Raw genomic sequence first — 57,671 nt, forward strand, 5'->3', positions numbered from 1 at the left:
CCCCCGCCCCACCGCGGTGACGCCGCGCGACCCCCGCCGTCCGCTCAGCCGGCCCGGCGTGGCGATGAGCCGCACCCGCCGCGGCCTGCTCACCGGAGCCCGCAGCGCGTTCGCCGAGCGCGGGCTGAAGAAGACGACGATGCAGCACGTCGCCGCCGCGGCCGGGGTCGCCAAGGCCACCCTGTACAACCACTTCCGCACCAAGGACGACGTCGCGCAGGCGCTGGTCGCCTTCGAGCTCGACCGGCTGGCCGCACTGGCCGCCGAGCTCCCGCTGACCGTCGCGGTGCCCGCGCTGGCCGAGGAGGTCGGCGCCCACCCGGTGCTGCGCCGGCTGGCCGAGACCGAGCCGGAGACGCTGGTGCAGATGATGGGGCTGGACGCCGAGCGGTGGGGCGACGTCGTCCTCACCCTCGCCTCCGCGCTGCGGATCAGCCGCCCCGAGGCCGAGCTGGTCTGCCGGTGGCTGCTGGGCCTGGTGCTGCAGCCGGGCACGGCGCCGGAGCGGGCCGCGCAGGCCGCCGTCGTCACCGGGCAGCTCATCGGCTGAGGCGAGCAGCTGCGACGGCCGTCCGGCCCGCGCGTGGGTCGGCCGGGCGGCCGCGCCGTGTCCGGGCCACACCGAGCGGCCGGACATGGCATCGTGGCGCCACGCCGCGAGCAGCGCCGGCGCCGAGGGGCCCCGGCCGAGCGACTCCCGGAGGGCGTGATGCGGTACCTGTTCCGGCCCCCGGCCGCCGAGGCCGCCGGGCTGCTGGCCCTCCCGTGGCACCAGCCGCTGGAGGACTGGGACCCCGACCTGCTGCTCGAGGTCCCACAGCGCGGCATCTCCCGGCACGTCGTGCGCTTCACCGTCTCCGAGGGCCGGGTCTACGCCCTCAAGGAGATCAGCGAGTCGCTCGCCCGGCACGAGTACGCGCTGCTCGCGGAGTTCGAGGAAGAGGGGCTGCCCTCGGTCTCGGTGCTGGGCATCTGCGTCGACCGGCCGGGCGAGCAGGACGCCATCCTGGTGACCCGGTACCTCGAGTACTCGATGTCCTACCGGTACGTCTTCAGCGGACCGCGGGCGGCCCACTCACCCGACCGGCTGCTGGACACCCTCGCGCAGCTGCTCGTGCGGCTGCACCTGGCCGGCGTGTACTGGGGTGACTGCTCGCTGTCCAACACCCTGTTCCGCCTCGACGCCGGTGCGTTCACCGCCTACCTGGTCGACGCCGAGACCGCCGAGCGTCATCCGACCCTGTCCGCCAGGATGCGCGCCTACGACGTCGACCTGGCCCGCGAACGGGTCGGGGCCGAGTTGATGGACCTGCAGGCCGGCGAACTGCTGCCGCCGGACATCGACCCGATCGAGGTCGCCGACGGCCTGGCCGGCCGCTACGCAGCGCTGTGGGAGGAGGTGACCCGCGAGGAGGTCTTCCGGCTCGACGAGCAGGCCTACCGGGTGGCCGAACGCCTGCAGCGGATCAACGACCTCGGTTTCGACGTCGGCGAGGTGGAGCTGGTGACCTCGCCGGAGGGCGCCCGGCTCCGGGTGGAGACCCGGGTGTCCGAGCCGGGGCAGCAGCGCCACGAGCTGTTCCGGCTCACCGGCCTGGAGGTGCAGGAGAACCAGGCCCGGCGGCTGCTCAACGACCTGTGGTCCTACCGTGCCTACCTCGAGCAGCGGACCGGCAAGCCGGTGCCCGAGGCGGTGGCCGGACGACGCTGGCTCGCCGAGGTCTACCACCCCGTGGTCGGCATCATCCCGGACGAGCTCGTCGGCCGGCTGGAGCCCGCGGAGGTCTTCCACGAGGTGCTCGAGCACCGGTGGTTCCTGTCCGAACGGGCGGGCTTCGACGTCGGCACCTGGGCGGCCGCGCGCTCCTACGTCCAGCACGAACTGCCGCGCACACCAGCGGTGATGACCACGCCGTCGGTCATCGCAGATCGCGGGACGGTCACAGCCCTGGCCTCCGATTGACACAGCCTGTGAGCCGGGCCACGCTCCATGATCCGAGGCGACGACGGAGTCGCTGTTCGCCAACGGAGGCTGATGACGGTGCCCAGCGCTCGCCTTGTCCGAGGGACCAGCCGAGGGGCGGGACGACGCCGACGCGCGCTGGCGGGCGCAGCTGCGGCGGCCGTCCTGTCGTCCGTGCTGGCCGCTTGCGGGAGTGACGGCGGCGGCGTCCCGACGCTCACCTGGTACACCAACCCGGACTCCGGTGGGCAGGCCGAGATCGCCGCGCGGTGCACCGAGGCCGCAGGGGGCAGGTACCGGATCACCACCTCGGTGCTGCCCCGGCAGGCCGGCGAGCAGCGCGAGCAGCTGATCCGCCGGCTGGCGGCCAACGACGACTCGATCGACATCATGAGCCTGGACCCGCCGTTCATCCCCGAGTTCGCCCAGGCCGGCTTCCTGGCCCCCGTGCCCGAGGACGTCGCGCAGCGGGTCACCGAGGACGTGGTGGAGAGCGCCATCGAGGGCTCGACCTGGGACGACGAGCTCGTCGCCGTCCCGTGGTGGGCCAACACCCAGCTGCTCTGGTACCGCAAGTCCGTCGCCGAGGCCGCCGGGCTGGACATGACCCAGCCGGTCACCTGGGACCAGCTGATCACCGCCGCCCAGGACCAGGGCAAGCTGCTCGGCGTGCAGGGGGCGCGAGCCGAGTCCCTCACCGTGTGGTTCAACGCGCTCATCGAGTCCGCCGGCGGGTCGATCATCGCCGAGAACTCCACCGACCCGGACGGGATCGTGCTGGGCCTGACCTCCGACGCCGGCATCCGCGCCACCGAGGTCATGCGGGACGTCTCCCGCAGCGGCCAGGCGGGGGCCGCGCTGTCCACCGCGACGGAGGACACCACGGCAACCGGCTTCGAGGGTCCCGACGCCGGCTTCCAGGTCAACTACCCGTTCGTCTGGGGACGGGCGCTGGCCGCCGTCGAAGCCGGGACGATGGAGCAGTCCGTCCCCGACGACTTCGGCTGGGCGCTGTACCCGCAGGTCGACGAGGGCACCGAGAGCGCGCCGCCGTACGGCGGGATCAACCTCGGCATCGGCGCCTTCAGCCAGCACGTCGACCTCGCCTATGAGGCGACCGAGTGCATCACCACGACCGAGAACCAGGCGTACTACATGACGACCAACGGCAACCCGGCCTCGGACGTCGCGGTGTACGACGACCCCGAGGTGCAGAAGGTCTTCCCGATGGCGGACACGATCCTGCAGTCGCTCGACCAGGCGGCCCCTCGACCGCAGACGCCGTACTACAGCGAGGTCTCCGGCGGGCTCCAGCGCGAGTACCACCCGACCAGCTCGGTCGACCCGGACTCCACCCCGCAGCGGGCGACCGACTTCATCACCGCCGTCCTCAAGAAGGAGCAGCTGCTGTGAGCGAGCTCGCCAGCGATCCCAGGGGCACAGCAGCACCGCGAACGCGGACGACGAGCGCCAGCGAGGAGTCGCAGTGAGCACCACGACGCTCCCACCGACGGAGAAGTCGGCGCCGGTCTCCGCGCCCAAGGGCACCACCAGCGACCGGGCGCGCAGCGAGCGCAAGCTCGGCTGGCTGCTGGCCGGCCCGGCGCTGCTGGTGATGCTGCTGGTCACCGCCTACCCGATCCTGCAGGCGGTGTACGACTCGCTGTTCGACTACCGGCTCACCGACCCGGAGAACCGGGCGTTCAACGGCTTGTCGAACTACCTCGTGATCCTCACCGACAGCACCTGGTGGATCTCGATCGGCGTCACCGTGTTCATCACCGTGGTCACCGTCGCGGTCGAGCTCGTGCTGGGCTTCGCCCTGGCCTTCGTGATGGCCAAGGCGCTGAGCTCCATCCGGCCGGTGCTGCGCGCGGCGATCCTCATCCCGTACGCGGTGATCACCGTGGTGTCGGCGTTCGCCTGGAAGTTCGCCTTCGCCATCGACACCGGCTTCGTCAACAAGTGGTTCGGCTGGTTGCCGGGGATCAGCGGGGACACCGACTGGTTCGGTGGCCAGTGGTCGGCGCTCTTCGTCGTCTGCGTCGCCGAGATCTGGAAGACGACGCCGTTCATCTCGCTGCTCCTGCTGGCCGGGCTGGCCCAGGTCCCCGAGGTCCTGCAGGAGGCGGCCAAGGTCGACGGCGCCACCTGGTGGCAGCGGCTGCGCAAGGTGACGCTGCCGAACATGAAGGCCGCGATCATGGTCGCGGTGCTCTTCCGCACCCTCGACGCCTTCCGCGTCTTCGACAGCATCTTCGTGATGACGGCGGGGGCCAACCGGACCGAGTCGGTGTCGTTCCTCGCCTACCGGCAGACCATCAGCCGGCTGGAGATCGGCCTGGGGTCGGCGGTCTCGGTGCTGCTCTTCCTCGTCGTGGTGGGGATAGCCGCGTTGTTCATCAAGGGCTTCAAGGTCGACCTGGCCCAGGCGAGGGGTGAGGGCTGATGTCCCGCAAGGAGAAGAACTGGTGGATCGTCGCCGGCGTCCTGATCGTCATCTACGCGCTGTTCCCGGTCGCCTGGATCGTGTCGCTGTCGTTCAAGGCGCCCAGTGACCTGACCAACGGACAGTTCCTGCCCACCGACGCGACGTCGGAGAACTACAAGGGGATCTTCACCGGCGCCGGCGGCGACCTGTTCCTGCCTGCCCTGCGCAACTCCTTCGGCATCTGCCTCATCGCGACGCTGATCTCCTGCATCCTCGCGATGTTCGCCGCCTACGCGATCGCCCGGCTGGACTTCCCGGGCAAGAAGTTCATCCTCGGCACGGCGCTCGCGGTGGCGATCTTCCCGGTCATCTCGATCGTGACGCCGCTGTTCAACCTGTGGCGCAACATCGGCCTCTACGACACCTGGCCGGGTCTGATCATCCCGTACCTGTCACTGACCCTGCCGATCTCCATCTGGACGATGTCGGCGTTCTTCCGGGAGATCCCCTGGGAGATGGAGCAGGCCGCTCAGGTCGACGGGGCGACGACGTGGCAGGCGTTCCGCAAGGTGATCGTGCCGCTGGCCGCACCGGGCGTCTTCACCACGGCGATCATCGCGTTCTTCATCGCCTGGAACGACTTCATCTACGGCATCTCGCTGACCTCGACCAGCGCGTCCCGGCCGGTGCCGGCGGCGCTCGGACTGTTCTCCGGCGCCTCCCAGTTCGAGGACCCCACCGGGGTGATCGCGGCGGCCGCGGTCATCGTGACCATCCCGGTCGTCGTCCTGGTCCTGCTGTTCCAGCGGCGCATCGTCGCCGGTCTCACCAACGGCGCTGTGAAGGGCTGACCCTGATGCGCACCCGAACCGACCTCCCGGAGGGGAAGAACTGATGGCCGAGATCCAGATGGACCACATCGTCAAGCAGTACGGCGACGGCTTCCCGGCGGTGAACGACGTCAGCCTCGACATCGCCGACGGGGAGTTCATGATCCTGGTCGGACCGTCCGGCTGCGGGAAGTCCACGCTGCTGCGGATGATCGTCGGGCTGGAGGACATCACCAGCGGCGACATGGTCATCGGCGGCAAGCGGGTCAACGACAAGGCCCCGCGGGAGCGCAACCTGTCGATGGTCTTCCAGAACTACGCGCTCTACCCGCACCTCACCGTCTTCGAGAACATCGCCTTCCCGCTCCGGCTGGCGAAGATGGACGACGGCGAGGTGCGTCGCCGGGTCAACGAGGCGGCCGACGTCCTGGAGCTGCACGAGCACCTGGAGCGCAAGCCGGCCAACCTCTCCGGTGGCCAGCGCCAGCGGGTCGCCATGGGCCGGGCCATCGTCCGGCAGGCGGAGGCGTTCCTCTTCGACGAGCCGTTGTCCAACCTCGACGCCAAGCTGCGCGGCCAGATGCGCACGGAGATCTCCCGGTTGCAGCGCCGGCTGGGCATCACCACCGTCTACGTCACCCACGACCAGACCGAGGCGATGACCCTCGGCGACCGGGTCTGCGTGCTGCGCAAGGGGAAGATCCAGCAGGTCGCCTCACCGCGTGAGCTCTACGACCAGCCGGTCAACCTGTTCGTCGCCGGGTTCATCGGCTCGCCGCCGATGAACTTCCTGCCCGCCCGGCTGGAGGGTCGCTCGCTGTCGACGCCGTTCGGTCCGGTCGAGCTCGATGACAAGCGGGCTGCCGCGGTGGCCGGCCGGGAGCTGCTGCTGGTCGGGATCCGGCCGGAGTACTTCGAGGACGCCTCGCTGGTCGATGACGCGAAGCGGCCGCTGGGCTCGGTGTTCCGGGCCCGGGTCGACGTCACCGAGTGGCTCGGTGACCAGCAGTACGCCTACATCCCCTACGAGGCGCCGGAGGAGATCACCAACCAGCTGCGGGCACTGTCCCGCGAGCTGGACGCCGAGGAGCTGCGCACCCAGGCGATCGTGTCGATCGACTCGACCAGCCGGATCCGGGAGGGCCGGGAGGCCGAGTTCTGGCTGGACAGCCGGAAGGTGCACGTCTTCGACCCGAGCACCGGGGAGAACCTCACCCGCGACGCCGAGGCCGGTGCCGCACTGACCCGGATGGCGGCGGAGGACCGCGAGGAGCAGATCGCCGGGTCCGCCGGCGGCCGCAGCTCCGGTGGCATGGGCACCTCCTCCTCCGGCGGTGCGGGGACGAGCTCGGGTGGCGCCCGCGCGGCGGGCGCCGCCTGAGCTGCCTGCCGGACCCCCGGGCGCGACCGGCATGATCACGCCCGGGGGTTTGTGCTGCGGTCGAGCTGCGCACCTGTCCCCGTAGAGCCACCCGTGGACAGCGGAGCCCGACCCTGGAGGCAGCATGGACATCACCGCGACCGACGAGTGGGCCGCACTGGTCGACCACCACCGCGAGATCAGCGCCCGGACCCTGCGCGAGCTGTTCGCCGAGGACCCGGGGCGCGCGCAGCGGCTGACCGGCACCGCCGGTGACCTCTACCTGGACTGGTCCAAGCACCGGGTCACCGACGAGACGGTGCAGCTGCTGCTGGCGCTGGCGGAGAAGGCCGGCGTGCCCGGGCGGATCGAGGCGATGTTCCGCGGCGAGCACATCAACGTCACCGAGGACCGGGCCGTGCTGCACGTCGCGCTGCGGGCACCGGAGTCGGCGCCGCTGATCGTCGACGGCCAGGACGTCACCGCCGACGTGCACGCGGTGCTGGCCAAGATGCGGAGCTTCGCCGACCGGGTGCGGTCGGGGGAGTGGAAGGGGCACACCGGCGAGCGCATCACCGCCGTGGTCAACATCGGCATCGGTGGCTCCGACCTCGGTCCGGCGATGGCGTACACGGCACTGGCCGACTACAGCGACCGCGGGATCACCGCCCGCTTCGTCTCCAACATCGACCCGACCGACTTCTTCGAGAAGACCCGGGACCTCGACCCGGCGACGACGATGTTCGTCGTCTGCTCCAAGACCTTCACCACCCTGGAGACGCTGACCAACGCCACCGTCGCCCGCGACTGGCTGCTCGCGGCACTGGGCGACGACTCGGCGGTGGCCAAGCACTTCGTGGCCGTCTCCACCAACACCGACGCGGTCGCCGAGTTCGGCATCGACCCCGAGAACATGTTCGAGTTCTGGGACTGGGTGGGTGGCCGGTACTCCTTCACCTCGGCGGTCGGCCTGTCGCTGATGGTGGCGATCGGACCCGACGGCTACGACGAGATGCTCGCCGGCTTCCACACCGTCGACGAGCACTTCCGGACCGCGCCGCCGACGGAGAACCTGCCGTTGCTGCAGGGTCTGCTCAACGTCTGGTACACGAACTTCTTCGGCTCGCAGACCCACGCCGTGCTGCCCTACAGCCAGTACCTGTCCCGGCTGCCGGCCTATCTGCAGCAGCTGACCATGGAGAGCAACGGCAAGTCCGTCCGCTGGGACGGGGAACCGGTGACGACGTCGACCGGCGAGGTCTACTGGGGCGAGCCGGGCACCAACGGCCAGCACGCCTTCCACCAGCTGCTGCACCAGGGGACGTCGCTGATCCCGGCGGACTTCATCGGGTTCGGCGAGCCCAACCACGACATCGGCGAGATGCACGACCTGCTGATGGCCAACCTGTTCGCGCAGAGCGCCGTGCTGGCGTTCGGCCGGACCGCGGAGGAGGTGGCCGCCGAGGGGACCGCCGCCGACGTCGTCCCGCACAAGGTGATGCCGGGCAACCGGCCCTCGACGACGGTGCTGGCGCCCAAGCTCACCCCCGGCACGCTGGGCCAGCTGATCGCCTTCTACGAGCACACGGTCTTCACCGAGGGGGCGATCTGGCAGATCGACTCCTTCGACCAGTGGGGTGTCGAGCTGGGCAAGGTGATGGCCCGCCAGCTCGGTCCCGCGCTGACCAGTGACGAGGCGCCGGAGATGGACCAGGACGCCTCCACGGTGGCGCTGGTCCGGCACTACCGGCAGCTGCGCGGCCGCAAGGTCTAGCCGCGCCGGGCCGTCCCCCGGGATCAGCTGAGCTGATCGTCCGTGCTCCTGGCTCACCGTGTGCGCCGAGCCAGGAGCACGTCGGGTGAGCCAGGACGGGCCAGGGACGGTCCGCTGTGGCTGGCCGGGTGCGCGGCCTGGGACGATGATCGAGACAGCGTCGCCCGCGTTGCCCGACCCGCCGCCCGGTGGGTGAGGGCGCCGGACCAGGAGGAGCCATGCCGAACCCGTTCGTGAAGCTGTGGAAGTACCTGACGGCCTCGGCCAACCAGCAGATCGACCAGCGGGCCGACCCGAAGATCCAGATCGCCCAGGCGATCGAGGCGGAGCAGAACCGGCACCAGTCGCTGGCCAACCAGGCCGCGGCCGTGCTGGGCAACCAGCGGCAGCTGGAGATGCGGCTCAACCGCCAGCTCGGCGAGGTGGAGAAGCTGCAGTCCTCCGCCCGCCAGGCGCTCGCGCTCGCCGACCAGACGCGGGCCAAGGGCGATGCGGCGAAGGCCTCGGAGTACGAGCAGGCCGCGCAGGCCTTCGCCACCCAGCTGGTCAGCGCCGAGCAGGCGATGGAGGACCTCAAGCGCAGCCACGACGAGGCGCTGCAGGCCGCCGAGCAGGCCAAGGGCGCGGTCGAGACCAGCCGGATGCGGCTGCAGTCGACGCTGGCCGAGCGGACCAAGCTGATGTCCCAGCTGGAGCAGGCGAAGATGCAGGAGCAGGTCTCCGCCTCGCTCCGCCAGGTCAACGAGCTCTCCGCGCCGGGCAACACGCCCAACCTCGGGGAGGTCCGCGACAAGATCGAGGCCCGCTACGCCAACGCCCTGGGCCAGGCCGAGCTCGCGCAGAACTCGGTGGAAGGCCGGATGCTCGAGGTGCAGAAGGCGACCATCGACGTCGCCGGCGCCTCCCGGCTGGCCGAGATCCGCGCGGCCATGAGCGGCGGCACCCCGGCGATCAGCGGTAACCAGGCGGCCGGCGCGATCGAGCAGGGCACCCCGCCGGTGACCGGCCTCGGCGCCGAGACCCCGGCCGCCCAGCCGGCGGAGCGGCCCGACCCGGCATAGACGAAGGACCCCGGTGCCCCCACCGCTCGCGGCGGGACCCTGCACCAGGGCCTGGACCCGACGGCCGTCCCGCGCACCTGCGCGGGACGGCCGTCTGTCCTTCGTCAGGTGGCGGCGATCGACGCCGGGCGGCCGGGCTCCCCGGTGCGGGCCAGCGGGTCGATCGGGCTCCGCGCGGCCTGGCAGCTCGGGCACCAGTAGGTCACCCGTTCCTGGGTGTCCGGGCCCTGGTCGCCCAGCAGGATCGTGGTGCGGCAGCGGCGGCACGGCCGGCCCTTCCGGCCGAACACCCAGTGGTCCTCCCCGCGCTGGGTGGAGCCGGTGGTGCTCTGCTCGGGGTGGTCGCGGTTGGCCTGCATCAGGGTGCGGGCGCGGGTGACCAGGCCGGCCAGGTCGGGGACGTCGGCCACCCGGGTCCACGGGTGGGTGCGGGTCATGAACAGCGTCTCGACCTTGTAGAGGTTGCCGATGCCGGCCAGGTTGCGCTGGTCGAGGATGGCGACGCCGATCTGCTCGTCGGGGTGCGCGCGGAGCCGGCGCAGCGCCTCGTCCAGGTCCCAGTCCGGGCCCAGCACGTCGGGTCCGAGGTGGCCGACCAGCTCACCCTCGGCGCTGGTCGGGACGATCCGCATGTCGTGCAGCCGGTACCCGACGCAGTCCCACTCGTCGGTGCCCAGGACGGCCCGGATGCTGTGCGCGGGGCCGCCCCTCCAGGGTCTGCCCTTCCGGTAGATGTGCCAGCTGCCGTCCATCCGGTAGTGCGTGCGCAGGGTGCGGCCGTCGGCGAAGCGGGTGAGCATGTGCTTCCCGCGCGGCACGACCTCGGTGACGGTGACACCGGCGAGGTCGACGGTGGCCAGCTGCGGCACGCGCAGCTCGCCCTTGGTGAGCGTGGCGCCGGCCAGCGCGGTGTTCATCCGGTTGGCGGCCAACCAGACGGTGTCTCCCTCGGGCATCCCGCCATGATCCCTGCCTGCGCGCGCTCGTGCCGACCTGGTGCCGTCGGTGCCGGCCCGGTCGTCACTCGTAGCGGGCGCGGCGCGCCTCGGTGCCGGGCTCGCCGGTGCGGGCCCGGGGGTCGACCGGCGTGGGCGTTGCCTGGCACGTGGGGCACCACCAGGTGATCCGCTCCTGCAGGTCGGGTCCCTGGTCGCCGAGCAGGATCGGCGTCCGGCAGCGGCGGCAGGGCCGGCCCTTGCGGCCGGCGACCCAGTGGTCCTGCCCGCGGCGGGTCTCACCGGTGGTGCTCTGCGCAGGACGGCCGCGGTTGGCCAGCATCAGGGTGCGGGCGCGGGTGACCAGGCCGGCCAGGTCGGGGACGTCGGCCACCCGGGCCCACGGGTTCACACCGCTCAGGAACAGCGTCTCGACCTTGTAGAGGTTGCCGATGCCGGCCAGGTTGCGCTGGTCGAGGACAGCGACGCCGATCTGCTCGTCGGGGTGCGCGCGGAGCCGGCGCAGCGCCTCGTCCAGGTCCCAGTCCGGGCCCAGCACGTCGGGTCCGAGGTGGCCGACCAGCTCACCCTCGGCGCTGGTCGGGACGATCCGCATGTCGTGCAGCCGGTACCCGACGCAGTCCCACTCGTCGGTGGCCAGGACGGCCCGGATGCTGTGCGCGGGGCCGCCCCTCCAGGGTCTGCCCTTCCGGTAGATGTGCCAGCTGCCGTCCATCCGGTAGTGCGTGCGCAGGGTGCGGCCGTCGGCGAAGCGGGTGAGCATGTGCTTCCCGCGCGGCACGACCTCGGTGACCGTCGCCCCGGCGAGGTCGACGGCGGCCAGCTGCGGCACGCGCAGCTCACCCCGGCGCAACGTGGCACCGGCCAGCGCCGTGTTCATCCGCTGGGCGGCCAGCCAGACGGTGTCTCCCTCGGGCACGACGACCATGGTCCCCGGCGCAGTCGTTCCGTGCCCGGACCTCCGCGGTCCGGGGGTGGCCGGAAGCGGGCACCGGACCCTGGTGACGACCGTCCGGTCCCCCCGGAAGGGTGTGGCCAGCTGTGAGCGGGGTGACAGCCGGGAACAGCCCGCGCTCCGCCGGTGCTCGAGTGCCCGTGACCATGTCGACGCGACTGCGCAGCCTCACCAGCGCCCCGGCTCCGCAGCCGGTCACGGAGCCCGTCACGGTGACCGTGGCCCGGGTCGTGCGCCCGGAGCAGCAGGATGCGTTCGAGCGCTGGGCGGCCGAGATCCAGGAGCTGCTCGCCGGGTTCCCGGGCAACCTCGGTTCCTCGCTGCTCCGCCCTGGTCGGGGCAGCGACGAGTTCCACCTGGTCTTCCGGTTCACCGACGACGAGGCGCTGAGCGCCTGGGAGCGGTCGCCCGAGCGGGCCGAGGCCCTGGCGCGGGTGCACCAGCTGGTCGAGGACTCACGCACCGCCCGCGCGGTCGGCCTGGAGACCTTCTTCGCGGTGCCGGCCAAGCCCGGTCCGGCCTGGCGCAGCTGGCTGCTCACCGTCGCTGTCGTCCTGGCGATGACCACGACGTTCCAGCTGGTCGCCGTGCCGTTCGTCGGCGGCTGGCCGTGGGGCCTCCGACTGGTGGTGTCGGCGGTCTTCGTCGTGTCGGCGCTGCGGGTGCTGATGCCGCGGCTCAGCCGCTGGCTGGGTCCCTGGTTGCAGGGCTCGCGCCGCCGCTGACCTCAGCGCCGCGGGTCCAGCCGCCCGAGCGGGCGGTCAGCTGCGCAACCGCAGGCCCCGCGGGGTGGCCGCGAACCCGGCGGCCTGCAGCGCGGCGCTGAGCGGGCCGGACTCGTGCACCGAGGCGCCGTCGGCCTTCTGCACCGTCATCCGCCCGAGCGCCCCGGAGGCCACCGCGGACGACAGCGCCGTCGCGGCCTCCTTGAGCACCGTCTCGTCCTCGGTCCAGGACAGCAGCGTCTTGCCGCCCCGCTCCACGTACAGCACGAGCTCGCCGTCGACGAGCACCACCAGCGCGCCGGCCTTGCGCCCGGCCCGGTGCCCGGTCCTGCGGCTGCCGGTGCCCTCGCCGACGTCGATGCCCGCGACGGAGCCCTCCACGGACCCGTCGGCGGAGCCCACCGCCCGCTCGGGCCAGGGCAGGGCGGCGCCGTAGACGTTGGCCGGGTCGGTCGCGGCCAGGACGACCGGCCCGGCGGGCACCCGGTCGGGGCTGGCGAAGCTGCGCAGCCGGTCGATGGAGCCCGGCGTGCCGAACTGGGCCGCACCGAGGGTCTCCACGAAGTACCCGCGGCGGGCCCGGCCGTTCTCCTCGAACGCCCGCAGCACCGGGTACACCGCGGAGAACCCGCCGACCACCTGCTCGGCCTGCACCGCCCCGCGGGTCAGGACGCCGTGCCGCTCCAGCAGCGCCTCGCTCCGGGCGGTGGTCCGCTTGGTCGTGTTGCCCTCCAGGTCCGGCAGCCGCGACCAGCGGCCGGCCATCGCCGGCGGGCCGGTGCGGGTGGGCATCGCCGGCCGCCCGAGCCGGGTGCGGCCGTACCGGGTCCGGTCCAGCCGGGCGCGCGGAGCGGCGGGTTGCCGCTTGTGGGTGCCGCCGCCGGCCAGCCGCACCCGCAGCGGCGCCAGCGTGTCGTTGGTCAGCGCGCCGGCCCAGACGAGGTCCCAGATCTCCTCGGACAGGGCGGTGTCGTCGGTCGCGCCGACCCGGTCGGACAGCGACCGGAAGAACATCGCCTGACCGCCGGCGAGCTCTTCGAGCAGTGCCGCGCCGTACCCGCCCTCCACCGAGGCGGCCCCGGGGGGCTCGGGCAGCAGCAGCGGCGCCAGGTCGGCCGGCACGAGGGTCACCCAGCCGTCGCCGCCGGACAGCCCCCCGGCACCGGCCCACAGCACCTCGCCGGCGCTGGTCAGCTCGTCCAGCAGCGCGGGGGAGTAGTTCTGCACCCGCGACGGCAGCACCAGCGACTCCAGCGCCGACGCGGGCACCAGCGCGCCCGCCAGCTGCTCGACGACGGCGAGGACGCCGTCCACCCCGCGCATCCGGCCGCCCACCGACTGCCAGGACGGGGTGAAGCGGGCCAACGTCTCGATCGGGACCGGCTCGACCTCCTGGCGCAGCTTGGCCAGCGACCGCCGCCGGACCGACCGCAGCACCTCGGCGTCGCACCACTCCTGGCCGATACCGCCGGGCCGGAACTCGCCGGTGACCAGCCGACCGGTGCCGACCAGCCGCTGCACGGTGGCGGTGACGACGGCTACCCCCAGCCCCAGCCGGGCCGCGGCCTCGGGCGGCGCGAACGGGCCGTGGGTGCGGGCGAACCGGCCGATCAGGTCACCCAGCGGATCCGCGACCGGCTCGGTGAACGCCTCCGGGACCCCGACCGGCAGGGCCGTGCCCAGCGCGTCGCGGAGCCGGCCGGCGTCCTCGATGGCGACGTACCGCTGCTCCCCGGCGATCCGGACCACCAGGGCCCGCCGGGAGACGACCAGCTCCTCGAGCCACTCCGCCGGCACGCCCCGGGCCGCCGCCTCGGCCACGGTGAGGTCGCCCACCCCGCGCAGCAGGTCGCTGGCACCGTCGACGTCGCGAGGGTGCCGTTGCTCCGGGAGTCGCTGCAGCTCCGCCTCGACCTCGGCCATCGCGTCGGCGTCGAGCAGCTCGCGCAGCTCGGAGCGGCCCAGCAGCTCGGCCAGCAGCCCGGTGTCCAGGGCGAGTGCCTGGGCGCGGCGTTCGGCGAGCGGGGCGTCGCCCTCGTAGATGAACTGGCCGACGTAGCCGAACAGCAGGGACTGGGCGAACGGGGAGGCGGACTGGGTCTGCACGTCGACCACCCGCACCCGCCGGGCGCGCACGTCGCTCATCAGCTCGACCAGGCCCGGCACGTCGTAGACGTCCTGCAGCACCTCCCGGACCGCCTCCAGGGTGATCGGGAAGCCGGAGAACTCGCTGGCCACCGACAGCAGCTGGGCGGCCCGCTGCCGCTGCTGCCACAGCGGCGTCCGGCGCCGCGGGTCGCGCCGGGGGAGCAGCAGGGCCCGGGCGGCGCACTCGCGGAAGCGGCTGGCGAACAACGCCGAGTTGCCGACCTCGGCGGTCACCTCCCGCTCGACGTCGTCGGGGTCGAGGATCGCCAGGTCGGCCTCGGGGGCCTCACCGGTGGTGTCCGGGAGCCGGAGCACGATGCCGTCGTCGGAGTGCATGGAGGCGACGTCGACGCCGTAGCGCTCGCGCAGCCGGGAGGCCAGCACCAGCGCCCACGGGGCGTTGACCTGCGCGCCGAAGGGGGAGTGCACGACCAGCCGCCAGTCGCCCAGCTCGTCGCGGAACCGCTCGACCAGCAGCGTGCGGTCGTCGGGCAGGTGGCCGGTGGCCTGCTTCTGCTCGGCGAGGTAGGCGAACAGGTTGGCCGCGCCCCACTCGTCGAGACCGGCGGCGCGGGCCCGGTCGGTGCCGGCCTCTGGGGTGGCCGAGCCGACCTCGCGGAGGAACGCGCCGAGCGCGCGGCCGAGCTCCAGCGGCCGGCCGAGGGTGTCGCCGTGCCAGAACGGCATCTTCCCCGGCAGCCCGGGCGCGGGGGAGACCAGCACCCGGTCGTGGGTGATCTCCTCGATCCGCCAGGACGACGAGCCGAGCAGGAAGACGTCGCCGACCCGCGACTCGTAGACCATCTCCTCGTCGAGCTCGCCGACCCGCTTGCCGCCCTCACCCTTGCCGGAGACGAGGAAGACACCGAACAGGCCGCGGTCGGGGATGGTGCCGCCACTGGTGACCGCCAGCCGCTGGGCGCCGGCGCGCGCGGTGAGGGTGTCGGTGACCCGGTCCCAGGTCAGCCGCGGCCGCAGCTCGGCGAACGCGTCGGAGGGGTAGCGGCCGGCCAGCATGTCGAGCACCGCGTCCAGGGCGGAGTCCGGCAGCGCGGCGAACGCGGCGGACCGGCGCAGCACCCCGGCGACGTCGTCGACGGTGCGTGGCCGCTCGGACACCATGGCCACGATCTGCTGGGCCAGCACGTCCAGTGGGTTGCGCAGGTAGCGGGTGGACTCGATGGCGCCGGCCCGCATCCGCTCGGCGACGACGGCGCTCTGCACCAGGTCGCCGCGGAACTTCGGGAAGATGACCCCCTCGCTGACCGCGCCCACCTGGTGCCCGGCCCGGCCCACCCGCTGCAGGCCGGCGGCGACGTTGGGCGGGGACTCGACCTGGACGACGAGGTCGACCGCGCCCATGTCGATGCCGAGCTCGAGGGAGGACGTGGCCACGACGGCGGGCAGCTGGCCGGACTTCAGCGCCTCCTCGACGACGGCGCGCTGCTCGCGGGAGACCGAGCCGTGGTGCGCCGAGGCGACCGGCTTGACGTCGGCCGGCAGCCCGCCACCGGCGCCGGCCTGCGCCATCACGTCGGCGGGGTTCGCACCGTGCGGCAGCGGCTCCCCGGTGGCCCGTTCGTAGGCCAGCTCGTTGAGCCGGCTGGTGAGCCGTTCGGCCAGCCGGCGGGAGTTGGCGAACACGATGGTGCTGCGGTGGGACTGGATGAGGTCGAGCACCCGCTCCTCGACCGCCGGCCAGATCGACGTCCGCGGCTGGTTGCCGGCCGCGGACCCCTCCAGCTCACCGGTCGGCTGGCCGAGCTGGCTCATGTCCTCGACCGGGACGACGACCGACAGGTCCCACTGCTTGACCGACGGCGGAGCGACCACCTGCACCGGGCGGCCGCCGGCCAGGAAGGTGGACACCTCCTCGATGGGCCGCACGGTGGCCGACAGGCCGACCCGCTGGGCCGGCCGCTCCAGCAGCTCGTCGAGCCGGTCGAGGGAGACGGCCAGGTGGGCGCCGCGCTTGGTGCCGCAGACCGCGTGCACCTCGTCGAGGATCACCGTCTCCACCCCGCGCAGCGCCTCCCGCGCCTGGCTGGTGAGCAGCAGGAACAGCGACTCCGGGGTGGTGATCAGGATGTCCGGCGGGCGGCGGGCGAAGGTGCGGCGCTCGTCGGCCGGGGTGTCGCCGGAGCGGACGCCCACGGTGATCTCCGGCCGCGGCAGCCCGAGCCGGGCGGCGGCCTGGCCGATGCCGGTCAGCGGCGCCCGCAGGTTCCGCTCGACGTCGACCGCCAGTGCCTTGAGCGGGGAGACGTAGAGGACGCGGCAGCGGGCGAGCGGGTCCTCCGGGGGCGGGGTGGCGGCCAGCCGGTCCAGCGACGAGAGGAACGCCGCCAGTGTCTTGCCCGAACCGGTCGGTGCCACGACGAGGGCGTGCTCACCGCTGCTGATCGCCGCCCAGGCGCCCTCCTGGGCCGCCGTCGGCTGCTCGAAGGCACCGGTGAACCACGCCTGGGTCGGCGCGGAGAACCGGGTCAGAGCCGAGTCGGTGACGGACACGCCGTCCAGTGTCCACGCAGGTACGACAGTCCGCCCTGGGCCGAGCGGCGCTGGTCCTGGCATCGACATGTCGCCATCCGGGTCCGCGGGAATGACAATGGTGTGGTTCATCGTCGTCCCGGAGGAGGGAGCGATGCTGCGGCAGAGGGTCGAGTCGTCGAACATCGCCATGGTCGGTTACGACGAGGAGGAACAGGTCCTCGAGATCACCTTCCGGGACGGTCGCGTCTACCACTTCCTCGAGGTGCCGCCCGAGCGGGTGCTCTCGCTGCTGCGGGCCGAGAGCAAGGGCGGGTTCTTCAACCGCGAGATCAAGCCGGAGTTCGAGTACCGGGCTGTCGGTCGCCGCTGGGGTTGAGGCAGGGCACACGGCAGGATGACGCCCGTGACGCTGACCCGGCCGTCGGATGACTGACCTCGAGACCCTTGCCGAGCAGTTCTGGGAGTGGCGGTCCGCCCAGCAGCCGCGCTCCCGCGACGACATCCCGCGGATCGGCCGGCCGGCCGGCTGGCTGCCGGACTTCTCGGCCGGCGCCGTCGCCCGGTACCGCCGGGAGCTCGACGGGTTCGCCGACCGGCTGGCCCGGATCGACGTCGGTGCGGACCGGGCGTCCGCGGTCGACGCCCGGTTGCTGCGCTCGGCGCTGGCGCGGGTGCGGTGGGAGCTGGACGTGCTCCGCAGCTGGCAGCGTGACCCGGGGTTCTACGTCGACCAGACCCTCGGCTGCGTGTTCGACCTGCTGACGCCGCTGGGGGTCGACGCGGCGCGGCTGGCCGACGTCCGCCGGGTGCTGGCGGCCATCCCGGCGCTGCTCGACGTCGGCAGGGAGAACCTCGCCGGCGAGGCGGTGCGGGAGTTCGCCGGCCTGGCGGTCACCGCCCTGACCTCGGTGGCGGACGACGTCGCGGCGACCGTCGAGGCGCTGGGCGCCCTGCACCCGGCCGGCTGGAGCCCCGACGACGACCGCGCGCTGGCCGTCGCGGGCGCCGACGCCGCGCAGGCGCTGGCCGCCTTCCGCGACCACCTGGCCGAACAGCTGCCGGGGATGGCGGGCGCGGAGCCGGTGGGGCCGCACGCCTTCGGCTGGTTCCTCCGCGAGGTCGCCGTCCTGCCCCACACGCCGGCAGAGCTGCTCGAGATCGGTCGCCGGGAGGCCGAGCGGGCCGCGGTCCTCGAGCTGCTGGAGCGCAACCGCAACGGCAGCGCCCCGGGCGGCCGGCCGGTGCCGCGGTTCACCACCGGTGCCGAGCAGGCCGATGCCCAGGCCGCCGCCGAGCTCGCCGTCCGCAGGTTCCACGAGGACCGCGGGCTGCTCACCCAGCCGGACACCCTGCGGCACTACCGCACCCACCCGATGCCCGCGTACCTGGCCCCGATCGCCTGGTGCGGCGTGGCCGACGACCTCACCGGGCCCGACCGGCTGGAGGAGGACGGGTCGGCGTTCTTCCCGCCGCCCGGGCCCGACCTGCCCTACTTCTACGCCGCCAACGCGCACGACCCGCGGGCCGGGATCATCCACGAGGGCGCCCACCACCAGCAGCTGGCGCTGTCCTGGCGGCACCCGCGCGCGGTCCGCCGGCACTACTACGACTCGTGCGCCAACGAGGGCATCGCCTTCTACAACGAGGAGATGGTGCTCGCCTCGGGGCTGTTCGACGACGCGCCCGCCACCCGCGAGATCGTCTGCAACTTCATGCGGCTGCGGGCGCTGCGCGTGGTGGTCGACGTGCAGCTGGCGCTCGGTGGGCTCGACATCCCCGCGGCGGCCGCCCTGCTCGAGGATGAGGTGCCGATGGACCGCGAGACGGCGCTGGAGGAGGCCGCCTTCTTCGCCGCCACGCCTGGGCAGGCGATGACCTACCAGGTCGGCAAGACCCAGGTCCTCGGTCTGCTCGCCGACGCCTCCCGGCAGCCGGGCTTCTCGCTGCGCGCCTTCCACGACCGGCTGTGGCGCGAGGGCAACGTGCCGTTCGCGCTGCAGCGCTGGGAGCTCCTCGACGACCGCCGCGACCTCGACCGGATCGAGGAGCTCGCGCGCCTCACGGCGTGAGCCAGCGGCCGAACCACTCGAGCAGGATCTCCAGCCGCTGCAGGCGGTGCACCGGGCTGCCACTGCGGGTGAGCTCGTGGCCCTCGCCCGGGAACCGGATCAACTCGACCTCGCGGTCGAGCAGTGTCAGCGCCATGAACAGCTCCTCGGCCTGCCCGATCGAGCAGCGCCGGTCCTCCTCGGAGTGCACGATCGCCAGCGGCGCGGTGATCTGCCGCACCAGCCGCAGCGGCGAGGCCTGCCAGTAGGAGGCGGCGTCGTCCAGGTGCGAGGCGCCCAGGTAGGCCTGGAAGAACCACGGCGCCTCGTCCTTGGTGCCGGCGTCGCTGTAGAGGTCGTACGGGCCGCGCTCGGCCCAGCCGGCCCGGAACAGGTCGGTCTGCGCGAGCAGGGAGGCGGTCAGCAGCCCGCCGTAGGAGCCGCCCATGACGCCGACCCGGGCCGGGTCGAGGTCGGGGGAGGAGTCCAGCGTGGCGCGGAGCACGGCCACGACGTCGGCCACGTCGGTGACGCCCCACCCGCTGCCGGGCACCGCCGCGTGCGGGCCGGCCACCGTGCGCATCCACGCCGTGCCGTAGCCCGCGGAGCCGCGCGGGTTCAGGTAGAGCACCGCGAACCCGGCGGCGACCAGCACCTGCAACTCGTGGGAGAACTGCCAGCCGTACTGGGTGCCGCCGCCCTGCAGCCACACCACCAGCGGGTGCGGTCCGGCGCCCTCGGGCCGCACGAGCCACGAGTCCACCGTGACGCCGGGGGCGACCGGCACGTCCGCGTGCCGGGGCGCGACCAGGTCTCGTCGGACCGCCGCGCTCGGAGCGTGCCGCACCTGCTCGGTGCCGTCCGCCGCGACCACCGCCAGCAGGGGCGGGTCCACCGGCCCGGAGGTGACGACGGCGGTCCGCCCGCCGCGGACGTCGAACGCGGTGACCCGCCGCTCCCCGCCGACCAGCACGCGGTGCGACCCGGGCTCGGTGGCGGAGAAGGCGCGGACCCCGATCGCGCCGGCGTCCTCGACCACGGCCGCGACGGTCGTCCCGTCGGTCCACGAGATCGAGGAGCAGTCGCGGTCCAGGTCGGCCGCGAGGTCGGTCAGCGCGCCGGTGGCCGGGTCGAGCACCGCCAGGTGCGCCGCCGCGGGGAAGCCGGCGATGTCGGTGACCGTCAGCGCGATCAGCGAGCCGTCCGGCGAGGGCACGGGGGAGGCGTGCAGGAGGTCGGTGCCGGTGAGCCGGCGCGGCTCCCCGTCCAGCGGCTGGACGAAGACGTCGTTGACGATGCTGCGGTCCGCGCCCGGGTGCCGCTTGCCGACGAAGTACACCGACCGCCCGTCGGGGTGCCAGGCGAACTCGGCGTCGTCGAAGCCGCCGGTGGACAGCCGCGTGGGTGCCGCGGTGCCTCCGGCGTCGACGAGGTACGCCTGCCGTGGCCGGTCCACCGTCCAGCCGACGCCGTCCTCCCGGTAGCCCAGCGTGGTCAGCCGCCGCGGCGGGCGGCGGTCCGCGGGGAGGTCGTAGTACTCCCGGTCGACCGGCTCCCGGACGACGATGAGCAGGCGCCGTCCGTCGGGGGACCAGGCGAGCTCCTCGACCGGGTCCGGCCACCCGGCGACCGCGGTGCTGACCGCCCCGTCCGGCGCGAGGAGGCGCACCTCGCAGCCCTCCGGCCGGTCCACCACGACGGCCAGTCGGTCGTCGGCCGGTGACCACCGCGGCAGCCGCACCGGGCCGTCGGCGTCGACCGGGTCCAGCGGTGCGGTGCCGTCCACCGGGCCCGCGAGCACGTCGCGGCGGTACCGGTTCGCCGCGACGTCGGGCTGCGACACGGCCACGGCGACCCGCGCGCCGTCCCGCGACAGCACGACCTCCCCGATGTCGGCGAACCGGCCCAGGTCGTCGGGGAGCACGGGGTGGGGGTCCGTCGTCACCGGGGGATCCTCGCAGCACGTGTCCCACGCCCGCGGGACGGCGTCGGCCACACTGGTGGCATGCGTCACTCGCTCTACGAGACCGAGCACGAGGACTTCCGGAAGAGCGTGCGCGCGTTCCTGGAGGAGCACGTGGCACCGTTCCACGACGACTGGGAGCGGGCCGGGATCGTGCCCCGCGAGCTGTGGACGGCCGCCGGTGAGCAGGGCCTGCTCGGCATCGGCATGGAGGAGCGGTTCGGCGGCGGCGGGGTCCGCGACTTCCGCTGGTCCTGCGTGCTCAGCGAGGAGCTGACCCGGATCGGCGCCAGCGGGGTCGGCTTCGGGCTGCACGACGACGTCGTCGGCCCGTACCTGCGCGACCTGGCCACCGAGGAGCAGAAGGAGCGGTGGCTGCCCCGGTTCTGCTCGGGCGAGCTGATCACCGCGATCGCGATGACCGAGCCGGCGGCGGGCAGCGACCTGCAGGGCATCCAGACCACCGCCCGCCGGGACGGCGACGGCTGGGTGCTCAACGGCTCGAAGACCTTCATCACCAACGGCATCAACGCCGACCTGGTGATCGTGGTGGCCCGGACGGCGGCCGACGTCCCGGCGTCCCGCGGTCTGAGCCTGCTGGTGGTCGAGCGCGGCATGGCCGGCTTCAGCCGCGGTCGCAACCTGGACAAGGTCGGGCTCAAGGCGCAGGACACCGCCGAGCTGTTCTTCGACGACGTCCGGGTGCCCGACGCCAACCTCCTCGGCGTCCAGGACCAGGGCTTCTCCCACCTGATGCAGAACCTGCCGCAGGAGCGGTTGCACATCGCCGTCTCCGCCGTCGCCTCCGCGGAGACCGTGCTGGCGCTCACCGTCGAGTACGTGACGACCCGGACGGCGTTCGGCCGCCCGGTCGGCTCCTTCCAGCACTCCCGCTTCGTGCTGGCCGAGCTGCAGACCGAGGTGACCATCGCCCGCACCTTCGTCGACGAGTGCGTCCGTCAGCTGGACTCCGGCGACCTGAGCGCCACCGATGCCGCCATGGCCAAGTGGTGGACGACGGAGCTGCAGAACAAGGTCGCCGACCGGTGCCTGCAGCTGCACGGCGGCTACGGCTACATGAGCGAGTACCGGGTGTCCAAGGCCTGGCGGGACGCGCGGGTGCAGTCGATCTACGGCGGCACCAACGAGATCATGAAGGAGATCGTCGGCCGCTCGATGGGCCTCTGAGGGCAGCGGTCCCGTCCAGTGGGAGCCGGTTGGTGGGTCGCTCAGCCGACTCTCAGGATGGACGGCGACCCGGGGGACACAGGAGTCCGTCCCGGCGCACCGAGGGGATCGCCCCATGACACCGCACCGCACCCGACGACGCCTGCGCGCCGGCGTCGCCATCGCTGCCACGGCCGTGGTCGTCGCCGGCGGGGCCGCGCCCGCGCTGGCCGATCCCGCGCACGGCAGCCCTGGTCAGGGACCCGGACAGCACGGCGTGGACCGGCAGCGGATCGCCGGGCTGGTCGCCCGGATGACGGTGCCGGAGAAGTTCGGCATGCTCGGCGGCACCACGGGGGCCAACGGCGCGGCCGGTGCCCTCCCCGGTGTCCCCCGTCTCGGCGTGCCCGGCCTGGACATGGCCGACGGGCCCTCCGGCGTCCGGGCCGCCGAGCCGGCCACCGCGCTCCCGGCGCCGATCGCGCTGGGCGCCACCTTCGACCCGGACGCGGCCGGTGCCTACGGCGGGGTGCTCGGGCAGGAGGCTGACGCGCTGGGCATGGAGGTGCTCCTCGGCCCGATGATGAACCTGGTCCGCACGCCCTACGCCGGGCGCAACTTCGAGACCCTCAGCGAGGACCCGCTGGTGACCGCGGAGCTCGCCGCGCCGCAGGTGTCGGGGATCCAGGACCACGGCGTCATCGCCACCGCGAAGCACTTCGCGGCGAACAACCAGGAGCTCGGCCGGCAGGGCATCGACGTGCACGTCGACGACAAGACCCTGCACGAGACCGAGTTCGCCGGGTTCGAGGCGGTGGTGCAGGCCGGCATCGGTGCGGTGATGTGCTCCTACAACCAGGTCGACTCGGTGCAGGCGTGCGAGAACGCCGAGCTGCTGACCGAGGTGCTCCGCGAGGACTGGGGCTTCGACGGCTTCGTCATGACCGACTGGGGCGCCTTCCACGGCGCAGGCGCGTTGGAGGCCGGGCTCGACGTCGAGATGCCTCGCCCGACGGCGGCGTTCACCGACCTGAACCGGGACGCCAACGGTGACGGCGTCGTCGACACCGCTGACCTGACCCCGTCGGTGGCCGCGGCGCTGGACCGCGCGGTGACCGGCGTGCTCACCGCGATGGCGGAGGTCGGCCTGCTCGACGACAGCGGCGAGCAGCCGGCGCGGGCCACCGAGGCCAACGCGGCGGTCGCCCGGCAGGTGGCCACCGACGGAGCGGTCCTGCTGCAGAACGACGGGACACTGCCGCTCGGCGAGGACGACCTCGAAGGCGTCGCCCTGGTCGGCCCGACGGCGCAGACCCCGCTCATCGGTGGCGGCGGTAGTGCCCGGGTCACCCCCGACACCGGTGCGGTCGACAGCACCGTGGAGGTGCTGCGGGCCCGGGGCGCCGACGTCCGCTGGGCCACCGGTGAGGACCTGGAGGGCGTGCTCGTCCCGGGCTCGGCGCTGAGCACCGGTGCTCCGGTCGACGCCACCTACACCGCGCCGGTCACCCAGACCGTCACGGTCACCGCGCCCACCGCGGGTGCGTACTCCTTCCACGTCCAGACCACCGGGCCCGGCGTCCGGATGGACGTCGAGGGCGTGCCCGGCACCGACGGCGAGGCGTCCACCCAGCGCCGGTTCGGTGCCGCCGGCGGCAGCCTGATCCCCACCGCCGACGGCCGGACCAACGACACGTACACCGTCGACCTGGCCGCGGGCCAGCAGGTGACGCTGACGCTCAGCTGCGACAGCGCCCAGGCCGGGCCGGTGGCCGCCTGCCAGCCCACGGTGGAGCAGCCGCTCGCCCTGCGGCTGGCCTGGACCACGCCCGAGCTGCGGGCCCAGCGCATCGCGGAGGCCGCCGCGGCCGCCGCGGCCGCCCGCACGGCCGTCGTCTTCGCCTACAACGAGGGCACCGAGGGCGAGGACCGGCCCTCGCTGGGGCTGCCCGGCTTCCAGGACGAGGTCATCGCCGCGGTGGCCGCGGCGAACCCGCACACCGTGGTGGTGCTGAACACCGGGGACCCGGTGCTGATGCCGTGGCTGGACGACGTCCGGGCCGTGCTGCAGATGTGGTACCCCGGCCAGGAGGGCGCCGAGGCCACCGTCGACCTGCTCACCGGGGTGGCCGACCCCGGCGGCAAGCTGCCGGAGACCTACCCGGCCGCCGAGGATGCGACGCCGGTGAGCGACCCGGCCAACTACCCGGGGCTGGACACCGACGCCGACCCGGTGCCGGACGTGCAGACCTACACCGAGGGCACCGACGTCGGCTACCGCTGGTACGCGGCCACCGGCACCGAGCCGCTGTTCGCCTTCGGGCACGGGCTGTCGTACACGTCGTTCGACTACTCCGGCCTGGAGGTGCGGCGCAGGCACGACGGCCTGCGGGTGTCCTTCACCGTCCAGAACACGGGGGACGTCGCCGGCAGCGAGGTGCCGCAGGTCTACCTGGGCCGCGGCAGCGCGGTGGACACCCCCACAGTCCAGCTCGCCGGGTTCGACCGGGTGACGCTGGAGCCGGGGGAGGAGGCAAGGGTCACCGTGGAGGTCGACGAGCGCCTGCTCTCGGTCTGGGACGCCGCGACCGACCAGTGGGTGCGCGCGCCGGGCACCCGACCGCTGTCGGTCGGCGCCGCCTCGGACGACCTCCGGCTCACCGGCTCGATCACCGTCCGCTGAGCCCTGCCGGGCCCCGCCGGTCAGCGGGGCCCGGCTGTCAGCACGTCAGCTGGCCGAACCACTCCCCGAGGGCCAGCACCCGGCCGGCGGACTCGGTCACCCGGCGGGCGAACGCCTCGTCGCCGCCCGCCCGGTCGGCGAGGGCCGGCGAGATCGGGGCGGCGTCGGCAGGGCTGACGGTCAGGACGACGTCGACCCCGGCGGCCACCGACTCCACCGCCCGCTGGGCGACCGGGGTCTGGGACACCGCCTCGGCGTCCCCGACGTCGTCGCTCATCACCACGCCCGAGAAGCCCAGCTGCCCGCGGAGCAGCTCAGGACGGCGGGGGAGAACGGCGCCGGGGAGTCGGGGTCCAGCCGGGGTAGTTGGCCGAGCTGACCATCACCGCGCCGACCCCGGCGTCCACGGCCGCGGCGAACGGCGCCAGGCACGGTCCTCGGGGCTGGTCTCGGGGTCGGGGGCCTCCAGGTCGGTGTCGGTGTTGACGCGCACCCGGCCCAGCCCGGGGAAGTGCTCGGCGGTGGCCACGACGCCGGCGTCCTGCAGCGCCTCCACCACCGTGGTCACCGACGCCGCGACCGCCTGCGGGTCGCTGCCGAGCTGGCGGTCGCACGCGCCGATCGGTGGGTTGTCGGCCTCGGTGCCGGCCGGCACGGTGTCGGCGACGGGCCCCAGGTCCATGGTGATCTCCGCATCGTGCAGCTGACCGGCCCAGCCGGCGGTCGCCGAGCGCAGCGCGGCCGGGTCCTGCCGGCCCCGCCCCAGGGCGGTCGGCACCCGGTCGAACCCCGCGCCCTTCAGCGTCTGGACCGGCCCGCCCTCCTGGTCGACGGCGATCGTCCCGTCCCCGTGCCTGCTCCTGTCGCTCGTACCGCTCTGCCCGGCGGTGCTGTCCGGCACACTGCCCGGGTGACCGGAGCGCTGCCGACGACGGCCGACCGTGCAGCCGTCCAGCGCCGCACCGTGGCGGTCCTCTCGGCCGGGGTGGCACTGGGCGGCCTCGGGGTGACCGTGGGGATCACCGTGGGCGGGCTGCTCGCGCGCGACGTCGCCGGCAGTGACGCGGCCGCGGGCCTGGGGCAGACCGCCAGCGTGCTCGGTGCCGCGCTGCTCGCCGTCCCGCTGGCCCGGATCAGCGACCGGCGGGGACGGCGGGTGGGCCTGGCCAGCGGCTACGGCGTCGCCGTCGTGGGCGCGGTCGTCGTCGTCGGCGCCGCCGCGCTGTCCTCGCTGCCGCTGCTGCTCGGCGGGCTGTTCCTGTTCGGGGCGTCCACCAGCAGCGGCCTGCAGGCCCGCTACGCCGCGGCGGACCTCGCCGAGCCCGAGCACCGCGGCCGGGCGCTGTCGCTGGTGGTCTGGGCGACGACGATCGGCTCGGTGCTCGGCCCGAACCTCGCCGAGCCGGGCAACGACCTCGGCGCGGCTCTCGGCCTGCCGGACCTCGGCGGGGCGTTCGTGCTGTCGATCGCGGCGTTCGCGTTCGTCGTCCTGGGCGTGCTGCTGCTGCTCCGCCCGGACCCCCTGCTGCTGGCCCGCCGGCTGGCCGTCGGCGCCGACCCGGCCGGGCCGCCGCCGCGCACCGGGGCCGCCGCGGCACTGCGTGCCGTCTGGGTCGTGCCCGGCGGCCGGCTCGGGCTCACCGCCGTCGTCGTCTCGCACGCGGTGATGATCGGGCTGATGGTCATGACACCGGTGCACATGGGCGCCGGGCACACGGGGGCCGAGGGGGCGACGCTCCGGGTCATCGGCCTGGTGATCAGCGTCCACGTGGCCGGGATGTACCTGTTCTCCCCGGTTGTCGGCTGGCTCGCCGACCGGGCCGGGCGCGCCGCGACGGTGGCGCTGGGCGGGGTGCTGCTCCTGCTCGCCGCCGTGGTCGCCGGCACCGCGCCACCCGGTGCGGCGGTCCAGCTGGGCGTCGGCCTGTTCCTGCTCGGGCTGGGCTGGTCCTGCGGGCTGGTCGCGGGCTCCACCATGGTGACCGAGTCGGTGTCCGCGGAGCTGCGGCCGACCGCCCAGGGCGCCACCGACCTGCTCATGGGGCTGGGCGCGGCGCTGGCCGGCGCCATCGGCGGACCGCTGCTGGCCGTGGGCGGCTTCGACCTGGTCGCCGTGGTCTCCGCGGTGCTGGTCGTCCCGCTGGCGGTGGTGTGGACCGTGGCGCGGCTCACGCCCGCGGGTCAGCGCCGGTTGCGGTAGTCGCGCACGAGCAGCACCAGGGTGACCAGCAGGACCCCGGCGATCCCGATCTGCAGGACCGCGTCCCAGGTCGGCGATCCGGTGCTCAGGCCCATGCTGGCAGCGTAGGACCGGACGGCCGCGGCGAGGCGGATGCGCACTCGGTACGGTCGTGGCCGTGCGCCTGCAGGAGTTCTGGTCCCGGATGGAGCAGCACTTCGGCTCGATGAGGGCGCGGACCGTGGCCGGTGACCACGTGTTCAGCACCCTCGACGGGCGGACGGCGGTGGAGGCGATCGACGCCGGCGTGCCGATCCGCACCGTGTGGCTGGAGATCTGCAAGGAGTACGACATCCCGCCGAAGGACCGCTGAGGCACTCCGGCGGGACGACGCGTCAGCGGCCGAGGACGGTGTGCACGTACTCGGCGAGCGTCGTGGTCGGGCGGCCGGTCAGCTCCGACAGCGCCCGGCTGCCGGTGTCCAGCGCGCCCTGGGCGATCGCCTGGTCCAGCCCGACGACGAACTCCGCCGTCCCCTCGGGGAGACCGGCGCCGAGCAGGGCCTGGCGGTGCTCCGCGGCCGTGAGGTCGCGGTGGGTCACCGGGCGGCCGGTCTCGGCGGCGACCGTCTCGGCGAGCTCGGCGATCGTGAACGCCTGGTCGCCGCCGAGCTCGACCACGCCCGGGGTCGGCTGCTCGGCGGTGAGGACGGCGACGGCGGCTGCGGCGAGGTCGGCCCGGGTGGCGGCGGCGATCCGGCCGCCGCCCGAGCTGCTGGACAGCTCGCCGGTCCGGGCGGCCTGCTCGATCTGCGTGTCGTAGTTCTCCAGGTACCAGTTGTTGCGCAGGACCACGGCCGGGATGCCGAAGTCGGCGATCAGCCGCTCGGTGGCGATGTGCTCGGGGGCGAGCGGCAGCGGGGTGTCGTCGGCCTTGGGCGCGCTGGTGTAGACGACCAGCGAGACGCCGTCGGCCTTCGCCGCCTGCAGCACGTTGGCGTGCTGGGGCACGCGCTGGCCGACCTCGCTGCCGGAGACCAGCAGCAGCCGGTCCACGCCGGTCAGCGCGGCCTCCAGGGCCGCCGCGTCGGCGTAGTCGGCCGGGCGGACCTGCACGCCGCGTCCGGCGAGGTCGGCGGCCTTGTCCGGCGTGCGGACGACGGCGACGACGTCGGTGGCCGGGACACCGGCGTCCAGCAGGCCGGTGACGACGAGGCGGCCGAGGTGGCCGGTGGCTCCGGTGACGGCGATCATGGGGACTCCTCCGAGTGCTCTCTGTCCGTATGGCACTAACCATTGGTTAGTACGGCTGTCCTGGACGGTACACTCGGCCGGGACGACGGGAGGAGGCGGTGGGGATGGCCGAGCAGACGGTCGAGGAGCTGGTGGCCGACGTGTTCAGCCGCGGCTGCACCTCCCGCGAGGCGCTGGAGCACGTGACCGGGAAGTGGTCGCTGCTCGCCCTCTCCGCCCTGGCCGAGAGCCCGCACCGGTTCGGTGAGCTGCGCCGGCGGATCGAGGGCGTCAGCGAGAAGATGCTGGCGCAGGGCCTGCAGACCCTCGAACGAGACGGCTGGGTGCACCGCGAGGTCCACTCGACCATCCCGCCGCACGTGGAGTACCGGCTCACCGGGGCCGGCGCCGAGCTGGTGCCCCACCTGCTCGGTCTCATCGACTTCGTCGAGGGGCGGATGCCCGCCGTGCGCGCGGCGCAGGCCGCTGCGGACCAGGTGCGCCCACCCCGCTGAGGCGCCGCGCGGCCGCCCCGGCGTGTCGCTGGAGTCGAACAGGTGTTCGGCCTACGGTGTCCACAGGTCCGGTCCGCGTCCACAGATGTGCCCGGTCCGCCGAAACTGTCAGACCCCCGTCCTAGCGTCGTCGACGACCCGCTACAGCGACATCCGAAGGTGGCCATCATGGCAACGCTCGACCGCGACAAGGCCCTCGACATGGCCCTCGCCCAGATCGACAAGCAGTTCGGCAAGGGCTCCGTCATGCGCCTGGGCGACTCGCCCGAGGTCGCGATGAAGGTGATCCCGACGGGCTCGATCGCCCTCGACATCGCTCTCGGCGTCGGCGGCCTGCCGCGTGGCCGGGTGGTCGAGGTGTACGGCCCCGAGGCATCCGGCAAGACGACGGTCGCCCTGCACGCGGTGGCCAACGCCCAGGCCGCCGGCGGCATCGTCGCCTTCATCGACGCCGAGCACGCACTCGACCCCGACTACGCCCGGGCGATCGGCGTCGACACCGACGCGCTGCTGATCAGCCAGCCCGACACCGGTGAGCAGGCGCTGGAGATCGCGGACATGCTGATCCGCTCCGGCGCCCTCGACCTGATCGTCATCGACTCGGTGGCTGCACTGGTGCCCCGCGCCGAGATCGAGGGCGAGATGGGTGACAGCCACGTCGGTCTGCAGGCCCGGCTGATGAGCCAGGCGCTGCGCAAGATCACCGGTGCGCTGAGCAACTCCGGTACGACCTGCATCTTCATCAACCAGCTGCGCGAGAAGGTCGGCGTCGTCTACGGCTCCCCGGAGGTCACCACCGGTGGCCGGGCGCTGAAGTTCTACTCCTCCGTCCGGCTCGACGTGCGACGCATCGAGACCCTCAAGCAGGGCACCGACGCGGTCGGCAGCCGGGTGCGGATCAAGGTCGTCAAGAACAAGGTCGCCGCCCCCTTCAAGCAGGCCGAGCTCGACCTCATCTGGGGTACCGGCTTCAGCCGTGAGGGTGGTCTCATCGACATCGGGGTGGAGCAGGGCTTCGTCCGCAAGTCCGGTGCCTGGTACACCTACGACGGCGACCAGCTCGGCCAGGGCAAGGAGAACGCCCGCACCTTCCTGCGGGACAACCCCGACCTCGCCGACGAGATCGAGAAGAAGATCAAGGAGAAGCTGGGCATCGGCGTCGCCAAGGTCGACGCGGCCGACGTGGCTGCCGAGCCGGCCGACTTCTGATCTCGCCGATGTCCGACACGCTGTTCAACGGCGGCTCGGGCGGAAGCTCCGACGAGGGAGCGGCGCCGGCCGACGACGAAGGTCGTCGGTCCGGCAGCCGCGGACGCCGGGGCGGTGCCCGTGGCGGCTCACGTGGCGGCGCAGGGGACGTCGGCGACGGCGCGGGGCGTCGCCGCGGCGGCCGGTCCAGCAGCCCCCAGTGGAGTTCGCGGTCCGCCGACCCCGAGGCGGCGCCGGCGGAGATGGAGGACCCGGAGACCGTCGCCAAGGGCATCTGCCTGCGTGCGCTCACCGGCACGGCCAAGACCCGCAAGCAGCTGGCCGAGCTGCTGGCCAAGAAGGACGTCCCGGTCGAGGCGGCCAACGCCGTGCTCGACCGGTTCACCGAGGTCGGGCTGATCGACGACGCCGCGTTCGCCGCCGCCTGGGTCACCTCCCGGCAGTCCGGCCGCGGCCTGGCCAGGCGGGCCCTGGCCTCCGAGCTCCGTGCCAAGGGCGTCGACGGTGAGGTGGCCGCGGCCGCCGTCGCCGAGGTCGACCCGCAGGACGAGTGGGACTCCGCGCGCCGGCTGGTGGAGCGGAAGGTCCCGTCCATGCGCCGGCTGGACCGGGTCACCGCCGAGCGCCGACTGATGGGCATGCTGGCCCGCAAGGGCTACGGCGGCGGGCTGGCCGGCTACGTGGTCCGTGAGGCGCTCGACGCCGACGGCGCCGCCGAGGACGCCGCCGCCGAGGCCGAGTCCGTCGAGACCGAGCCCGTCGAGACAGAGCCCGAACGGGCCGGCTCGCTGGGCGCGGGGTCGCGGGACGGTGCCCCGGACGGGTCCGGCGTCGAGCCACCGGTCTGGACCGCTGCCCGCTCGGCCGCGCGCAAGGCCAGGGCGGCCGAGGTGCCCGACGACGTCGCGGCGAGCCCGGAGGTGGGGGAGGGCTGGGCGCGGCCGATCAGCCGTGGCCGACTGCTCCCGGAGCACCTGCACCACGGCGAGGACCTGCCCTGACGTCGGCCGGACGCCTCCGGCCAGACCCCCGGCAACAGATCAGCCGATGCGACAGCTGTCGCATCGGCTGATCCGCTGGTGCTGCGTGGTCTCCGTCCTCACCCCGGTGGGGTGACTGGTGCCAGGCCGCCCGACCGCGGTCGGTCACAGCGCCCGCCGCTCACCGGTCCTCTCGGAACGCCGGTGAGCGGCGGGTGGTCTGCAGCGGGGGTGGTCAGGCGCCCAGCTGGGCGAGCCAGGCGGTGACGTCGACGGCCACGCCACCGGCGGATTCCTCGTCCGGCACGAGCCACCGGCGGCTGCGCTCCTGGCCGGCGGTCAGCCACTGTTCGATGGCGGTGTCGAACTGCGACATGGTGATCTCCTTGCCGGCGGTGGTGCTGGCCGGGCCCAGGAAGGTCACGTCGGACTCCTGACCGGCGGGGTAGAGCAGCACGACGCGGCAGCGGGCGCGCCGGTGCCGGGCCGGCGGGACCGCCTCCCGCACGATCGCCGAGTCGGCACCGGCGGCGGCGGCGAAGCGGCGGGCGCTGGCGCGCAGCTTGCCGACGAAGATCTGGGTCGTGGTCTCCAGGTCGTCGTCGTCGAGGTCCCGGTGCGTGTGGCGTGATGCGGTGGCGGTGGAGGTCACGCTCTCCATCTCGGCAGACAGCCCCGCAGAGGTCACCGGCGACATGTGCCAAGCCGGGCGACCAACTCCGGCACAACGCCGACCGGGCGGGAGTGCTGCGCGGTCCCGGAACTGGCGGGGGTGCTGAGTTCCCACCGGTCACGCGCGGTCCCGGGTCCGGGCACTGCCCGGACCCGGTACCCCCGTCGGCGGTTCAGGGGGCGTAGGCCCGGCGTCCGGCGTCGGCGACCTGGTGGTCCTCCTCGACCGTGCCCGCGCTGACCCCGACCCCGCCGACGATCGTGCCGTCGGCGCCGGTCAGCAGGACCCCGCCGCCGAAGACGACCAGCCGTCCGCCGGTGGTGGACTCGATGCCGAACAGGGGCTGCCCCGGTTGGACGAGTGCAGCGAGGTCCTTGGTGTCGGTCTGGAAGTAGACGGCGGTCAGCGCCTTCTTCTGCGAGATGTCGACGCCGATGAGCTTGGTGCCGTCCATCGACGCGAACGCGACCAGGTTCCCGCCGTCGTCCACCACGGCGATGTTCATCGGCTGCCCGACTGTCGCCGCCTCCGTCTTGCACGCGCCGATGATCGCCTCGGCCTGCTCCAGGGTGATCTGCCTGCTCATGGTGCTCTCCTCAACATCAGGTGGGGGTCGGGCGGCAGCCGGTGCCGCGGCTTTGCCGGGCGGTCAGAACACCCGGACCGGGACCTCCGCCGGGGCATCGAGCAGGGCGTCGATCTCGTCGTCCAGCTTCACCAGGGTCAGGGATGCGCCGGCCATGTCCAGGGAGGTGCAGTACTCGTTGACGTAGCTGCGGGTCACCGTGATGCCGCGGTCGGCGAGCTGCTGGTGGGCGCGGCGGTAGAGGATGTACAGCTCACTGATGGGAGTGCCACCGAGTCCGTTGATCATCAAGGCCACGTTGTCGCCGGAGCTGTACGGCAGGTCGGTGACGACCGCCTCGAGCAGTTCGTCGACGATGACGTCCGCAGTCGCCATCTTCTTCCGCTCGCGGCCGGGCTCGCCGTGGATGCCCACACCCATCTCGATCTCGTCCTCGCCGAGTTCGAAGAGCGGCGAGCCCTTGGCGGGCGGGGTGCAGGCGGTGAGCGCCACACCCATCGTCCGGGTGACGTCGTTGACCTTCTTGCCCACCCGGATCACCTCGTCGAGGTCGTCGCCGCGGGCGGCGGCCGCGCCCACCGCCTTGATCACGAAGAAGTTGCCGGCAACGCCACGTCGGCCGACGGTGTACGTCGAGTCCTTGACCGCCACGTCGTCGTTGATCGTCAGGATCTCGACCTTGAGACCTTCGGACTCGGCCATCTCCTTGCCCATGTCGAAGGCCATCCGGTCGCCGGTGTAGTTGTTCACCAGCAGCAGCACGCCCTTCGGCGAGGCCAGCAGCTTCGCCGTCTCGTAGACGTAGTTCATCGGTGGGGCGGCGAAGACGTCACCGGGGCAGGCGGCGTCCAGCATCCCCTTGCCGACGATCATGACGTGGGCGGGCTCGTGCCCGGACCCGGAGCCCTGCACGATGGAGACCCGGTCCTCGCTGGGGGCGTCGGACCGCATGATCAGGTTGTGCTCGGGCACGTACCTGAGGCGGTGCGGGTTGGCCAACGCCAGGCCCTCGAGCATCTCCGGGACGAACTGCTTGGGGTCGTTGACGAACTTCTTCATGACGCTCCCTCTGTCTGCCAGGCCTCGTTGATCCGTCCGATGATCACGGCCACGCCCATCGCGCCGGCGTCGACCGAACCCCTGCTGCGCTCTCCGGTGTAGGACGCGCGACCACGCTTGGCGACCATGTCCGCGGTGGCGTCCGCGGCCTCCCTGGCGGTCTCGGCCAGGGCGGCGAGCACGTGCGTCGCGTCCGTGCCCGCGGTCAGCTCCGCCTCCAGCCGATCGGTGACCGGCACCAGGACGTCGAGCAGGGTCTTGTCGCCGACGTCGGACTGGCCGCGCGCCTTGATCCCCTCGACGGCGGCACGGAGCATGGCCACGACCTGGTCGCCGGTCAGGCTGTCCGTCGCCCCGGCGGTCATCCCGGCCCGCATGAACGCGGTTCCCCAGATCGGCCCCGAGGTGCCCCCGATCCGGGCGGTGATCACCATGCCGATCTTCTTCAGGAAGGTGCCGATGTCGGTGCGGTCGACGTCGTCCCAGCCGTCGAGGACGTTCTCGAAGCCGCGCGCGAGGGAGTAGCCGAAGTCGCCGTCGCCGACGACCGCGTCGAGATCGCCGAAGTACTTCTCGTTGTCCACGGCCGCCTGGGCGATCGTGCGGACGACCAGGTCGACCTGCTGCTGCGCCGTGCTGCTCACGCCGTTCCTCTCTCGGGCCGGTCGGTGGAGGGAGTGCGGTCCGGCCGGCCCAGGCACGCCCGGGCGTCGCCCAGCACGACGTGGTGACCGGGCTGCGCCCCGCCCCGGTTGGCCAGGACCTCGATCGGCGGGCGGTCGGGGTCGCCGAGCTCGGACACCACGAGCACCGCCTCGTCGAAGGGCTCGTGCCGGGTGTAGCCGTTGACGGTGACCAGGCACGGCAGCCCGGCGCCGGTCGCGGCCAGCAGGCCGTTGCGGGAGTCCTCGACCACGAGCGTGTCGCCGTGGTCCAGGTCGAGGGTCTGCAGGACGAGGTCGTAGATCGCCGGGTCCGGTTTCTTGGCCGGGACGACGTCCCCGGCGAAGACCGGGATGCGCGCGGCGGTGCCGGCTCCGACGGCGTGCTCCAGCACGGCGCGGACGGACTCCTCGGCCGACGTGGAGGCGACCGCGACCGTCCACCCGTCGTCGAGCGCCTCGGCGACGAGCCGCGCGACACCGGGCCGCGCCGGGATCTCCCCAGCGGCGACCAGCGCGCGGAACCGCGCCGTCTTCGTGCGGTGCCATTCGGCGAGCAGCTGGGCGCGGGCGGCGTCGTCGTCCGGAATGCCGGCGGAGCGCACGAACTCCGGGTCCTGGAACAGGCTGGCCATCCGCTCCTTGCCGCCGCCGATGGCCAGCTTCTCGCCGTAGTCGTCCTCGCTCCACCGCACGGGCAGCCCGTGCTCGGCGAAGGTCGCGTTGAAGGCGGGGAGGTGGCCGAACCGCTCGGTGTCGGCGAGCACCCCGTCGCAGTCGAAGACCAGGGCGCTCACCAGGCGCGTCCGGAACTGCCGAAGGTGCGCATGTGCTCGACGGCCATGCCCATCACGGCGGACCGCTGGTGGGTGAAGAAGGACGGCGGGTCCCACTTCCCCCTCGCCTCGGCGTCGCGCAGGAACTCCAGGCTGGACTGCAGGAACACCTGCTTGAGCGCCGTGGAGATGTTGACCTTGGCGCACCCCCGCGCGATGAGGTCCTGGAACTGCTCGGCGGACAGCCCGGTGCCGCCGTGCAGGGCCATCGGCACGCCGGTCGCCTCCACCAGGTCGCTGACCCGCTGGTGGTCGAGGACGGGGGCGGAGGTGTACTGACCGTGGGCGTTGCCGATCGCAGGGGCGAAGCAGTCGACACCCGTGCGCCGGATGAAGTCGACGGCCACCTCCAGGGTCTGGACCACCGAGGCCGCGTCCGAGCCGATGCCGTCCTCGACCCCTTGGATGCCCTCGATCTCACCCTCGACGTGCGCGCCGCGTGCCCGGGCCTCGGCGACCACCTCGGTGGTCTGCCGCAGGTTCTCCGCCACGTCGAGCTCGTGGGCGTCGAAGAGGACCGAGTTCCAGCCGCCCGCGAGGCAGTCGCTGATGACCGAGCGGTCCGGGCAGTGGTCCAGGTGCAGCGTCACCGGCACCGCGACGTCGCGGACCAGGGTGCCGACGATGTCGAACAACTGCGCGCGGCCGTACATCCGCACCGTCTTGACCGAGGTCTGCAGGATGACCGGGGAGTGCTCCTCGACGGCGGCCGCGAGCACCGCCTCGATGCTCAGGTCGTTGACGATGTTGAACGCCGGCACGCCGTACCGGTCGGCCAGCGCTCGGTCGAGGAGCTCCTTCATGGGGACGACGGGCACCGACGCTCCTGTGCTCTCGGTCGGATGGGCTCTCCGAGTTGTCCCAGGAGTCAAGCGTGGTGCGCATCACAGGTGTATGGGGTGAATCACCCAGTTCTCACTCGGCGGTCGGTCGACCACCGGGCCGCGGCAGCCACCCCCGGTCCAGCGCGATCATCACCGCTGCGGTGCGGCTGCCGGTCCCGGTCTTGTGCAGCAGCGCTGCCACGTGCTTCTCCACGGTCTTCGGCGACAGCACCAGCGTGGCGGCCATCTGCCGGTTGCTCATCCCACGGGCGAGCAGGGTGAGGGTCTCCTGTTCCCGCCGGGTGAGTGGTGAGTGCCGACCAGGGCCGACCGACCCGGCCGGTGCCGCAGGGCTGAGGCGGGACCCGAGCACCCCGCCGTCCTCACCCCGGCGGCGGAGGAGGTGGGTGAGCGAAGGGTCGTCGACCCCGGCGCGGACGATGTCGGGGACCGCGGCCTGGGTGAGCAGTTCGAGCTCGTCGACCTCCGCCACGGTGAACCGGCGGGGGCGGCAGGCGAAGACCACGTTGGCGCCCACCACGTCACCGCGCCACCAGATGGGCACGGCCACGACGGCGCCGGAGTGCGCTGCCTCGCCGGCTGCCAGGTGACCGGTACGGACCTCGCCGTAGGTCGCCAGGACCACCGGCCGTCGTCGGGCCACCACCTGGCCGGTGACGCCCTCGTCGAGGGGGAAGCTGCCGCCGAGCTGGCAGGACGTCCCGCGCTCGGCCAGCTTGGCGTACTGGTCCCGCGAGTCGTCGACCAGGGAGACGCTGCCCGCCGCCGCCTCCACCAGGCTGCCGCTGGTCGCGATCAGCCGGTGCAGCAGGCCCGCGACCGTGTCCTCTGCTGGCGGAGCCACCGCCCACGCGCCCTCTGCCATGCGACTCCTCGTCGAGCCGGCGGGAACAGCCTGGCGCCACACCGTACGGGGGTCGAGGGCGCCGCGCAGCGCAGGGCTGCACGTCCTCGGGCAGCACAGCGGTCCCCGGTGTCCAGGTGCAGGACGCCGGGGACCCGGGGGAGTGCGCTCAGATCGAGGTCTGCCCGGTGACCGAGGGTGCGTCGGGCAGGTCGACGGCCTGCGTCGCGGCCGTCTTGGGGCTGCGGCGCGACCGGCGCTCGATGTACTTGGCCAGCTGGGACAGCAGCACGTTGACGATGATGTAGATCAGACCGGCCGCCACGTACAGCTGGAACGTGTACTCGTTGCCGAACCGCGGGGTGAAGAACTCCACCAGGCTGCGCGCCTGCCGGAGCAGCTCGAAGTACCCGATGATGAAGCCCAGCGAGCTGTCCTTGAGCAGCACCACCAGCTGGGCCACCAGGACCGGCAGCATCCGGCGGACCGCCTGGGGCAGCAGGACCAGCCGCATGACCTGCGACTTGCGCAGGCCGATGCCGTAGGCCGCCTCGGACTGGCCACGGTCGACCGACAGGATGCCGGCCCGGAAGATCTCCGCCAGCACGGCCATGTTGTAGAGGACCAGGCCGATGGTCAGCGCCGCATAGGTGCTCAGCCGGATGCCGAAGCTCGGCAGCACGAAGTACAGCGCGAAGATCACCACCAGCAGCGGGATCGCCCGGAAGAACTCGATGACCGTGGTGACCACGATCCGCACCGCACGGTGGTCGGAGAGCCGGCCCACGGCCAGCAGCAGCCCGAGCACCGTCGCGACGACCATGCCGACGGCGGCGACCCGCAGCGTGCGCAGCAGCGCCTGGCCCAGCGCCTGCGGCACACCGCTGTTCGGGTCGAACAGCACCGACCAGCGCTGCGGGTCCAGCTGGTCGTTGCCGTTCAGCCGCACCAGCACGAAGGCGATGACCGCCAGCACCAGCAGCGAGCCGATGACCGTGCCGATCCGGATCCGGGCACGCGCCTTCGGGCCGGGGAGGTCGAAGAGGACCGGGGCGCTCATCGGAGGATCGCCACCCGTCGCTCCACCCGGCTGACCACGTAGGCCGACGGGACGGTGATGAGCATGTAGCCGGCCACCACGGCCGCCAGCACCAGCAGGATCTCCCCGCCGTTGGCGTTGGAGAGCCGCTGCAGCGAGGCGGTGAGCTCGGTGACCGCGAAACCTGCGGCGATCGAGGTGTTCTTGACCATGGCGATCCAGACGTTGCCCAGCGGGGGGACCACGGTGCGGAAGGCCTGCGGGAGCACGACCTCGCGCAGCGACTGGCCGAACGTCAGGCCCAGGGCCCGGGCGGCCTCCGCCTGCCCGGGGGAGACGGCGTTGATGCCCGAGCGCACCGCCTCACAGACGAACGCGGCCGTGTACAGGCCCACCGCGAGGACCGAGCCGGTGAAGAAGCCCACCGCGAAGTCGATCTGCGGCAGGCCGAAGATGATGAAGAAGAAGACCACCGTCAGCGGGGTGTTCCGGAACGTCTCCACGTAGAACGTGGCCAGACCCCGCAGCGGCGTGATCGGGCTGACCCGGAACGCCGCCAGCAGGGTCCCCAGGACCAGGGCCAGCAGACCCGCCAGCACGGACAGCTGGAGGGTCTTCAGGAAGGCGTCCCGCAGCAGCGGGAAGTTGTCGATGAAGAACTGCACCACGCCTCCCTCCGAGGCTCGGACAGCGCGCTGCCGGGCGGGAGGACCCCGCCCGGCAGCAGCACGGGTCGGTCAGTAGCGGTCGACGGCCGGCGGCTCAGGGGCCTCCTGGCCGCTGATGGCGCCGGCGGTGGCGTCCCAGGCGTCGGCCCACGAGCCGTCCTCGAAGGACTCCTCGAGCGTGTCGTTGATGAAGTCGCGGAAGGCCTGGTCGCCCTTGGCCAGTCCGATGCCGTAGGGCTCCTCGGTGAACGGGTTGCCCACCAGCTCGAAGCCCTCGGGGTTGCCGGCCACCAGGCCGGTCAGGATGACGTTGTCGGTGGTGACCGCGTCGACCTGGCCGTTGGTGAGCGCGTCGGCGCACTTGGAGTAGACGTCGAACAGCGTGAGCGTCGCCTCGGGGTAGTTGGTGCGGATGTTCTCCGCCGGGGTCGAGCCCTCGACCGAGCAGACGTTCTTGCCGGCCAGGTCGTCGGGGCCTCCGATGCCCTCCGGGTTGCCCGCGGCGACCATGATGTCCTGGCCCGCCTCGTAGTACGGCCCGGCGAAGTCCACGACCTCCTTGCGCTTGTCGTTGATCGTGTACGTGGCGACCACGATGTCGGCCTGCCCGTTCTGGATGAACGGCTCGCGGTTGGCCGAGACGGTCTCGACGAAGGTGATGCCGTCCTCGGGGATGCCCAGCTTCGCGGCGATGATCTTGCCGATCTCGACGTCGAAGCCCTCCGGGGTGCCCGAGGGGTCCAACAGGCCGAAGCCGGGCTGGTCGTACTTGGTGCCGATGGTGATCGCGCCGGCCTCGTTGAGCTCGGCCATCGTCGTCCCGGCCTCGAACTCGACGTCGGTCTCGACGGCGGCGCTGTTGTCGGCGGTGTCCTCGGCCTGGTTCCCGGCGTCGCTGGAGCAGCCGGCCAGCACGACGCCGGCCGTGGCCATCGCGGCGAGGGCCGCGAAGGGGCGGGTGATGCGCATGAGGGGTCCTCTCGTGGGGGTGCGGGCGGTCAGTGGTTCAAGATCTTGGAGAGGAAGTCCTTCGCCCGGTCCGAGGTCGGGTTGGTGAAGAAGGTCTCCGGCGTCGCGGACTCGACGATGCGGCCGGCGTCCATGAAGACGACCCGGTTGGCGGCGCGGCGGGCGAAGCCCATCTCGTGGGTCACCACGACCATCGTCATGCCGTCCCGGGCGAGGGAGGTCATGACGTCCAGGACCTCGTTGATCATCTCCGGGTCCAGCGCCGAGGTGGGCTCGTCGAAGAGCATCACCTTGGGGTCCATCGCCAGTGCCCGGGCGATCGCCACCCGCTGCTGCTGGCCACCGGACAGCTGGGCGGGCACCTTGTCGGCCTGGTGACCCACGCCGACCCGGTCCAGCAGCTCCCGGGCGCGCTTCTCCGCCTCGCCCTTGGACTGCTTGCGCACCGTGGTCGGACCCAGCATCACGTTCTGCAGCACGGTCTTGTGCGCGAAGAGGTTGAAGCTCTGGAACACCATGCCCACGTCGCTGCGCAGCCGGGCCAGCTCCTTGCCCTCGTCGGGCAGCCGCTGGCCGTCGATGGTGATCTCGCCGTCCTGGATCGCCTCCAGGCGGTTGATCGCGCGGCACAGCGTCGACTTGCCCGAGCCCGACGGCCCGATGACGACGACGACCTCGCCGCGGTCGATCGTCAGGTCGATGTCCTGCAGCACGTGGAGGTCACCGAACCACTTGTTGACGCCGGTCAGGCGGACGAGAGGTTCTCCGGTCGGACGATCAGTCACGACGGGTGACCCTAAGGCGGTCCGGGCACTGCGACGTCGCTGCGCGATCACGAAGCTGTAACGACGCTGTGAGTTCCCCGTGCCGGTGTCGGATCGGTCACGAAGCGCTGCGACCAGCCGTCCGCACGGGGCGGTGTCCACGGGTCTCTACGATGCGGTGGTGAACGGCAAGACCTACCTCGTGCGCACGTACGGCTGTCAGATGAACGTCCACGACTCCGAGCGGCTGTCCGGGCTCCTGGAGCAGGCCGGCTACACCGCCGCCGCCGAGGGGGTCGAGGCCGACGTCGTCGTGCTGAACACCTGCGCGGTCCGCGAGAACGCCGACAACCGGCTCTACGGCAACCTCGGCCACCTGCGCCCGGTGAAGGACGCCCACCCCGGCATGCAGATCGCCGTCGGCGGCTGCCTGGCGCAGAAGGACCGCGGCGAGATCGTCCGGCGCGCTCCGTGGGTGGACGTCGTCTTCGGCACCCACAACGTGGGCTCGCTGCCGGTGCTGCTCGAGCGCGCCCGGCACAACGCCGAGGCGCAGGTGGAGATCGTCGAGTCCCTCGAGGTGTTCCCCTCCACGCTGCCGGCCAAGCGGGACTCCGCGCACTCCGGCTGGGTGTCGATCAGCGTCGGCTGCAACAACACCTGCACGTTCTGCATCGTCCCCGCGCTGCGCGGCAAGGAGAAGGACCGCCGTCCCGGCGAGGTCCTGGCTGAGGTGCAGGCGCTGGTCGACCAGGGAGTCCTCGAGGTGACCCTGCTCGGGCAGAACGTGAACGCCTACGGCGTCGAGTTCCGCGAGCGCGGCGCCTTCGCCGACCTGCTGCGCTCGGCCGGCCGGATCGAGGGCCTGGAGCGGATCCGGTTCACCAGCCCGCACCCGCGCGAGTTCACCGACGACGTCATCGAGGCGATGGCCGGGACGCCGGCGGTCTGCCACCAGCTGCACATGCCGCTGCAGTCCGGCTCGGACGACGTGCTGCGCCGGATGCGCCGCGGCTACCGGCGGGACCGCTACCTGGGGATCATCGACCGGGTGCGGGCCGCGATGCCCGACGCCGCGATCACCACCGACATCATCGTGGGCTTCCCCGGCGAGACCGAGCAGGACTTCGAAGGCACCCTGGACGTCGTCCGGCAGGCCCGCTTCGCCAGCGCCTTCACGTTCCAGTACTCCAAGCGCCCGGGCACACCGGCGGCGGAGATGGCCGACCAGCTGCCCAAGGAGGTCGTGCAGGAGCGCTACCTCCGGCTGACGGCCCTGCAGGACGAGATCAGCTGGGCGGAGAACACCGCCCTGATCGGTCGGCGGGTCGAGCTGCTCGTCGCGTCGGGGGAGGGCAGCAAGGACGCCGCCCGCGGCCGGCTGTCCGGCCGGGCGCGCGACGGCCGGCTGGTGCACTTCACCGCGACCGACGGCGTCCGCGCCGGGGACGTGGTGGAGACGATCGTGACCGCCGCGAAGCCGCACTTCCTGGTCGCCGACGGCGAGCTGGTCTCCCACCGCCGTACCCGGGCCGGCGACGCCGGCGAGGCCGGCACCCGCCCGACCACGCCCGGCGTCCTGCTCGGCATGCCCCAGATCGGCGCTCCCGCCCCGGTCGCTGCCCCGGTGCCCGCCTGCAGCTGAGAGACCGCGCACGACGGCGGCGTCCGAACTGCCGCCGGACGGAACAGGGCCCCGTCCGGTCGAACCGGACGGGGCCCTGTTCCGCGATCTCTCAGCGGCGGGAGGAGGACCTCTCCGCCTCGGCCAGCCACTCGCGGCGGGTGGCCAGGTTGGCCTCGGCCTCGCTGATCCGCTTCGCGTTGCCGGCCGCCTGCGCCTTCGCCAGCTGGTCCTCGGCCTTGGTGACGGCCGCCCGCATCGAGGTGAGCAGCGGGTTCTCCGGCTGGACCCGCGGCCGGGCCGAGTCGGCGACGCCGCGGAACTTCTCCTCGACGGCGCGCATCCGGTCCTCCAGGGGCCGCATGGCGTTGCGCGGCACGTGCCCGATGGCGTCGTAGCGCTCCTGGATCTTGCGCAGCGTGTTCTGCGCCGCCCGGTTGCCCGGGTCCAGTGCCTCGGCCTCGGCCAGCAGCTCCTCCTTCTGCTTCTGGTTGGCCAGCTCGTCGGAGCTGCGGGCCTGGTCGGAGGCGGTGCGGGCGGCGAAGAAGACGTCCTGCGCGGCGCGGAACTTCTTCCACAGGTCGTCGTCGGTGTCCCGGCCGACCCGCGGCACGGCCTTCCAGCGGTCCATCAGCGAGCGCATCGCGGCGCTGGTCGGGCCCCACTCGGTGGAGGTCGACAGCCGCTCGGCCTCGGCGATGAGCTCGCTCTTGGCGGCGCGGGCCTCGGCCCGCTGGGTGTCCAGCTGGGCGAAGTGGGCACCCCGGCGGCGACCGAAGGCGTCTCGGGCAGCGGCGAAGCGGTGCCACAGCGCCTCGTCGGTCTTCCGGTCGATGCCCTTGATCGTCTTCCACTCCTCGACGATCGCCTTGAGCCGGTCGCCGGCGGACTTCCACTGCGTGGAGTCGGCGGCGATCTGCTCGGCCTCGGCGGCGAGCGCCTCCTTGCGGGCGATCTGCCCGGCCCGCGCCTTGGCCTTCTCCGCCCGGTTCGCCGCGACGGCCGTCTCGGCCATGCTCGAGATGGCCCGCGCCCGCAGCGCCAGGTGGTCGAGGTCGCCGACCGCCGCGGAGGTCAGGATCTGGTCGGCGAGCTCCTCGGCCTTGGCCTTGATCTCACCGGGGTTGCCGGTGTGCGCGGCCAGCCGCGCCTCCAGCAGGGACACCTCGGTGGCGAGGTCGTCGAACCGGCGGCCGTAGTGCGCCAGCCCCGCGGCCGGGTCACCGGCCTGCCAGGAACCGACGGCACGCTCCCCGGCCGCGGTGGTCACGAACACGGTGCCCTCGTCGTCGACCCGGCCCCACGCGGTGGGGTCCGACGCCGGGACGGCCGGGACGATCGTCGGCGTCTCCGCCGGGGCCGGGTGGCCGGCAGCATGCCGGCCACCCGGCGACGGCACCGGCGCGGCCGCCGGGGCCTCGGCGCTGGGCGCCGGGACGGGGGCCTCGGTGGCAGGCGTGTCGGTGAGGGCGTCGGTGAGGGCGTCGGTGGTGGGCGCGTCGGTGGTGGGCGCGTCGGTGGTGGGCGCGTCGGTGGTGGGCGCGTCGGTGGTCGCGTCTGCGAGCGCGGCGTCGGACGGCGACCCGGCCGCGGGGGTGCCCGCCTCCGGGGTGACCGCCTGCGACGCCGGGACCTCGGCACCGGTGCCGACCTCCGCGGGCTCGGGGACGGCGGCGTCCGGCGTCGCGGCCAGCGGGCCCTCGTCGACCGGCGCGGTCTCGGTCACCGACGGGACGTCGACCGTCGGCTCGGCGGGCGCCGCCCCGGCGGCGGTCGACCCGGCAGCGGTCGCGCCGCCGGCGGGTTCGTCGACGCCTCGTTCCACCACCTCCGGGACGACCGCGTCGGGGGTCGCCGCCAGGGGCGTGGGATCGACCGGGGCGACCTCGGCGAGCGCCGCCTCGGGGCGCTCGTCGGGGGCGGGGGCGGCCTGCTGCGTCCGGTCTCCGGTGTTCTCCGTGCTCGACACGCCAGCAGTCTCCCACGCCCCATCGGCAAGACTGCCCCGCGTGAGACCTCGCTGTCCGGTCACGGTCGCCTTCTGCCCGCAGCCGCCGCTGCTGGTGCCCGCGGTCGCCGGCGTGCACAGCGCCGACCTGGGCGTGCTGCGGGCCGCGGTGTCGGCCGCCGTGCAGGTGGTCCTGCAGGGCACCCCCGACGTCGTCGTCGTGCTCGGCACGGGCGCGGACGGCGTGCGGTTCGGCCCCGGCGACGTCGGTGACCTGCGCGGATTCGGGGTCGACCTCGAGCTGCCCTTTTCCGGGTGGGCGCGGCCGGGTGGTCGGCGCCTGCCGCTGCCGCACCTGCTGGGAGCGTGGCTGCTCGACCAGGCCGGTCACATCGGTGTGCGGCTGGGTGTCGGCCCCGACGACCTCGAGACGGCGCTGTCGGACCTGCCGGGTCCGGTCGGCGTCCTCGCGATGGGCGACGGCTCGGCCCGGCGCTCCGAGAAGGCCCCCGGTCACCTCGACCCCGCTGCGGCCCCCTTCGACGCCGCCGTCGCCCGGGCGCTGGCCACCGGGGACGCCGGCGCGCTGGCCACCCTGGACCCGGAGGAGGGGGCGCGGCTGCTCGCCGCCGGGGTGCCGGTGTGGCGGGCGGTCGGTGCCGCCCTCGACGGGCTGGAGATCGACGCGCAGCTGCTCACCGACGAGGCGCCGTTCGGGGTCGGCTACCCGGTCGCGACCTGGCGGACCCGGTGACCGCGGACCCGGTGACCGCGGACCCGGTGACGGCGGGGCCGCCGGTGGTCGCCGTGGTCGGGCCGACCGCCACCGGGAAGACCGCGCTCGCGGTCGCCCTCGCCCACCGCCTCGGGGGAGAGGTGGTGAACGCCGACTCGATGCAGCTCTACCGCGGCATGGACATCGGCACCGCCAAGGCCACGCCGGCCGAGCAGGACGGCGTGCCGCACCACCTGCTGGACCTGTGGCACGTCCGGGAGCCCGCCTCGGTCGCCGAGTACCGCAGGCAGGCTCGTGCGGAGGTGGACCGGCTGCGTGCCGCGGGCGTCGTCCCGCTGCTGGTCGGCGGCTCCGGGCTGTACGTCCGGGCCGTCCTCGACGAGCTGGACTTCCCCGGCACCGACCCCGCGGTGCGCGCCCGGCTGACCGAGGAGCTCACCGCCGCCGGGGCCGCGGCGCTGCACGCCCGACTGGCCGCCCTCGACCCGGCGGCCGCCGCGGCGATCCTGCCCAGCAACGGGCGGCGGGTGGTGCGCGCGCTGGAGGTGATCGAGCTGACCAGGCAGCCGTTCACCGCCCGGCTGCCCGAGCCGGCGGCGCACTACCCGGCGGTGACCGTCGGGCTGGACCGGGCCGCCGACGAGCTCGACGAGCGGGTCGCCCGGCGGGTGGACCTGATGTGGGCGGCCGGCTTCGTCGACGAGGTGGCGGCCCTCGCCGCCGACGGGCTGCGCGACGGGCCGACCGCCTCCCGGGCGCTCGGCTACGCCCAGGTCCTCCAGCAGTTCGACGGCGTGCTCACCGCCGACGAGGCCAAGGCGCGCACGGTCAGCACGACCCGCCGGTTCGTCCGCCGGCAGCGCTCCTGGTTCCGCCGGGACGCCGCCACCACCTGGTTCGACGCCGGCCGGGCCGACCTGGCCGACGCCGTGGTGGACCTGATCGGCGACCGTACGATCGGGCGGTGATCGACAGCGCGAGCCCGCGGGTGCTCCTGGGCCACGGCACGGAGAACGACTTCGTCGTCCTGCCCGACCCCGACGGCGACGTCTGGCCGGAGACCCGGCTGGACGCCGACCTGGTCCGCCGGCTCTGCGACCGGCGGGCCGGACCGGGCGGCGACGGTGTGCTGCGCGTCGTCCGCAGCCGGCACGTGCCCGACGCCCCCGCCGTCCTCGGCGACGCCCTCGCCGACTGCGAGTGGTTCATGGACCACCGCAACGCCGACGGCTCGCACGCGGAGATGTGCGGCAACGGCATCCGGCTGTACCTGCACGTGCTGCTCGCCGAGGGCCTGCTGGACCGGGCGACCGCCGAGGCCGGGGTGCTGGTCGGCACCCGCGGCGGCCCCCGTCGGGTGGGTGCGCGCCCGGACGGCGGCTACTGGGTGGACATGGGCCCGGCGGTGCCGCTCGGGCGGGGGGAGGCCCGGATCGCCGGCGTCGTGTTCCCGGGGCTCGGGGTGTCGATGGGCAACCCGCACCTGGTCAGCCTGACCGACGTCGACGTCGACACCCTGGACCTGTCGGCGCTGCCGGGCGTCGACCCGGTGATGTTCCCCGAGGGCGTCAACGTCGAGGTCGTCAACGTGCTGGCCGCAGAGGACGCCCCCGCCGGTGCGTGCGCGCACGTCCGGCTGCGGGTCTACGAGCGCGGCGTGGGGGAGACCCGCTCGTGCGGCACCGGCGCCTGCGCCGCGGCCTACGCGGCGTTGCAGGCCGGCGGCCGGACCGCCGGGACGGTCGCGGTGGACGTCCCGGGCGGCCGGCTGTCGGTGGAGTTCGACGGGACGACGACAGTGCTGTCGGGTCCCGCCGTCGTCGTGAGCGCCGGCGCGCTCACCGCGGAGTGGCTGGCCGGCTGAGCCGGCTCACGCGTGCCGGTCGTCCTCCCCGGGGGACTCCGGCATCATCGACTGGCCCTCGAGGCCAGGCGTCCCCTCGGGTGTGCCGCGGCCGCTGTCCTGGTCCGCCCCGCCGAGCGGGTTGCGCGGCACCGCCAGACCGACCGGGTCACGGCCCGGGTCGTCCAGTTCGCCGTCGGAGTTCGTGGTCGGCTGGGTCATCGTCGTCCTCCCTGGCAGGGCATCCGGTCGGGACCGCCCTACCCGCTGGCCCCGGGCGCAACCGGCTCCGCGTCGGGCACCCGGCCGCCGTCCTCCTCGTCGGGGAGGTCGCCCATGGTCAGCAGCGGGCTGAGGACGACGGGCAGGCAGGCCAGCGCCGAGCCGGCCACGCCGACCCACAGCGCCGGGACGACGCCGAGCCAGGTGCCCAGCACGCCGCCGAGGAGCCCACCCAGCGGCATGGTGCCGAAGACGATGAACCGGACCGAGGCGTTCATCCGGCCGAGCAGCCCCGGCGGGCACAGCCGCTGCCGGAAGCTGACCTGGGTGATGTTGTAGACCACGACCGACCAGCTGAACCCGAACATGCTCACCACCAGCAGCACCACCGGGGCGCCGAGGTCGGCCAACGGCGTGAGCGCGGCGAACGGCACCAGGACCGCCGCGGACAGCGGGATGGCCCGCCCCTCGCCCACGCGCCGGGCGAACCGTGCGGCGGTCGCCGCGCCCAGCAGCCCGCCGAGGGCCCCGGCCGACAGCGCCAGCCCCAGGGTGGCCTCGGACAGGCCGAGCTCCCGGATCGCGAACAGCACCAGCAGGGTGCTGGTGATGCTGCCGAAGAGGTTCCCGGTGCCGGTGCAGGCCACGATCCGGCGCAGCAGCGGGTGCCGGACGACGAAGCCGAGCCCTTCGGCGATCTCCGCGCGCAGCGGCCGCCGGGACGCGCGGTCCGGGACGACGTCCGGTGTGCCGATCCGCGCGATGAACAGCGCGGACAGCAGGAACGACACCGCGTCCACGGCGATCAGCAACGGCGCGCCGAGCACCCGCAGCAGCACCCCGGTGGCGCCCGGGCCGGCGACCTGGGCGACCGCGCGGCTGGCCTCGAGCTTGCCGTTGCCGTCCACCAGCTGGTCGCGGTCGACCAGCGCGGGCAGGTAGCTCTGGTAGGCGACGTCGAAGAACACCGTGGCCGTGCCGGTGACCGCAGCGACGGCGAACAGCTGGCCCAGGCTCAGCACGTCGAGCAGGTAGGCGACCGGCAGGGTGGCCAGCACGACGGCACGGACCAGGTCGGCGGTGACCAGCACCCGCTTGCGGCGCCAGCGGTCCACCCATGCGCCGGCGGGCAGGCCGATGAGCAGGAAGGCGGCGGTCTCCAGCGCGGTGAGGACGCCCATCTGCAGCGGCGTCGCATCCAGCACGGTCACCGCGACGACCGGCAGCGCCAGCAGCGTCACCTGGGTGCCGACCTGGCTGACCGTCTCGGCCGCCCACAGGTGCCGGAAGTCGCGGTGCCGGAGCAGGCTCCGATCAGAGGTCACCCGAGCAGCCTGAGCCGAGTGATCGGGGAGTGTCAATCACTGTGCCGCGTGTCGGCCTAGGCTGCTGCCGTGACCGACCCGGAGGGTCCCCCGCGCGTCGCCGGTGAGCGCCGTCCGGCGACCGACGCCGAGGCCCGGGCGCTGGCCTCAGCCGTCCGGCTGCGGATCCTGCGGCTGTGCCTGGACTCCCCGCTCACCAACAAGGAGATCGCCGCCCGGCTGGACCGCAACCCGGCGACGGTGCTGCACCACGTGCGCACGCTCGTGGACACCGGCTTCCTGGCCGCCGGACCGGTGCGGCGCGGGACGCGCGGCGCCCGGGAGGTGCCCTACCGGGCGACCGGCAAGAGCTGGCTGATGGACGGCGCCGGCGGCCCGGCCGCGGGGCGGGACCCGGCGCTGAGCGCCTTCCTGGAGGAGGTGGCAGCAGTGGGGGAGGAGCACCTCGAGAGCACCCGGCTGGGGCTGCGGCTCTCGGCCGCCGACCGCGAGGACCTGGCCCGGCGGCTGCACGACCTGCTGGACTCCTACGCCCGCCGCCCCCCCGACCCGGACGGCGAGAAGTGGTCCCTGTACATCGGGATGCACCCGGAGCCCTGAGGTGTTGTACCCGGCGATGACAACAGCTCGCACCACAAGTCAGTCGCCGTCCACGCAGGGGCATGCCACGCTGGACCCGATGACGACAGCCCAGAACCGCGCGGTCCTCGACGAGGCCGAGGCCCGGGTCGACAAGGCCGCGCGTGCCCGCGCCAAGGACTCCACCCCGGCGCCCACCACCCCGTGGGACGCCCCTGACGACACCACCGGCTCCTACGTCAAGGAGGAGCGCGGTGCCCTCCGCCGGGTCGCCGGTCTCTCCACCGAGCTCACCGACGTCACCGAGGTCGAGTACCGGCAGCTCCGCCTGGAGCGGGTCGTCCTGGTCGGCGTCTGGACCGAGGGGACGGCGGTCGACGCCCAGCGCTCGCTGGCGGAGCTCGCCGCGCTCGCCGAGACCGCCGGCTCCCAGGTGCTCGATGCGCTCATGCAGCGTCGGGACAAGCCCGACCCGGCCACCTACGTGGGCTCGGGCAAGGCCGCCGAGCTCCGCGACGTGGTCGCCGCCACCGGCGCCGACACCGTGATCTGCGACGGGGAGCTGGCCCCCGGTCAGCTCAACCAGCTGGAGAAGATCCTCAAGGTCAAGGTGGTCGACCGGACCGCGCTGATCCTGGACATCTTCGCCCAGCACGCCACCAGCCGGGAGGGCAAGGCACAGGTCGAGCTCGCCCAGATGCAGTACATGCTGCCGCGACTGCGCGGCTGGGGTGAGTCGCTGAGCCGGCAGGCCGGTGGCCGCGTCGCCGGCGGTGGCGGCATCGGTACCCGTGGTCCCGGTGAGACGAAGATCGAGACCGACCGACGCCGGATCCGGTCCCGGGTGAGCAAGCTGCGCAAGGAGATCGCCGGCATGGCGACCGCCCGCACCACGCAGCGCAACTCCCGGGACCGCAACGCGATCCCCAGCGTGGCGATCGCCGGCTACACCAACGCGGGCAAGTCCAGCCTGCTCAACCAGCTCACCGACGCCGGGGTGCTGGTGCAGGACGCGCTGTTCGCCACCCTGGACCCGACGGTCCGCCGGGCGCAGACGCCGGACGGCCGGGAGTTCACGATGACCGACACCGTCGGCTTCGTGCGCCACCTGCCGCACCAGCTGGTCGACGCCTTCCGGTCCACGCTGGAGGAGGTCGCGGCCGCCGACCTGCTCGTGCACGTGGTCGACGGGTCGGACGCCGACCCGCTGGGCCAGATCGACGCGGTGCGGATCGTGCTCAACGAGATCGACGCCGCCGCGGTCCCCGAGCTCATCGTGGTCAACAAGGTCGACGCGATGAGCTCCGACGACGTGCTCGCCCTGCGGCAGGCGCTCCCGGGCGCTGCCTGGGTCTCGGCCCGGACCGGTGCGGGCATCGAGGCGCTGCGGGACGTGATCGCCGCCCGGCTGCCGCACCCGGACGTCGACGTCGAGGTCCTGGTGCCCTACGACCGGGGCGACCTGGTCGCCCGGGTCCACCGGGACGGCGAGGTCATCGAGGAGCGGCACGAGGCCACCGGCACGGTCCTCACCGCCCGGGTCGCGCCGGCGCTGGCGGCGCTGCTCGAGGACTACGCCACTCCGGTCGCCGGGGTGTGACGCCCGGCGGTGGTCCGCCTCCGGGCGGACCACCGCCGACGATCACGAACAGGTCACGCCCCCGGTACCGTGACCGGGTGGCCAGGAGCGCGGTGCAGCCGACGGCGGACGCCGCCGGTGGCGTGCCGCCCGGCCGGTCCGCCCCGGTCATCGGGGTCGGCAGGCCGCCGTGGTGGGTGCTGCTGCTCGCCGCGCTGGTCACCCTCGTGGTCACCGTCGACCTGCTCCACCGGGGCTGGCTGGAGCGGATGGACCTCCGGGTCTCCGAGGTGGTCAGCGTCTGGGACCTGCGGCACTCCGACGCCTACTGGTTCGTCTGGGTCTTCACCCAGGCCGGTGGGCGGGGGTTCATCCTCATCGTGCTGGCCGCCCTCGTCGGCTGGCTGGCCGTACGCCGCCGCACCCTGGTCCCGCTGGTCCGCGTGCTGATGGCCCTGGCCCTGCTCACCGCCGTCGTCTACGCCTTCAAGTACGGCACCGGTCGCACCGCGCCGGCCTATCCAGGGTCGTTCTTCCACCGCGACGGGGCCAGTTACCCCTCCGGGCACGTGGCCAACGCCGTCCTGATGTGGGGCGTCGCCCGCTGGACCGCGGTGGAGTACGGGTTGCCCGCGTGGGTGCAGCGCTCGTTCTGGTGGCTCAGCATCCTGGGGCCGGTGTCCACCGGGGTGGCCATGGTGGCGCTGGACTTCCACTGGGTCACCGACGCGGTGGTCGGGCTGGCCGTCGGGCTCCTGCTGTTGGGCGTGCTTCATGCACTCGACGCGGTCGTGGTGTCACGCTGGGTCCGTGCCAGAGCGGGCCGTACGGAGCCCTGACCGCGTGGGCCGCCGGAAGGCGGGCCGCGCGGCCCTCGGTGCGCCCCTCGGTCTGGTGCTGGCCGTCCTGCCGGTCGCCCCGGCAGCGGCCGAGGCTGCGGACGCCGCGCCCTACGGCCAGCCGAGCACGCTCTGCGAGATCACCGACCCCCGGCTGCCCGAGCTCTCCGGCCTGGCCGGCGCCGGCGAGACCATGCTCGCCATGAACGACGGCGGCGACCGCGCCGAGGTGTACGTCCTCGACGGCAGTTGCGCGGTCGGCGACCTCCGCTCCGCCGACGTGGACCCCTACGACCCCGAGGACCTGGCGCTGGGCTCGGACGGGACGATCTGGCTGGCAGACACCGGTGACAACAACCAGACGCGCGACACTGTCGCGCTCATCGGCCTGCGCCCGGACGGCAGCAGCACGCTGACCCGGCTCACCTACCCGGACGGGCCGCACGACGCCGAGGCCCTCCTGCTGGCCCCGGACGGCACGCCGTACCTGGTCACCAAGGAGGTGCTGGGGGCCAGCACCGTCTACCGGCCCGATGCCCCGCTCGCCGACGGCGCCACCGTGCCGATGAGCGAGGTGCTCCGGCTGGGGTTCACGCTCACCGGGACGCCCGGCGGTCCGGTGGGGCGGGCCGGGCAGTTGCTCGTCACCGGTGGTGCCGTCTCGCCGGACGGTCAGCGCATCGCGCTGCGCACCTACACCGACGCCTACGTCTGGCCGCTCGCCGGGTCCGACGTCGCCGGCGCGCTCGGCGGTTCCCCGGCGCGGGTCGCGCTGCCGGAGTCACCCCAGGGCGAGGCGATCACCTTCGCCGCGAACAGCCGGGACCTGCTGGTGTCGGGGGAGGGGCTGCCGACCACGGTGACCCTGGTGCCCGCGTCCGGCGCGCTCGAGCCGGCCGCGTCCACCGCGGCGGCCGAGGACACCTCGTCGCAGGGTGCGTTGGCGGGCTCGGTGAGCCCGCTGACGGCTGGGCTGCTCGCCGCCGTCGCGGCCACCGCCCTGGTGTGGGTCGTCGGCCGGTTCCGGCGGCGCCAGGAGTAGCAGGGCCCCGCATGGGGACCGTGCCTCAGACGCGGCGCAGGACGGTGACGACCCGGCCCAGGACGGTCGCGTCGTCACCGGGGATCGGCTCGTACGCCTCGTTGTGGGGCATCAGCCAGACGTGCCCGTCGCGGAGCTTGTAGGTCTTCACCGTCGCCTCGCCGTCGATCATGGCGGCCACGATCTCGCCGTTCTCCGCGGTCGGCTGCTGGCGGACGACGACCCAGTCGCCGTCGCAGATGGCGGCGTCGACCATCGAGTCACCGGCGACCTTCAGCATGAACAGCGTGCCCTCGCCGACCAGCTCGCGGGGGAGCGGGAAGACCTCCTCCACCGCCTGCTCGGCCAGCACCGGGCCACCGGCGGCGATCCGGCCGACGAGCGGGACGTAGGTCGGGCGGGGGGCGGCGGCCTCGTCCACACCGCTCGCCGCGCCGGTCGCCGCCAGCGACCCGGAGGCGGCCTCGGCGGCCTCGGTCCGGACGGCGGTCTCGCCGGGGAGCCGGACGTCGAGCGCGCGCGGGCGGTTCGGGTCGCGCCGCAGCCAGCCCTTGCGCTGCAGCACCGACAGCTGGTGGGCCACCGAGGAGGCCGAGGACAGCCCCACCGCCTCACCGATCTCGCGGACCGAGGGCGGGTAGCCCCGGCGCTCGATCGAGTCGCGGATGACCTCGAGCACCCGGCGCTGGCGCTGGGTCAGCCCGTCGCCGGCCTCGCCGCGATCGGGGAACTCCCGGATCGCCGCGCCGGCGCCGGTCGCCCCGGTCTCCCCGGTGGCACGGCTGCGCCGCGCGGACCCCTTGCCCCTGCCTGCCGTCGGGCCGTCGACCGCCATGTGTCCTCCTCGTCCGGCTGCCGGGGCAGCGGTTCCCGGGTGCGTCGCCGCGCTCCGGGCGGGGCCGGTGCGGCGATCCCGATCTCGATCGCAGGTGAACGGTAGCGGGTCACACCCGTGTAGTTCAAACACCTGTTCGAAGAAGTCGGCGTCCGGGGCTGGACTTGTCGGGGGGATGCGGTAGACATCGCACAGACGTTCGACTCGAACAGGCGTTCGAGAACCGTGCTCCACGCCTGGTCGGTCGCGCGGTCTGCCCTCCCGCCCGGCACCGTCAGACCCCAGGAGCGCCTCCCGTGACCAGCCCCGAGCGCCGCGTCCCTTCCCCCGTCGCGCCGATCGCCGAGTTCCCCGCCGAGCGCGTCGCCGTCCGGCCGGTCGCCGTCCCGCCGGCATCCGCGCGCTGCCCGGGGCCGGTCGGGCGCGGCCCCCGGTCGGCCGCCCCCGCGACCTCCCGTCGAGACCCGGCCCGGCCCGGTGCCCGGCCGACCTGGACGGGCGGGCCGGCCGTCGGGCGTCCGGTCCGCGGCGGGTGCTCGGTCGAGGGCGGGCAGCGCCCGGTCGCCCGGGCGGCGGGGGTCGCCGGCCGCGACGAGTTCACGCCGATCCGGCTGACCGAGCGCGGTCGTCGGGTGGTCGCCGGGCTGTCGATCGCGGTCGGGCTGTCCATCGCCGCGGTCACCGTGGTCACCGTCCAGCTCACCGCCGACCGCGGTGGGCTGGAGCTGGCCGGCTCGTCGACCGTCGTGGTGCAGCAGGGCGACACGCTCTGGTCGCTCGCCCAGGAGCTGGCTCCCGAGGAGGACCCGCGGGCCGTGGTCGACGCGATCGTCGACCTCAACGGGCTCGAGGACGTCGACCTGCTGCCCGGTGCGGTGCTGCAGCTGCCCTGACCGGCGCGGGGCCGGGCTGGTCAGGCGTGTGGGGCAGGCGGGGCGCACGTGACAGGGGAAGACGCGCCGGGGGCTGGAGGTTGTACCTGTAGTGGTGCAGGGTTAACCTCACCCCAACATCTTGTAGTGACAGAGATGTAAGACAGTCCACAGGCGCTTCCCCAGGTCAGCCCCAGGACATCCACCGGATGTCCCCCGGTCGGTCCACAGGCAGCGCCGGGCGGTCGCCTTCCCGGGCCGCCGATCGACGAGGAGGTGCTCGGTGCGTTGTCCGTTCTGCCACAGTCCTGACAGCCGGGTCATCGACTCACGCGAGACCGACGAGGGCGCGACGACACGCCGACGTCGGTCCTGCCCGATCTGCGGTCGGCGGTTCACGACCGTGGAGGAGCCCGTGCTGGCGGTCGTCAAGCGCAGCGGTGTCAGCGAGCCCTTCGACCGCAACAAGGTCATCGCGGGCGTCCGCCGGGCCTGCCAGGGGCGCCCGGTCGACGAGGCGCAGTTGGCCGTCCTCGCCGCGAAGGTCGAGGACGCCGTGCGCGCCACCGGGTCGGCCGAGGTGCCCAGCAACGAGGTGGGGCTCGCCATCCTCGGTCCGCTGCGCTACCTCGACGAGGTCGCCTACCTGCGCTTCGCCAGCGTCTACCGCTCCTTCAGCTCCGCGGCCGACTTCGAGAAGGAGATCGCCGAGCTCAAGCGGCTGCGTCCCGCGTCCGCCGCGGGGGGCCCGCCCGGCCAGGGCGCACCCGGCGACGACGCCGGGCCCGTTCCACCCAGCTAGTCAGCACCCGCACCACCGGCTTCCGTCAGCCACCACCTGTACGCCCGAACGCCACACCAGGGAGCACGCCTTGACCGAGACAGCCGATCGCCTCTCACCCAGCCGGAACCGTCGCACCGGCGGTGCCGGCAAGGCCCCGACCCGCGGGAAGGGCCTCAAGGTCAAGCGCGTCTTCACCACGGCGGGGGTGCACCCCTACGACGAGGTCGTCTGGGAGCGCCGCGACGTCGTCATGACCAACTGGCGGGACGGCTCGATCAACTTCGAGCAGCGCGGCGTGGAGTTCCCGTCGGAGTGGAGCATCAACGCCACCAACATCGTCACCACGAAGTACTTCCGTGGTGCGGTGGGCAGCCCGCAGCGGGAGACCAGCCTGCGTCAGCTCATCGACCGCGTGGTCCTCACCTACGGCGCGGCCGGCCGTGAGCACGACTACTTCGCCTCCGAGGCCGACGCCGAGGTCTTCGAGCACGAGCTGACCTGGATGCTGATGCACCAGGTGTTCAGCTTCAACTCCCCGGTCTGGTTCAACGTCGGCACCGCCTCGCCGCAGCAGGTCAGCGCCTGCTTCATCCTCGCCGTCGACGACACGATGGACTCGATCCTGAACTGGTACCGCGAGGAGGGGCTGATCTTCAAGGGCGGCTCGGGCGCCGGGCTGAACCTCTCCCGCATCCGCTCCTCCAAGGAGCTGCTCTCCTCCGGCGGCACGGCCTCCGGTCCGGTCTCCTTCATGCGCGGTGCCGACGCCTCGGCCGGCACCATCAAGTCCGGTGGCGCCACCCGCCGCGCGGCCAAGATGGTCGTCCTCGACATCGACCACCCCGACATCGAGGAGTTCATCGAGACCAAGGCGCGCGAGGAGGACAAGATCCGCGCGCTGCGCGACGCCGGGTACGACATGGACCTCGGCGGCAAGGACATCACCAGCGTCCAGTACCAGAACGCCAACAACTCGGTCCGGGTGAACGACGAGTTCATGCGTGCGGTCGAGAACGGCACCGGGTTCGGGCTGCGCGCCCGCTCCGACGGTTCGGTGATCGAGACCGTCGACGCCCGTGAGTTGTTCGGCAAGGTGACGAAGGCGGCCTGGGAGTGCGCCGACCCGGGCATCCAGTACGACGACACGATCAACGACTGGCACACCAACCCGGAGACGGGTCGGATCAACGCCTCGAACCCGTGCTCGGAGTACATGAGCCTGGACAACAGCTCGTGCAACCTGGCGTCGCTGAACCTCATGAAGTTCCTCAAGGACGACGGCACGTTCGACTCGAAGACCTTCGTGAGGTCCGTCGAGCTGATCATCACCGCGATGGACATCTCGATCTGCTTCGCCGACTTCCCGACCGACCCGATCGGTGACACCACCCGCGCCTACCGGCAGCTCGGCATCGGCTACGCCAACCTCGGCGCGATGCTGATGGCCACCGGGCACGCCTACGACTCCCGTGGTGGCCAGTCGCTGGCCGCGGCGATCACCTCGCTGATGACCGGCACCGCCTACCGTCGCTCGGCCGAGCTGGCCGGCGTCGTCGGTGCCTACGACGGGTTCGCCCGCAACGCCGACGCCCACGCCCGGGTCATGCGCAAGCACGCCGCGGCCAACGACGCGATCCGCCCGGTCGGCGCCGACGACGCCGACGTGCTCAAGGCCGCCACCGCGCAGTGGCAGGAGTGCCTGGCGATCGGCGCGGAGAACGGCTGGCGCAACGCGCAGGCCTCCGTGCTGGCCCCCACCGGCACCATCGGCTTCATGATGGACTGCGACACGACCGGCATCGAGCCGGACTTTTCGCTGGTCAAGTTCAAGAAGCTGGTCGGTGGCGGCTCGATGCAGATCGTCAACCAGACGGTCCCGCGGGCGCTGAAGAGCCTGGGCTACCAGGACGAGCAGGTCGAGGCGATCGTCGAGTACATCGCCGAGCACGGGCACGTCGTCGACGCCCCCAGCCTGCGTCCCGAGCACTACGAGGTCTTCGACTGCGCGATGGGCGAGCGGTCCATCTCGCCGATGGGCCACGTGCGGATGATGGCGGCGGTCCAGCCGTTCATCTCCGGTGCGATCAGCAAGACGGTCAACATGCCGGAGTCGGCGACCGTCGAGGAGGTCGCGGACATCTACTTCCAGGGCTGGAAGATGGGCATCAAGGCCCTGGCCATCTACCGCGACAACTGCAAGGTCGGCCAGCCGCTGTCCGGTGGCAAGGGCAAGAACGACGGCACCAAGGCCGGGGTCGTGGCCGAGGTCGTGCCGACCACCGCGCTCGCCCACCCGGTGCGCAAGCGGCTGCCGAAGAAGCGGACCAGTGTCACCACGTCCTTCAGCGTCGCCGGCGCCGAGGGCTACATGACCGCCGGCATGTACGAGGACGGCAGCCTCGGCGAGGTCTTCCTCAAGCTGGGCAAGCAGGGCTCGACCCTGGCCGGTGTGATGGACGCCTTCTCGATCGGGATCTCCCTGGCGCTGCAGCACGGGGTGCCGCTGGAGACCTACATCCAGAAGTTCACCAACATGCGGTTCGAGCCGGCCGGCATGACCGACGACCCGGACATCCGGATCGCCCAGTCAGTGATGGACTACATCTTCCGTCGCCTGGCGCTGGACCACCTGCCGGTCGACACGCGGGCAGGCCTCGGCATCTTCAGCGCCGAGGAGCGGGCCGCCCAGGTCTCCGGCTCGTACGGCTCGTCCGCCTCGACCCCCGCGGTCGTCGAGGAGGAGGACGTCGACCTGGTGCAGCTGCGTGGCTCGGCGCCGATCGAGACGGCCAAGGTGGAGGAGAAGGTCACCCCGGCCGGTCCGAAGTCGGTCAAGGAGGCCCACTCCTCGGCCGAGCTGCTCGAGCTGGTCACCGGGACGGCCACCGACGCGCCGCTGTGCATGACCTGCGGCACGAAGATGCGCCCGGCCGGCAGCTGCTACGTCTGCGAGGGTTGCGGCTCCACCAGCGGCTGCAGCTGATGACGAGGCTCGCCGAGATGTTCTGCGGTTCATCGCGGGACGTCCCGGCGGGCTCGCCGAGACGTCACAGCGACGTGCGGTGACCTCGGGGATCACGCTCGCCTGACGGCGGAACCTCGGCGTACCGCTCTCCAGCCGCCCCGGCCGCCTCGTGCGGCCGGGGCGGTGTGCTCGTCCTGCCGAAGGGGAGGCGACCGACGGCGGTCAGGTGCCTGGAGCGCGGAAGACGGCGCGCCCGCTCCGCACCTTGCCCAGGACGGACTGCAGCTCGTCCTCGTCGAACAACTGGTGGGTGCCCAGGCTGCGGACCGTCCCGGTGCTGGCCGAGGTGAGCGTCACGGCGGCGGCGGTCTGGGCGTCCGGTGCCTCCAGGATGACCATGCCGTCCGCCTCGCCGAGCATCCAGTACAGTGCCTCCAGCCGGGCGCCGACCGCCTCCGCCGATGCCCGCACGGCGGCCGTGCGGTCACCCGGCTGATCGACCAGGCGGCCCCAGGTCTCAGGGCTGTAGGCGAAGAAGATGACGAACCTGGGCATCGGACCACCTCGTCGTGAGTCGTGGAGCCACCGATTCCAACAGCGGGTGCGGCCGGGCGGCCGGTCCGCTCGCGTGGGATCCGTGGCACGCTGCCGCCCGGGACGCGGTGCGACCCCCTCAGCGCTGTCCGCAGTCGCACGCGGGCTGCGAGGTGGCGCCGCCGGCCGGCCGGGCGGGCGGCCCGCCAGCAGGGGTCACCGACCGAACCGGAGGTGGCTCATGTCGGCGTGAATCCGCGACCGCCAGCGGTCGCCGGCAGCCGCGCCGTCCGCCAGGAGTCCGCGCAGGCCGGTGTAGCTGTCCCG

Annotated in this window: 52 protein-coding genes; 29 read left to right on the forward strand and 23 right to left on the reverse strand. The window is 73.3% G+C overall.

Going from position 1 to position 57,671, the window contains the following annotated elements; all coding sequences use genetic code 11:
• The 8 genes from FHL79_RS09010 to FHL79_RS09045 form a co-directional block, all read left to right on the forward strand.
• Positions 1-550: TetR/AcrR family transcriptional regulator (locus FHL79_RS09010; protein ID WP_342777098.1), on the forward strand; the 550-nt coding region annotated here is incomplete at its 5' end.
• Positions 551-709: 159 nt separating this feature from the next.
• Positions 710-1,963, forward strand: a complete 1,254-nt coding sequence (locus FHL79_RS09015; protein WP_138758273.1) for a DUF4032 domain-containing protein — start codon at positions 710-712, stop codon at positions 1,961-1,963.
• 174 nt (positions 1,964-2,137) lie between these two features.
• Positions 2,138-3,376: an extracellular solute-binding protein gene (locus tag FHL79_RS09020; RefSeq protein WP_138758274.1), complete on the forward strand. Its 1,239-nt coding sequence runs from the start codon at positions 2,138-2,140 to the stop codon at positions 3,374-3,376.
• A 73-nt stretch (positions 3,377-3,449) separates the two neighbouring features.
• Positions 3,450-4,412 carry a carbohydrate ABC transporter permease gene (locus tag FHL79_RS09025; RefSeq protein ID WP_138758275.1) on the forward strand — a complete coding sequence of 321 codons (963 nt, stop codon included), beginning with the start codon at positions 3,450-3,452 and terminating at the stop codon, positions 4,410-4,412.
• Positions 4,412-5,245, forward strand: a complete 834-nt coding sequence (locus FHL79_RS09030; protein WP_138758276.1) for a carbohydrate ABC transporter permease — start codon at positions 4,412-4,414, stop codon at positions 5,243-5,245. Before FHL79_RS09025 ends, FHL79_RS09030 begins: the two co-directional genes overlap by 1 nt.
• 43 nt (positions 5,246-5,288) lie before the next feature.
• Complete coding sequence (locus FHL79_RS09035; protein ID WP_138758277.1) at positions 5,289-6,605, forward strand: ABC transporter ATP-binding protein; 1,317 nt, start codon at positions 5,289-5,291, stop codon at positions 6,603-6,605.
• A 124-nt stretch (positions 6,606-6,729) separates the two neighbouring features.
• A complete protein-coding gene (pgi, locus tag FHL79_RS09040; RefSeq protein WP_138758278.1) occupies positions 6,730-8,358 on the forward strand; it encodes a glucose-6-phosphate isomerase in 1,629 nt (542 codons plus the stop codon).
• Between the two features lie 218 nt (positions 8,359-8,576).
• Complete coding sequence (locus FHL79_RS09045) at positions 8,577-9,419, forward strand: PspA/IM30 family protein (protein WP_138758279.1); 843 nt, start codon at positions 8,577-8,579, stop codon at positions 9,417-9,419.
• Positions 9,420-9,523: 104 nt separating this feature from the next.
• On the opposite strand, the gene FHL79_RS09050 is transcribed toward FHL79_RS09045, so the two are convergent.
• Together FHL79_RS09050 and FHL79_RS09055 are read right to left on the reverse strand one after the other, a co-directional pair.
• Positions 9,524-10,375: a DNA-formamidopyrimidine glycosylase family protein gene (locus FHL79_RS09050; RefSeq protein ID WP_138758280.1), complete on the reverse strand. Its 852-nt coding sequence runs from the start codon at positions 10,373-10,375 to the stop codon at positions 9,524-9,526.
• A gap of 64 nt (positions 10,376-10,439) precedes the next feature.
• Positions 10,440-11,294, reverse strand: coding sequence for a DNA-formamidopyrimidine glycosylase family protein (locus FHL79_RS09055; RefSeq protein ID WP_138758281.1), 855 nt, complete (start codon positions 11,292-11,294; stop codon positions 10,440-10,442).
• Positions 11,295-11,476: 182 nt separating this feature from the next.
• On the opposite strand from FHL79_RS09055, the gene FHL79_RS09060 reads away from it, so the two are divergent.
• Positions 11,477-12,055, forward strand: coding sequence for an antibiotic biosynthesis monooxygenase (locus FHL79_RS09060; protein ID WP_138758335.1), 579 nt, complete (start codon positions 11,477-11,479; stop codon positions 12,053-12,055).
• A 36-nt stretch (positions 12,056-12,091) separates the two neighbouring features.
• Here the strand turns inward: FHL79_RS09060 and FHL79_RS09065 are convergent, their stop codons facing one another.
• Positions 12,092-16,714, reverse strand: a complete 4,623-nt coding sequence (locus tag FHL79_RS09065; protein ID WP_138758282.1) for an ATP-dependent helicase — start codon at positions 16,712-16,714, stop codon at positions 12,092-12,094.
• 133 nt (positions 16,715-16,847) lie between these two features.
• Between FHL79_RS09065 and FHL79_RS09070 the strand changes: the two genes are divergently transcribed.
• Together FHL79_RS09070 and FHL79_RS09075 are read left to right on the forward strand one after the other, a co-directional pair.
• A complete protein-coding gene (locus FHL79_RS09070) occupies positions 16,848-17,072 on the forward strand; it encodes a KTSC domain-containing protein (RefSeq protein ID WP_138758283.1) in 225 nt (74 codons plus the stop codon).
• A 49-nt stretch (positions 17,073-17,121) separates the two neighbouring features.
• Positions 17,122-18,765 (forward strand): DUF885 family protein, encoded by a 1,644-nt coding sequence (locus FHL79_RS09075; protein ID WP_138758284.1) that lies wholly within the window; start codon positions 17,122-17,124, stop codon positions 18,763-18,765.
• Here the strand turns inward: FHL79_RS09075 and FHL79_RS09080 are convergent.
• Positions 18,755-20,689 (reverse strand): alpha/beta hydrolase family protein, encoded by a 1,935-nt coding sequence (locus FHL79_RS09080; RefSeq protein ID WP_138758285.1) that lies wholly within the window; start codon positions 20,687-20,689, stop codon positions 18,755-18,757. The genes FHL79_RS09075 and FHL79_RS09080 overlap by 11 nt on opposite strands.
• A 60-nt stretch (positions 20,690-20,749) precedes the next feature.
• Between FHL79_RS09080 and FHL79_RS09085 the strand changes: the two genes are divergently transcribed.
• Both FHL79_RS09085 and FHL79_RS09090 read left to right on the forward strand, forming a co-directional pair.
• Positions 20,750-21,895 carry an acyl-CoA dehydrogenase family protein gene (locus FHL79_RS09085; protein WP_138758286.1) on the forward strand — a complete coding sequence of 382 codons (1,146 nt, stop codon included), beginning with the start codon at positions 20,750-20,752 and terminating at the stop codon, positions 21,893-21,895.
• A 115-nt stretch (positions 21,896-22,010) separates the two neighbouring features.
• A complete protein-coding gene (locus tag FHL79_RS09090) occupies positions 22,011-24,557 on the forward strand; it encodes a glycoside hydrolase family 3 C-terminal domain-containing protein (protein WP_138758287.1) in 2,547 nt (848 codons plus the stop codon).
• 37 nt (positions 24,558-24,594) lie between these two features.
• Here FHL79_RS09090 and FHL79_RS09095 read toward each other — a convergent pair whose 3' ends face one another.
• Both FHL79_RS09095 and FHL79_RS25755 read right to left on the reverse strand, forming a co-directional pair.
• Entirely contained in the window at positions 24,595-24,870 is a 276-nt protein-coding gene (locus FHL79_RS09095; protein WP_281283862.1) for a glycoside hydrolase family 3 N-terminal domain-containing protein, read from the reverse strand.
• A 69-nt stretch (positions 24,871-24,939) separates the two neighbouring features.
• The gene (locus FHL79_RS25755) at positions 24,940-25,458 is read right to left on the reverse strand and encodes a glycoside hydrolase family 3 N-terminal domain-containing protein (RefSeq protein ID WP_246080548.1); all 519 of its coding nucleotides are present in this window, start codon (positions 25,456-25,458) and stop codon (positions 24,940-24,942) included.
• Between the two features lie 9 nt (positions 25,459-25,467).
• On the opposite strand from FHL79_RS25755, the gene FHL79_RS09105 reads away from it, so the two are divergent.
• Both FHL79_RS09105 and FHL79_RS09110 read left to right on the forward strand, forming a co-directional pair.
• Complete coding sequence (locus FHL79_RS09105; RefSeq protein ID WP_138758289.1) at positions 25,468-26,757, forward strand: MFS transporter; 1,290 nt, start codon at positions 25,468-25,470, stop codon at positions 26,755-26,757.
• A gap of 157 nt (positions 26,758-26,914) precedes the next feature.
• Complete coding sequence (locus FHL79_RS09110; RefSeq protein WP_138758290.1) at positions 26,915-27,109, forward strand: DUF3046 domain-containing protein; 195 nt, start codon at positions 26,915-26,917, stop codon at positions 27,107-27,109.
• Positions 27,110-27,131: 22 nt separating this feature from the next.
• Here FHL79_RS09110 and FHL79_RS09115 read toward each other — a convergent pair whose 3' ends face one another.
• Positions 27,132-27,989 (reverse strand): NAD(P)H-binding protein, encoded by an 858-nt coding sequence (locus FHL79_RS09115; RefSeq protein ID WP_138758291.1) that lies wholly within the window; start codon positions 27,987-27,989, stop codon positions 27,132-27,134.
• Between the two features lie 104 nt (positions 27,990-28,093).
• Between FHL79_RS09115 and FHL79_RS09120 the strand changes: the two genes are divergently transcribed.
• From FHL79_RS09120 to FHL79_RS25490, 3 genes are all read left to right on the forward strand, one after another.
• Positions 28,094-28,483 (forward strand): winged helix-turn-helix transcriptional regulator, encoded by a 390-nt coding sequence (locus FHL79_RS09120; protein ID WP_171058090.1) that lies wholly within the window; start codon positions 28,094-28,096, stop codon positions 28,481-28,483.
• 168 nt (positions 28,484-28,651) lie between these two features.
• Positions 28,652-29,692, forward strand: a complete 1,041-nt coding sequence (gene recA / locus FHL79_RS09125; protein WP_138758293.1) for a recombinase RecA — start codon at positions 28,652-28,654, stop codon at positions 29,690-29,692.
• A gap of 8 nt (positions 29,693-29,700) precedes the next feature.
• The gene (locus tag FHL79_RS25490) at positions 29,701-30,693 is read left to right on the forward strand and encodes a regulatory protein RecX (RefSeq protein WP_246080550.1); all 993 of its coding nucleotides are present in this window, start codon (positions 29,701-29,703) and stop codon (positions 30,691-30,693) included.
• A 214-nt stretch (positions 30,694-30,907) separates the two neighbouring features.
• Here FHL79_RS25490 and FHL79_RS09135 read toward each other — a convergent pair whose 3' ends face one another.
• The 11 genes from FHL79_RS09135 to FHL79_RS09185 form a co-directional block, all read right to left on the reverse strand.
• Positions 30,908-31,324, reverse strand: coding sequence for a hypothetical protein (locus FHL79_RS09135; protein WP_138758294.1), 417 nt, complete (start codon positions 31,322-31,324; stop codon positions 30,908-30,910).
• 193 nt (positions 31,325-31,517) lie between these two features.
• Positions 31,518-31,931 (reverse strand): GlcG/HbpS family heme-binding protein, encoded by a 414-nt coding sequence (locus FHL79_RS09140; RefSeq protein WP_138758295.1) that lies wholly within the window; start codon positions 31,929-31,931, stop codon positions 31,518-31,520.
• 63 nt (positions 31,932-31,994) lie between these two features.
• Positions 31,995-32,990 carry a dihydroxyacetone kinase subunit DhaK gene (gene dhaK, locus FHL79_RS09145; RefSeq protein WP_138758296.1) on the reverse strand — a complete coding sequence of 332 codons (996 nt, stop codon included), beginning with the start codon at positions 32,988-32,990 and terminating at the stop codon, positions 31,995-31,997.
• Positions 32,987-33,634 carry a dihydroxyacetone kinase subunit DhaL gene (gene dhaL, locus FHL79_RS09150; protein WP_138758297.1) on the reverse strand — a complete coding sequence of 216 codons (648 nt, stop codon included), beginning with the start codon at positions 33,632-33,634 and terminating at the stop codon, positions 32,987-32,989. The genes dhaK and dhaL overlap by 4 nt, the downstream gene beginning before the upstream one ends.
• Positions 33,631-34,449, reverse strand: a complete 819-nt coding sequence (locus tag FHL79_RS09155) for an HAD-IA family hydrolase (protein ID WP_138758298.1) — start codon at positions 34,447-34,449, stop codon at positions 33,631-33,633. Before FHL79_RS09155 ends, dhaL begins: the two co-directional genes overlap by 4 nt.
• On the reverse strand, positions 34,446-35,306 hold the full coding sequence (locus tag FHL79_RS09160) for a class II fructose-bisphosphate aldolase (protein WP_138758299.1): 861 nt from the start codon (positions 35,304-35,306) through the stop codon (positions 34,446-34,448). Before FHL79_RS09160 ends, FHL79_RS09155 begins: the two co-directional genes overlap by 4 nt.
• Positions 35,307-35,403: 97 nt before the next feature.
• Positions 35,404-36,198, reverse strand: coding sequence for a helix-turn-helix transcriptional regulator (locus tag FHL79_RS09165; protein ID WP_138758300.1), 795 nt, complete (start codon positions 36,196-36,198; stop codon positions 35,404-35,406).
• A 148-nt stretch (positions 36,199-36,346) separates the two neighbouring features.
• Positions 36,347-37,237: an amino acid ABC transporter permease gene (locus FHL79_RS09170; protein ID WP_138758301.1), complete on the reverse strand. Its 891-nt coding sequence runs from the start codon at positions 37,235-37,237 to the stop codon at positions 36,347-36,349.
• Entirely contained in the window at positions 37,234-37,881 is a 648-nt protein-coding gene (locus tag FHL79_RS09175) for an amino acid ABC transporter permease (protein ID WP_138758337.1), read from the reverse strand. Before FHL79_RS09175 ends, FHL79_RS09170 begins: the two co-directional genes overlap by 4 nt.
• Before the next feature lie 72 nt (positions 37,882-37,953).
• Positions 37,954-38,853, reverse strand: a complete 900-nt coding sequence (locus FHL79_RS09180) for a glutamate ABC transporter substrate-binding protein (RefSeq protein ID WP_138758302.1) — start codon at positions 38,851-38,853, stop codon at positions 37,954-37,956.
• 29 nt (positions 38,854-38,882) lie between these two features.
• The gene (locus FHL79_RS09185) at positions 38,883-39,638 is read right to left on the reverse strand and encodes an amino acid ABC transporter ATP-binding protein (protein ID WP_138758303.1); all 756 of its coding nucleotides are present in this window, start codon (positions 39,636-39,638) and stop codon (positions 38,883-38,885) included.
• A gap of 160 nt (positions 39,639-39,798) precedes the next feature.
• On the opposite strand from FHL79_RS09185, the gene miaB reads away from it, so the two are divergent.
• On the forward strand, positions 39,799-41,262 hold the full coding sequence (miaB, locus tag FHL79_RS09190) for a tRNA (N6-isopentenyl adenosine(37)-C2)-methylthiotransferase MiaB (RefSeq protein ID WP_138758304.1): 1,464 nt from the start codon (positions 39,799-39,801) through the stop codon (positions 41,260-41,262).
• A gap of 91 nt (positions 41,263-41,353) precedes the next feature.
• Here miaB and FHL79_RS09195 read toward each other — a convergent pair whose 3' ends face one another.
• Positions 41,354-43,210, reverse strand: coding sequence for a DUF349 domain-containing protein (locus FHL79_RS09195; RefSeq protein WP_138758305.1), 1,857 nt, complete (start codon positions 43,208-43,210; stop codon positions 41,354-41,356).
• A 40-nt stretch (positions 43,211-43,250) separates the two neighbouring features.
• Between FHL79_RS09195 and FHL79_RS09200 the strand changes: the two genes are divergently transcribed.
• From FHL79_RS09200 to dapF, 3 genes are read left to right on the forward strand one after another with little or no spacing between them, the layout of a single operon-like run.
• Positions 43,251-43,943: a class III extradiol ring-cleavage dioxygenase family protein gene (locus FHL79_RS09200; protein ID WP_138758306.1), complete on the forward strand. Its 693-nt coding sequence runs from the start codon at positions 43,251-43,253 to the stop codon at positions 43,941-43,943.
• Entirely contained in the window at positions 43,940-44,893 is a 954-nt protein-coding gene (gene miaA, locus FHL79_RS09205; RefSeq protein WP_246080552.1) for a tRNA (adenosine(37)-N6)-dimethylallyltransferase MiaA, read from the forward strand. The genes FHL79_RS09200 and miaA overlap by 4 nt, the downstream gene beginning before the upstream one ends.
• Entirely contained in the window at positions 44,890-45,789 is a 900-nt protein-coding gene (dapF, locus tag FHL79_RS09210; RefSeq protein ID WP_138758307.1) for a diaminopimelate epimerase, read from the forward strand. The genes miaA and dapF overlap by 4 nt, the downstream gene beginning before the upstream one ends.
• Positions 45,790-45,795: 6 nt before the next feature.
• Here dapF and FHL79_RS09215 read toward each other — a convergent pair whose 3' ends face one another.
• Positions 45,796-45,990: a hypothetical protein gene (locus tag FHL79_RS09215; RefSeq protein ID WP_138758308.1), complete on the reverse strand. Its 195-nt coding sequence runs from the start codon at positions 45,988-45,990 to the stop codon at positions 45,796-45,798.
• Between the two features lie 38 nt (positions 45,991-46,028).
• The gene (locus tag FHL79_RS09220; protein WP_138758309.1) at positions 46,029-47,315 is read right to left on the reverse strand and encodes an MFS transporter; all 1,287 of its coding nucleotides are present in this window, start codon (positions 47,313-47,315) and stop codon (positions 46,029-46,031) included.
• A gap of 69 nt (positions 47,316-47,384) precedes the next feature.
• Between FHL79_RS09220 and FHL79_RS09225 the strand changes: the two genes are divergently transcribed.
• The 4 genes from FHL79_RS09225 (at position 47,385) to FHL79_RS09240 (ending at position 51,354) form a co-directional block, all read left to right on the forward strand.
• Positions 47,385-47,915, forward strand: a complete 531-nt coding sequence (locus tag FHL79_RS09225) for an ArsR/SmtB family transcription factor (protein WP_138758310.1) — start codon at positions 47,385-47,387, stop codon at positions 47,913-47,915.
• Between the two features lie 79 nt (positions 47,916-47,994).
• Positions 47,995-49,494 carry a GTPase HflX gene (gene hflX / locus FHL79_RS09230; RefSeq protein WP_138758311.1) on the forward strand — a complete coding sequence of 500 codons (1,500 nt, stop codon included), beginning with the start codon at positions 47,995-47,997 and terminating at the stop codon, positions 49,492-49,494.
• A gap of 77 nt (positions 49,495-49,571) precedes the next feature.
• Positions 49,572-50,312, forward strand: coding sequence for a phosphatase PAP2 family protein (locus FHL79_RS09235; protein ID WP_246080553.1), 741 nt, complete (start codon positions 49,572-49,574; stop codon positions 50,310-50,312).
• Positions 50,313-50,316: 4 nt separating this feature from the next.
• The gene (locus FHL79_RS09240) at positions 50,317-51,354 is read left to right on the forward strand and encodes a hypothetical protein (protein WP_246080555.1); all 1,038 of its coding nucleotides are present in this window, start codon (positions 50,317-50,319) and stop codon (positions 51,352-51,354) included.
• A gap of 25 nt (positions 51,355-51,379) precedes the next feature.
• Here FHL79_RS09240 and lexA read toward each other — a convergent pair whose 3' ends face one another.
• Positions 51,380-52,189 carry a transcriptional repressor LexA gene (gene lexA / locus FHL79_RS09245; protein ID WP_138758312.1) on the reverse strand — a complete coding sequence of 270 codons (810 nt, stop codon included), beginning with the start codon at positions 52,187-52,189 and terminating at the stop codon, positions 51,380-51,382.
• A 296-nt stretch (positions 52,190-52,485) separates the two neighbouring features.
• Between lexA and FHL79_RS25495 the strand changes: the two genes are divergently transcribed.
• The 3 genes from FHL79_RS25495 (at position 52,486) to FHL79_RS09260 (ending at position 56,828) form a co-directional block, all read left to right on the forward strand.
• Positions 52,486-53,082, forward strand: a complete 597-nt coding sequence (locus FHL79_RS25495; RefSeq protein WP_218938397.1) for a LysM peptidoglycan-binding domain-containing protein — start codon at positions 52,486-52,488, stop codon at positions 53,080-53,082.
• Positions 53,083-53,344: 262 nt separating this feature from the next.
• Complete coding sequence (gene nrdR, locus FHL79_RS09255) at positions 53,345-53,863, forward strand: transcriptional regulator NrdR (RefSeq protein WP_138758313.1); 519 nt, start codon at positions 53,345-53,347, stop codon at positions 53,861-53,863.
• A gap of 70 nt (positions 53,864-53,933) precedes the next feature.
• Positions 53,934-56,828, forward strand: a complete 2,895-nt coding sequence (locus FHL79_RS09260) for a vitamin B12-dependent ribonucleotide reductase (protein WP_138758314.1) — start codon at positions 53,934-53,936, stop codon at positions 56,826-56,828.
• A 204-nt stretch (positions 56,829-57,032) separates the two neighbouring features.
• Here the strand turns inward: FHL79_RS09260 and FHL79_RS09265 are convergent, their stop codons facing one another.
• The gene (locus tag FHL79_RS09265; protein WP_138758315.1) at positions 57,033-57,365 is read right to left on the reverse strand and encodes a GYD domain-containing protein; all 333 of its coding nucleotides are present in this window, start codon (positions 57,363-57,365) and stop codon (positions 57,033-57,035) included.
• Positions 57,366-57,671: the final 306 nt, after the last annotated feature.

This window comes from Modestobacter altitudinis, from assembly GCF_005930475.1.
GTDB classification, from domain to species: Bacteria; Actinomycetota; Actinomycetes; order Mycobacteriales; family Geodermatophilaceae; genus Modestobacter; species Modestobacter altitudinis.

Bases quoted from the DNA above. Each gene is read 5' to 3' on its own strand.
- FHL79_RS09015 (WP_138758273.1), top strand. From the start codon at position 710: ATGCGGTACCTGTTCCGGCCCCCGGCCGCCGAGGCCGCCGGGCTGCTG.
- FHL79_RS09030 (WP_138758276.1), top strand. From the start codon at position 4,412: ATGTCCCGCAAGGAGAAGAACTGGTGGATCGTCGCCGGCGTCCTGATC.
- FHL79_RS09035 (WP_138758277.1), top strand. From the start codon at position 5,289: ATGGCCGAGATCCAGATGGACCACATCGTCAAGCAGTACGGCGACGGC.
- pgi (WP_138758278.1), top strand. From the start codon at position 6,730: ATGGACATCACCGCGACCGACGAGTGGGCCGCACTGGTCGACCACCAC.
- FHL79_RS09045 (WP_138758279.1), top strand. From the start codon at position 8,577: ATGCCGAACCCGTTCGTGAAGCTGTGGAAGTACCTGACGGCCTCGGCC.
- FHL79_RS09050 (WP_138758280.1), bottom strand. From the start codon at position 10,375: ATGCCCGAGGGAGACACCGTCTGGTTGGCCGCCAACCGGATGAACACC.
- FHL79_RS09060 (WP_138758335.1), top strand. From the start codon at position 11,477: ATGTCGACGCGACTGCGCAGCCTCACCAGCGCCCCGGCTCCGCAGCCG.
- FHL79_RS09070 (WP_138758283.1), top strand. From the start codon at position 16,848: ATGCTGCGGCAGAGGGTCGAGTCGTCGAACATCGCCATGGTCGGTTAC.
- FHL79_RS09075 (WP_138758284.1), top strand. From the start codon at position 17,122: ATGACTGACCTCGAGACCCTTGCCGAGCAGTTCTGGGAGTGGCGGTCC.
- FHL79_RS09085 (WP_138758286.1), top strand. From the start codon at position 20,750: ATGCGTCACTCGCTCTACGAGACCGAGCACGAGGACTTCCGGAAGAGC.
- FHL79_RS09090 (WP_138758287.1), top strand. From the start codon at position 22,011: ATGACACCGCACCGCACCCGACGACGCCTGCGCGCCGGCGTCGCCATC.
- FHL79_RS09115 (WP_138758291.1), bottom strand. From the start codon at position 27,989: ATGATCGCCGTCACCGGAGCCACCGGCCACCTCGGCCGCCTCGTCGTC.
- FHL79_RS09120 (WP_171058090.1), top strand. From the start codon at position 28,094: ATGGCCGAGCAGACGGTCGAGGAGCTGGTGGCCGACGTGTTCAGCCGC.
- recA (WP_138758293.1), top strand. From the start codon at position 28,652: ATGGCAACGCTCGACCGCGACAAGGCCCTCGACATGGCCCTCGCCCAG.
- FHL79_RS25490 (WP_246080550.1), top strand. From the start codon at position 29,701: ATGTCCGACACGCTGTTCAACGGCGGCTCGGGCGGAAGCTCCGACGAG.
- FHL79_RS09140 (WP_138758295.1), bottom strand. From the start codon at position 31,931: ATGAGCAGGCAGATCACCCTGGAGCAGGCCGAGGCGATCATCGGCGCG.
- dhaK (WP_138758296.1), bottom strand. From the start codon at position 32,990: ATGAAGAAGTTCGTCAACGACCCCAAGCAGTTCGTCCCGGAGATGCTC.
- FHL79_RS09165 (WP_138758300.1), bottom strand. From the start codon at position 36,198: ATGGCAGAGGGCGCGTGGGCGGTGGCTCCGCCAGCAGAGGACACGGTC.
- FHL79_RS09170 (WP_138758301.1), bottom strand. From the start codon at position 37,237: ATGAGCGCCCCGGTCCTCTTCGACCTCCCCGGCCCGAAGGCGCGTGCC.
- FHL79_RS09180 (WP_138758302.1), bottom strand. From the start codon at position 38,853: ATGCGCATCACCCGCCCCTTCGCGGCCCTCGCCGCGATGGCCACGGCC.
- FHL79_RS09215 (WP_138758308.1), bottom strand. From the start codon at position 45,990: ATGACCCAGCCGACCACGAACTCCGACGGCGAACTGGACGACCCGGGC.
- hflX (WP_138758311.1), top strand. From the start codon at position 47,995: ATGACGACAGCCCAGAACCGCGCGGTCCTCGACGAGGCCGAGGCCCGG.
- lexA (WP_138758312.1), bottom strand. From the start codon at position 52,189: ATGGCGGTCGACGGCCCGACGGCAGGCAGGGGCAAGGGGTCCGCGCGG.
- FHL79_RS09265 (WP_138758315.1), bottom strand. From the start codon at position 57,365: ATGCCCAGGTTCGTCATCTTCTTCGCCTACAGCCCTGAGACCTGGGGC.